Genomic DNA, 45613 nt, shown 5'->3' on the forward strand with positions numbered 1-45613 from the left:
CCTGGCCCCATCGTATAGCGGCCTAGTACGCCGCCCTCTCACGGCGGTAACGCGGGTTCGAATCCCGCTGGGGTCACAACAGAAAAATAGCCCCCGATCCCTTGGAAACACTGGGATCGGGGGCTTTTTCGTTTCTACGCGACATCCCTCCAGAGCGGGTCGTCGTCCGGATTTGGACACGTTTTGGACACACGCCGCGAGAAGTCTGTGTCCTCGGACATGGCTCGCACACGGTTATCGAGGCGAATCGCCACGTCGTCGAGGTCATCTTCGAAGAGGTCTGCGTACACGTCTAGGGTCACTGACGCCTTCTCGTGCCCAAGCGCGCGCTGGAGAGCCTTCACATTCGCGCCCTCCGAGATCGCGAGGCTCGCATAGCTATGACGCAGTTCGTGCGGTCGCACGTCACCGAGGGGCTTCGGGGGAATCTCATCCCGCTCGGCAGCAGTCTTCGCTGCTAGGGCATCAAGCTCTGCCACAGCGGGTGTGAGCCAGCCTCGGCGGAAGCTTGCGTTGCGGAGCCACGTTCGCGTGCGCACGCCGACGAAGAGCGGTTCCTGTTCCAGCACCCGGATGGCGTCGCGAAGAATCTCTGCCTGGCGAGGGGCTTTCGCAAGCTGCTTCTCTAAGCTCGCGATACGTGCAGGGATGCGCTCGACGTTCAACTCCAGACCCTCGATGCGAGGAAGGTTGCTCAACGTCTTCGTAGCGACTGCGATGCGTGCCTCGACAGGCTCGGTAGGCATTCCGGCTGCCCTACGCGCTTCGCGGTCGGCTTCAAGTCCGGCGATGCGGTCGGTGAGCGTTGTAACCTTCCCTCGCACCTCCGCGAGCCGTGCAGACAACAACACACCCCGCTCACGGACACGCTCAAGCTCGGTGCTCTTCGCGTCGAGCAGCGCAAGCTGATTCTTGAGGCGTGCACCATCGACGGCAAGCTCTTCCCGGCGGCGCACGACGTGGACTCGGAGAAGGTCGACCAAGAACCCTGGAATAGGGACGTTTCGCACGGCGTACGACTTCGGGACGCCCTCGGTGGGAACACCGTCGACCAGAACGACAGTGTGCTCGATCGTGAGGCGTCGCCCCTTGAGGTCGATGTCGCGGATGCGTAACCCCGCAAGCTCACTCCACCGCAGACCGGTGTACGCGAGGAACGGGACTATGAGGTCATAACCGTGCTCGGCACCGTCATTCGTGCGCCCAACGATGTCATAGAGCGCGGCGACCTGATCGTCGGTGAGATAGCGCTTGGGACGTTTGACGATGCGTGGCTGTTTGACCTTGGCAGCAGGGTTTGTGTGGATGCGGTTGTGCTCGATGGCGTATTCGAAGATTCCGCGTAACACGGATACGTGCTTACGCACCGTCTCCGCTTCGCCACCAAGCGAGCGAATCCACTCATGTACGTCACCGCGCGTGACAGCGCCGATGCGGTGGTCACCAAGGTCGGGAATGATGCGCTTGCGAACGACGCCCCGCACGCGAGAGAACGTCGAGCGCTTGGTGGCGGGGTCAGTCTCTCGTGAGATCAGCCACTCCTCGGCGACGGATGCGAGGGTGACCCGACCCTGAGCGGGGTCAACGAACGTGCCCTGAGCGCGCTTCACCTCCATCTCAAGCTGAAACGCCTTCGCGGCGGAGCGTGTCAGGAAGCCACCCTTCGACCCCTGCGTGCCGCCAGGCTTCCAGTAGCGAACCTTGTAACGCACACCCTTCTTGGTGTCGTACGGCTGAATCCCGTTCTTCGATGCCATGTTCATCCCTTTCGATTGCGCTTACATCATGGTCGGGATGTCACCAATCGGAATTGAGGGGAATCTGGAGAGGCGGTTTCAAGCCGCCCGACCATGATGTCGGTGTCCGATCCACTGAGGCGGCGTTGCGATAGTTGAGTGCCGTGACGCCGCCTCTCCTTTTCACCGATGGAGTTTCATGAGCGACCGCCACCGAGCCACGCTCTACATTGAGCATTCGGTGCTCGCATTTCCCGGAACCGCTTCGCATGAGTGGCGCTCCGAGGTATCGAGCGTGCTCGACCGTGCGCGCATCTGGTTCCCGCTGTCTGTCGTGCTCGTGGGTCGTACTCGCCTCGACCCGACACTCCACCAGGCGCTCCACGAACTGCCCGCCGACCGCGCGGTCTTCGGCGGTGCGCGGGGTCTCGCCACCGCATACCTGAGCGCCGTCCAGCTTGACCGCGCAGATCACCCAGCAGACCAACTGTGGTTGCTCAGTACCTCTCTCCATCACGGGCGTCCAGCGAGTGCGAACGCCGCGCTCGACAAACTGTCGCTGCACGCGAAAGTGCGTGTGCTCGGGGTACGGAGCGATGTCGTGACGCCGCTCGTACCTGACGATCTCGAAGAAGTCTTTGCCGCCCACGCACGAACCCTGGAGGAACGATGAACCGCATCGCCGAGGTCGTGCTCATTGAGAGCAGCGCCTTCGATTCTCCATTCGCAGACCCTCATGAAGTGGTCGAAGGGGCGCGTGAGTTCGTCATCGAGCTACAGAAGTGGCTACCTGAAATCAACGTCGTGCTCGTCTTCCCACGCGCAGAAGTCATCTCGCCCTACCTGCGCGATCTGCGCACGCACCTTGATTTGGTCGGCGTCCGCGTCGCCACGCGAGTGTCGAAAGATGACCTCTCGCACCGAGAGCGGATGCGCACGCGCCAACTATGGGAGGTACGCGGAGTAGGTAGCCCTGGCGGGCGTCTCCCGTTCCACCCCCAGCCAGATCGTCGTCGAGTATTTGACGTTGCGCTCGGCAAGGTCGTCAATTGGCAGACCGTCGCTGACGCGGTGATCCAATATGCGGCGGTCATGGCGATCCCGGTTGGGACGCTGCCGCCATTAGAAGACGAGCGCGAGTTCTAGTGCTCACGCACGACATCCTTAGCGCCAAAGGCGGGGTGCTGTGGTTGGGTGCGTATGAGCGCGGAGAACCGGTGGCGAGCGTTTCGGAAAACGAAACTCTAATGCTCGACGTTCCGGGTGCCTTCTTCGCCGACCTGCTCACCACGACCCACCTCACCGCCGACTTCTTAACGCTTTCCCCGTACGAAATCACCAGCGGGCGATTGATGCCGCATGGGCGCGTCGCGGTCACGGTGCGGATCACGGGTGAGCCGATCGAGTTTGTGGAGTTCACGGACGCTCAGGTGATCTCACGCTCGGAGGATGCGCTTGAAATCCTTGCTCCAAACCTGCGCGGCAACGATCGGTTCCTTGCACTCCTCGGCGATCGCTTTGTCACACTGCAATGCAGCACCCGCGAGCCGGTCGATGCGCCGCCGTGGTCGTGGACGCCGGAGGGGTGTCAATGGTGGAGTGCGCGGTTCGCGGTGTGTTCGGCGCGTTGAGCTAGCTCAGTGGCGACACGGGGGTGGCGGCTCGGCTTCTTTGCGCCTACTCGATAGATTGATTCGGAGTGTTCCTAAACCGAATCGAGTGCATCCGTGACAAACGAAGAAGTCAATGTCAGCAGCATCCACGATGTGCTTGAGCAGTACCGCAGAGTCGCCTTCGATGAGTACGACAAGGGTGCGCACTTCGAGCGTTTGATGCAGGCGTTTTTCAAAACCGAACCGCAGTACGAAGCGCTCTACGACGAAGTGTGGCGTTGGACGGAGTACCCGGAGCGTGGGAACCGTCCCGACACTGGGATCGACCTGGTTGCGCGCAGCCGTGACACTGGTGAACTGACGGCTATCCAATGCAAGTTCTTCTCTCCGAAGACTTCGATCACGAAGCCGATGCTCGACTCTTTCCTTTCGGCGTCGGGCAAGAACACGGCGGATGGTGCGCCTGAGTTCACATCGCGACTTATCGTTTCGACATCCGACACCTGGAATAAGAACGCAGAAGATGCGATCACAGATCAGTCGATCCCGGTGGAGCGTCTTCGCGTCCAAGACCTCGATGAGTCGTCGATCGACTGGTCGCAGTTCGTTTGGGGTGAGCCAGGAAGCCTCTCGAAGAAGAAGCACAAGACGCCGTTCGATTACCAAGAGACGGCGATCTCGAACGTGCTCTCCGGGTTCGAGGAGCACGACCGGGGCAAGCTCATCATGGCGTGCGGAACGGGGAAGACATTCACCTCGCTGCGCCTCGCTGAGAAAACCGTCCCGCTCGGCGGTACGGTGCTGTTCCTTGTGCCGTCGATTGCTCTTCTTTCGCAGACCCTCAAAGAGTGGACGATTCAAGCTGAGGTGCCGCTGCGTTCGTTCGCGGTCTGCTCGGATGTGTCGGTCGGCAAGCGACGCACGGAGGAGGACATCCCCGTGCGCGATCTTGCATTCCCTGCAACGACCAACGCGACGGCACTCATCCATCAGTTCGACCAGGGTGACGCTTCGAGCAAGCTGACGGTGGTTTTTTCGACTTACCAGTCACTTTCGGTCATCTCGAAAGCTCAGGGGCTCGGGCTGCCGGAGTTTGACTTGATTATCTGCGACGAAGCCCACCGAACCACTGGTGCGGCGATGGCGGAAGAAGACGAGTCCGCGTTCATGAAGGTGCACGACCAGTCTTTCGTGCAAGGCGCAAAGCGTCTCTACATGACCGCAACCCCGCGCATCTTCTCGGACGGCACACGTAAGAAGGCGGGCGAAATCGGAGCGAAGCTTGCAGACATGGACGACGCGAGCGTCTACGGTCCCGAGTTCCACCGCCTCGGATTCGGTGAAGCAGTAAGTATGGGACGACTCACCGACTACAAGGTGCTCGTGCTCGCCGTAGACGAAGACTTCGTGGCTCGGGAGTTCCAGACACTCATGTCGCAGGACGGCTATGAGCTTGCGATGGAAGACACTGCCAAGATCGTCGGAACATGGAACGGCTTGTCGAAGCGCTCTGTGCGCAAGGACGAGTACGCGGATGACCCGGCTCCCATGCAGCGCGCGGTCATGTTCGCCAAGGACATCGCAACCTCACGGCGGCTTTCCGACGCATTTCAGCACGTCATCGAGGGAGAAATCCAGCGGATTGAAGCGTCCGGCGAAGACACCTCCAAGCTCCTGCATACTGAATCGCGGCACGTAGATGGCACGCAGTCGATGCTCGTGCGCAACGAGAAAATCGACTGGCTCAAGCAAGCGTCGCCGGAGAACACCGTTCGCATTCTCTCGAACGCGAAGTGCCTCTCCGAGGGTGTAGACGTTCCCGCGCTCGACGCCGTCATGTTCATGAACCCCCGCAAGTCTGTGGTCGATGTCGTGCAGTCGGTCGGACGCGTCATGCGGAAGATGAAGGGCAAGAAGTTCGGGTACGTCATCCTCCCGATCGCAGTCCCGAGTGACGTGGAGCCGGATCAGGCTCTCAACAACAACGACAAATACCGGGTGGTCTGGCAGGTGCTCCAGGCGCTCCGGGCGCACGATGAGCGCTTCGACGCCGAGGTCAACAAGATCGACCTGACCAAGAAGACGAACCGGCTCATGGTCGATGTCATCGGCGCAGGCGGCGGCAAGAACGAAGACGAGGAAGACACCGCCACCAAGGGCGCGGACAAGATCAACACTGCACTCCAGCTCGACTTCTCAAAGATTGAAGCGTGGCGGGACGCGATCCTTTCCAAGATCGTGCAGAAGGTAGGGGAGCGGCGGTACTGGGAAAACTGGGCGAAGGATGTCGCCTCGATCGCCGAGGCGCACACCACTCGCATCAACGCGCTCGTCAACGGTGACAGCAAGCTCATCCGTGAGGAGTTTGAGGCGTTCACCGAGGGGCTGCGCCTCAACCTGAACCCTGACATCTCGCATGATGATGCCGTGCAGATGCTCTCGCAACACCTCATCACCCAGCCGGTTTTTGATGCGCTGTTTGAAGGATACGAGTTCTCCGAGAACAACCCTGTCTCGCAGGTGATGAACAAGATGGTCGAGGCGCTGGACGAAGCGAATCTTGACACCGAGACCGTGAAGCTAGAGAAGTTTTATGAGAGCGTGCGCACTCGTGCGGCGGGCATCGACGACCCTGGTGCGAAGCAGACGATCGTCAAGGAGTTGTATGAGAAGTTCTTCTCCACTGCGTTCTCGAAGACGAGTGAGAAGCTGGGCATCGTCTACACGCCGAACGAGATCGTGGACTTCATCATCCACAGTGTCAACGACATCCTGAAAGACGAGTTCGACAGTTCCCTTTCAGGCGAAGGCGTGCACATTCTCGACCCTGCGTTTATGCGCAAGTCGGGTGCCTCACGAGACATCATCGAGTCCAAGCTAACGATTGCAGCCTGAGCTCCGAAGCTCCTGCAATCAAGCCCGATGAGTGACATCGTTCTCGGCGTGGCAGCGTGGCAGCGTGGCTACAACCGGTCGATCCAGGTGTCTTCCTCGCGGTCAGCCCAAGAATCCCCTGTGCTCTCCTTCCTGGTCCGGTGGATTCTTCCGGGGAGCATCGAGATAAGTGTGTTGGCCACTCTGGAGTCGATTTCTGCAACGGCCGAAACTCGGACACCCGTCAACTCGTGCACAACCTCGAGCTGTCTTTTCGCATCGGAGATCGCGAGTTGAGCGAACAGACCGCGGATGATCTCACGTTGCGATGCAGTCATGGGTCCCGCCGTCCGGGCGCTAGGAACCATTGGGGAGTCGATATCGAATTCGAAGAGGCTGTCACTCACTTGACTATCCTGCCGTGCCGCACTCGAGTGAGTCATGACGACACGTGGGATGAAGGATCTGAGCCGCCCCCTTCATTCGGTCCGGATGCTCCGTGAGTCGTCGGTTTCCATTTGATGGGTGCACTGCTGAGCGTACTCGGCTGGGGGTAGGTAGCCGAGCGAGGAGTGCCGGCGGTGATGGTTGTACTCGTCCTTCCAGTCGCCGATCACGACCTGCGCGTGCAGCAGCGAGTAGAAGCTGTTGATGTTGAGGCACTCGTCACGGAGCCGGCTATTGAACGACTCGACGTACCCGTTGCGCCACGGCGAGCCCGGTGGGATGTAGGACAGGCCGGTGCGGGTGCCTGCCCAGTCGGCCATCGCTTCGCTGATGAACTCCGGCCCGTTGTCGGATCGGAGCACCGCCGGGGCGCCCCGGGCGGCGACGAGGTCCTCGAGGTGGGCGGTGAGCCGGTCGGCGGTAATCGACCGTTCCACCAGCCCACCGATGCACTCCCGGGTGTGCTCGTCGACGATCGAGCAGATCTTGATCGGTCGGCCGTGCTCGTCGGCGTCGAACTGGAAGTCCACCGCCCACACCACGTTCGGCGCGTCCGCCGTCGGCGCGTCGACGGTCGAGGACCCGACGCGCTTGCGTCGACGCCGCTGCGGGACCCGGAGCCCTTCGTCACGCCACAGGCGTTGGATCTTCTTGTGGTTCACCACCCACCCCTCGGCGCGCGCATCGTGATACGCGCGTCGGTACCCGTAGCGGGGGTGGCTCTTCGCCCAGGCGCGCAGCCAGTCCCGCAACGCCCGGTCCGGGTCCGTGACCGTGTCGGCGTTGAGTGGGCGGCGGTACGCGGAGCGGGACAGCCCGACCAGACGGCACGCCATCCGTTCACTCACCGGCAGTGTCCTGATCAGGTGAGCGACGGCGGCGCGGCGCCTGCCCGGGCCTAGAAGTTTCCCTCAGCCAACTCCTTGAGCGCGGCCTTCTCCAACTCCGCCTCCGCGAGCAGCCGCTTCAGGGTCGCGTTCTGCTTCTCCAGCTCCTTCAGGCGCTTCGCGTCGTCGGCCTTCAGACCGCCGAACTGGTTACGCCACCGGTAGTACGTCTGCTCGGACACCCCGAGCTCCCGGCACACCGCCGCGACGTCCTGCCCGTCGGCGAGCATCCTGTCGGCCTGCCCGAGCTTGCGGACGACCTGCTCCGGGGTGTGACGCTTCCTGCTGTTCGACATGATCTGACCAGTCTCCCTGCCCGAACCCTCGGGCGACAGGACGACTCTCACAACCACCGGACCTACGAAACGGGGTCAGCCCACCCTTCGTGGTGAGGAGTGCCGCCTTCATGCGTGCGCGGTACTCGGCAGTTGCGTGACCCTCTCGCTCCAATACGAACGGTACGAGCAAATGACCATCGTCTGTTGGCTGCGCAACGTCGATACCGAGCCGCACGGCGAGTCCCGTCGCTTCGCCATTCTCAATCTGGTCGAGGGCTCGGTCGTTCAATACGTCGAGGGGGAAAGTGTCCGCATCGCCCTCGTTGCGGATAGGGAACTTGTTCGCCCCTACCGCCCAGATGCCGAACTCCCATTTGACCAGCTTGGTTGCGAACGCGAGCAGTTCTGACTGCTGTTCTTCGTTTACGCCGCGCTTCTTCCGTGCCATTTCGATCCGATCCACTAGAGCTTCATCATGTCAAAGTCTAGACGAAACTAGACACTAGGTCAAGCTCGGGTGCGGAGTGGGCTGTGGGGTTGCGCTCGCTGTTTTTTGCGTTGGCGGGTAGGGCAGGTAGGGGATCGCCCCGCCTGGCTGTGGCGGAGTAGTCGTCTTGCGAGACACGTAAAACAGCGTGGAATACGGCTCTCTAACGACTACTTCTTCTCAGTCAGTTAGAACTTCATTTTCCTACCCGCCCTACCCGCCAACCCTTCCGATCCCTGTGTTTTCAAGGGTTTCCTGGCGGGTAGGGACTACCCGCCTCCTACCCGCCAGTACCCGCCAAAATGGGGTGCGGCGGGTAGAGCGGGTAGGGAAAGAGGTAGAAAGGTGTTTCTAGAGTTCTTCTATACATCGGGTTCCTACCCGCCAAAACGGGTTCCTACCCGCCAAAACGATGCGCCCTACCCGCCGAAGGCTGAGTGGATTCGGGGCAGAAATAAGCAGGGATTCTCGTGCGTCACTGGTCAGTGCAAGGAGAGAACGGTAGACTGTAGGTGATCTGAACCACAGGTTTCAAGAACCCCGGCAAGAGCTTCATCACTCCGCCGGGGTTCTTTCTGTCACTGGACGATCGGCTTCCCGTTGGCGTCCACGGCGATCACTTTTCGTCCGTCGAGCACGATCTGTTTGACCTTCCCCTGCTTGATCCATGTGTAGAGGGTGGCTCGACTGATGCCCAGAGCTTCCGCAGCGGCAGTCATGGGGAGACCGCCCTTGACGTTGACTCGGGGAATCCTCCCGTCAATCGGTGCGCTTGCGCGACGGCGAAGAACATCCTCGTCAAGCCCCGTAAGCTTCGCGACGCCAGACCAGTCGAAGCTCGCTTCCGATGTGGCACGCTCCAGCCAGCCATCGGTGGCGGCTGCTGCTTTGCGTTCCGTGCGTAGGGAACGGATTACCATGCGCTCAACGTCGGCGTCAGCCTCGGGGTCGGCGATGTTGGCGGCGGCGTGCTCTTGTACGTCCATGAACTCGTCGTAAGACGCGGGGATTTCTGCGAGGCGGTCTGCGAGCCAGGTCGTCGTTAGGTCTGGGTCACCAGAACTCATCGCTAAGACAAGTCCGCGCAATTTCTCATAGCGGACGCCGGAAGGGAGGTCAGAGGAAGAGGAAGTCACACGTCTATCATGGTCGGTTCTTAGACAAAAGGCGACACTAGTCTGGTGGATCGGAGGGTATTCTTCTGTGCACAATCATCGCGAGTGCATAATGGCTGGGTCGATCGCCTGCGGACATTCCGGAGTCCCCGGCACTCTGAAGTCAAGATCGGCAAGCGCCCGTCGCATCGCGTCTTTTCTACTCACCGTTGGTGCTAAACGCTGTCCCCAAACCGTCGTGGTCCTACTTCATAAGAAGAACGTCCACTTCTGGTGATTAGTCGAGCACCTTTTCGGGAGCCTGGTCAAGAACCGAGAAATCCAGTTCTACGACGGTGCGCCGGAGGGCAACCGAGTTGCCACGGAATGCTGCTTCCAGTTCGAGCAGCAAGTTGAGTTCGCTACTACCGTCCTTCGCGGTGCCTTTGATCTGCAATACCGAGTGTCCGTCGTTGTCGTCCCAGTCCAGAAAGTTGCGTTCTTGTAGAACCCCCAGAAGCTGTCGATACTCTTCCCGATCGATGTTCGTGACGATCTTCTCCACGGCGATCGCAGATGCCTCCAACACTTGACCCCAACCTCCGCCAGGTTTGCTTTGCCCGATTGCGACGACAAGTATCTGACGTGCCGAGGGAGGCAGTTTCGCGAGACGGTCTATGGCACTACGTACAGCGGCTAGTTCCTCGTCGTGAAAATCATCGTCGGGCTTGATTCCGAAAGCGTGAAGACTAGTTGGGTAGGTCGGCTCCGCGTCTGTAAGGTCGCCAATTTCCTCCGACATCTGAGAGATGGCGTCTCTGAACTTCGCCTCGTGTTTCTCTTTCATCGCGCGAAGAGCTTCAACTGTGAACTCCGCAAGGCGCTTCTTGTCGTCTACCTCTATGTGGTGGTTGGGGCACATCAGCATGAGGTTGGCGACTGCCCGCAGGTCTTCATCGCTGAGCTTCTGGTTGTGGCGCGCCGAAGATTTTCCCACGCCTTCGATGTGCGCAATCTGAGCGACGTAACTGCCCTTCTTGTTAAGCAGTGGCTTTGAGCATCCCGGAAAAGCGCACTGGTTGCCCGAGTATAGGAAGAGTTCGCGAGTGATCTCCGACTTGGGGCGCTTGCGTGTCGGGTTTGTGTTAACAGTCACGCGCCCAGTGTACTGAGCCCCCGCATCAGGCACAATCGCCCTTAGCGCCGTGACACCCGCCAGCCCGTCAAAGCCGAGATCAACGCTCCACGGAGCGCACAGCGGCTCGTATAGGGGTGAATGTCAGCCGCTTGGTATATGGGCGACCACGATCGCGCGGGTTGGTTGTTTCACATCCTTTCGGAGCCCGCGCGGTCACCAAAGATTTGAACCCCCGGACGCCTGGTGTGGCACTCTCCGGGGGTTCTTCTATACGTGGCTGTTCTCGTTAGATGCGGGGATAGTTACTCACCCACCACGCTCACAACACAGCTTCCGTCCTCGCTGACAATAACCGTTGCGGGGTACTGGGGGCGATTGGTCTCTGAAAGGAGAGTGGTGGTGAGCTTGACCTCCCACGTGCCGTCCTCGATTTTCATGGTCGAGTCGACCTCAACGTCCCAACGGTTCGCGTCGGGTTCTGGTTCTGAGAAGGAACCCTCCTCGCACAGGAAGTCAGCGACGCGAGCATCGCTTATCCCAGTTGAGGCGCGGGCAAAGTTGTAGGCGGTCTGCTCAGCGCGGTCTTCGGCGGAGCCCGAGCATCCTGTAAGTGCCGCGATCGCGGCAATGCCAATTACTGTCATCGACGCGGTTCTGGTTGTTGTCTTCATTGGTTTCCTCTCGATCAACGGTAGGGTTTAGCGATAGCCATCGCCGAGCGCGTCCAGCATGTTTTGTATAGTGACTGCGCCGCTGTCGATGGCAGCTTGAAGCTTGTCGGCGGCGGCGGTCATTCCGTCGGTGATTGAAGCGTTGCGCTGCTTCTTGATGCCCTTGGCAACTTCCTCCCGAATACGATCAACGACCGCAGGTGCGTCGGCTAGATAGGCATTTTCTGGATTCGCATCCGCCGCTTGCTTAATTAGGGACTTGGCATCACGTGTTTCGCCCTCCACGGCGCTCGTTGCCTCAGTGAACTGACGGATCTCGTCTTCGAGCTTCTGCGCGAACAAAATGTAGTCGTCCTCGGTGCCTTCGGTGAGTTCCGGTTTGCTTTCGGGGACTTGCGGTGACAGCGGGACGAAAGCATCGTCACCCTCAGTAATTCCGATCGAGGTGTGCTCCAGGCTGAGCGAATCAAGTTGCCTCCAAACTGCATCCATATCGGCACCGAGACCACCATGCACGGGGTCGTATTCTGCGGCATCGACCACGCTCTCTAGCTCCGTGACCACGGCTTCCACTTTTGCTCGCGCAGCAGGAGTCTTTGCGATGATCTCGTCGCGCTCCTCGACGGCAGTGTCAAAGGCAACCCTCGCGCTGTCCCAGTTTGCTGATGCCGCCTCATAGCTTTCCCGCGCCTGCGTGAGTTCCGCTGAGGGACCGCACGCAGTCAGCGTGGTTAGGGCGGCTATCGTCGCGGCGGTGAGAGCTAAGAACCGTTTCTTCTGGGTCATGCGATCTCCTGGTGAGAGGGGGGATAGTGGACACCCGACGCGGTACAGTGTGTTGTGCCTAAAGTATAAGGTGTTGTGCTGTACTCAAAGTGCCCGCACGCTCGACTAGAGGGATGCTCCATCAAGAACCCGATCTGACGCGCCTGGGCGCCATCTTTAACGACCACCGTGCAACGTCGGGTCTGACTTACGACGAGCTTGCGGAGAAGTCGGGGCTCTCGCGGCAGACGCTACTCAACCTGGCAGCCGGGAGGTTCAACGGTGACTTGCGCACATGGATGCTCTTGGCGAAGGCGTTCGACACGTCCCTCGACGCGATGCTCGATCCTGCGTGGAGCGATCACAAGTAGATGCTTCGGACAAGCTTCAAAGCCGTCTTCGGTTTGATCCACTTGGCGAACATCGGTCAGAGCCAGATACCTCTTTTTCGAAAGTACGCCCACGCATGACGCGGAGGATCAGTAAGAACCAGCGGAGGTTCAATGATCTCTTTGAGCTTCGGTGACTCCAGACCCCGCAGGTTCGGGTAGTCGCGAAGCGTCCGCGCATACTGGCGCTTCAAGATCAGAAGGTGCCGCATGAGGTACTGCACCTCGAAGGACAACCCGCTCAAGTCGATCGCCGCAATCTCTTCGCGGCGGTGCACGCGCTTCGGCTCGAACATTCGATCCATGTACCGATACGCACCGTAATACGCATCGGGCACCGGGTCGCTCTGATCTCGCGTGAGCGCGGAGTTCATCATCCGTCAATCATGGTCGGAGTCAGGGGCGTCCGTCCCCGAAGTCGCAGGTAGCAGGATCACCCGCTCAACACCCGGAAGGTGCAGCCCGATCAGCGCAACCGTCGCATCCACACCGCCGTCGTAGAGCGCTGTCGCCGTCACGGAGTAACGAAGACCCCAAGCAATCTCGCCGTCGATCCGCACATTCGAGACGAACTCTTCCGACAGTCCGTCTCGCGCGAACTGCGGCGAGTGGAGTACCTGGAGGGCGCTGGCTTCGATCTCGGCAGCGAGCCCCGCGTACATCTCGTCGGTTGGCTCAAGTGGTGCGAGCTTTTCGCGCAGGAGGTCGAGAACGCTAAGTCGGATTTCCTCGATCATTGTCATCTCTCAATCATGGTCGGACTAGGGGGTGTCCGTCCCCTCTGATCGCTCGTATTCAAAGGGCGGGCGCAATCGCCGGCCGCGCCACTCACTCGGTCAGATGCGCGCAGCCACCGCGCCGATCACGAACGCTGCTGCGTCGGCATCAGCGGGCTCCGGGTGCTCCTCGGCAAACCCGCGTTCGGCGCGCTCATACAGGTCGCTCTCCGTCGCGCCAGTCGCCGCCCACACCTCAGCAATCTGCTGGTCGGCGAGGGCTTCCTTCACCCAGGCACGCGAAGGGTCGTGCTCATCCGCGTCGTGGAGGCGCTGGAAGCGCAGCGCCGACACCGACGCATCAGCGCCGCTTGCGTCGAGCCCGAGGCTCCGCAGAAAAAGCTCGTGACGCCGCCGCGCATAACCGCGATCGGCGGCTGCGTCGAGGTCAGCTTGCGTTCGTCCGCTGTGCCAGTAAGTCTGAGCACCCCACGCAAGCATCTGCTGATAGGGCGTGAGCGGCTTACCGCCGGACGTATCGTCTTCGAGGCGGGCGCGAGCTTTCGACCGGCGACGACGCATGACGCGGGCGGTCAAGGAGTCGTGGGAGCAGCGGCGTCCGCCCTCAATTAGTGGTCTGCACATTAGTTGTCCTGTCCCTTCCTTTTCACGAGCAAATGCGGGAGAGCTGCGTCGATAACGCGCGTCTCCCATCCGGCTGCTTCGAGATCGAACCGGAGCGACGCTTCTGCGCGACGTGGAGCGCGGGCGGCGTCCTGGTTCACCCACGACCCCATCGCGCCCCTGTCCGTCCCCTGCGGGGCTGCGCCTCGCTCGGTGTAGAAGGCATCGAGTCGACCATCCGGGAAAGCGCGTACGGCGGTCGTCGGGGCGACCCCGCGCGACACCAGATAACGGCGCAGGAAGATCGCCTCGACGTTCTTGTCCCGGAGCGCGCTCCATACCTGTCGCTGCCACTCTGCGAGAGCGGGCATGTCGCGGGGTGCAACACCGTGGGCGTCGATGTACTTACCAACTCGCTTGCGCTGTGCGGCGCGAGCTTCAAGCTTCTCAACCCGTTCCTCGTCGAAGTGCTCGACGACCGTGAAATGCTCGCGCATCGCAGCGGGCATCTTGTCGTCAGCGGGAAGCGAGAGCGCAACCCACTCAACGAGCCCATCCGCGTCGTGTGGCGGAGCCCCGTGCGCAGCGATCCATCGCAGGATTCGGTGGTTGCGGAAGACGCCATCGCGCACGGTCTGGTTGCGCTCCTCTTCCCAGAGGCGCTTACGTAGTTCCGTGGTCAACGCCTCGGCGGCGAAGCGCTGCACGGCAGGGTCGAGGTCGGCGGCGCTCTCAGTAGCGGACTTGACGAACGCTTCGACTGCGGGCGGTAGCGCTCCCTTGCGAGGGATGTCGAGTGAGTCCACCCACGCGTAAGCAGCTTGCTTCCGCTCTCGGTTCTCTGCGCTGTTAGTCGCGCGAACTGCGGCGTGCTCCTGACGTTCCGCTTCCGCTTCGCCCCGCGCTTGCACGACCCCTACGGTCTCCAGGGTACGGAGCGCTTCGAGGAGGTCGTCTGTACCCGCAAGTTCGCGCATCCGAGAGCGTGCGCGCGAGGAGCGGGACGCGGGGATCGTTGCCTTGCGGATGCCGAGCGCGTCGCACAACGACACGTACCAGGCGTCGTAACCGAGGTCTGTGTAGGAGAGCGCGGGACTGCGTACCGCGTAAAACAAATCAGTCAGCACACTGTCCGTACCCGCACTCAGGTCAGCGATGAGCGATTCGGTCTGCTCGGTGACGAGCGCGGGGTCGACCTTGCGGAGCCGCACTCGCGTTGGCACTCCGGTCTGTTTCGCAGAGATGCGGAGGAGTCCGCGACTAGCGAGTGAGTCAGCTCGGTTGGTGACGCTCTTCTGGGTGCTCCCCATCATCACGCTCAGCGCGCGAGTCAGGAGTGCACCATCCTTCCCCGACTCCATCATGTCGAGTGCAAGGAGTGCGAAGAGCGCAGCTTCGGGGGCGGGCAAACCAGAAGACAACCCACGTACGACACGGAGGGCTGAGCGTTCGCGAACTTTCTCCGGGGTGTATGACGCAAGGTACGACTCAGAGCGCTCATAGAGACTCTGAAACGTCCCCTTCGAGGAAGCGGTCGCACGCACCTCCGCATTCCCACGACTTCGCAGCCACGCTCGCACCTCGTCCGCTGGGACGTTCTTCGCAGCCGCCAGCACCGAGAGGATTACACGGGCGGGATCGCCGACGCCCACGGCACGCTGCGCACCGGACAGCGCACTGCCGAGCGTCTTATCTAGCGTGGTGAGCGATGCGATGATCTTGCCTTTCATTGCGTGTATTACTACCTCTGTCTATGGAGAGCGCTTTGCGCTTTCTCCATAGTACATGATGGAAGGAATTGCAAGCAAGAGAAAGCAGAAAGATTCTCGCAATCGTCTCCCACGCGGAGATAGCGACGGCTCACGCAAGTGATGCGATGACCGGGGTCGCCAAGCGGGAGACGGAGGCGACCGGAGAAGCACGCACGAGGAATACGCACGGGGCGGGCGTGAAGCGGGGGCGTCCCATTCGACAGAGGGGTCGGGCAGGCTTCGTCGGTCGAGGTGTATCGAGAGTGCAGTTCGTCCCGTTCTCCGTGGCGGGGTGCGGTGCGGGGGCTCAGTGGAGTGCGGGTGAGGGGTGGCGGGGGCGGCTGTCCTTGCTTACCTACCTCCCTCTCACCTGCCCCATCCTCTTCACTGAGCGGCTGGCGAATGCAGACCGGCTCCACACTGAGCGGTCGGTGGCGGCGCGGATCGGGGTGCGATCAGATCAGGTCGGCTTCGTACTGACCGACGAGGTAGCGCTCCCTGAAAAAAGAGATCGGCTGCTTGTCTCCATTTGCCATTGTCGTTATATGGCTCAGAAGCTTCGCGTTCTCATCTGTACCGAGGCTCCAGTCAGCGATCCGCGCCATTTGAACAGCGCGTGTGATGTCTCGGGCGAAGATAGGGTTTGCGTGCGTGGGGTGCAGGGTCTCCATGCGCCGGAACTCTTCCCAGTGGAGACGGTCGATCCTCTCCCTGTCACCGTCGTACTTGTACTTGAGGTCTGCGTCGAAAGACGTCATGTGGTCCCTAGCCCACTCCGCCCGTGCAGCGCCGTATGCGTCAATGAACTTTGACACTGTAGCGTCGTCGATCTCGATGTCCTCGTAATAGTCGATGACTGCCTGTGCATCTTCGAGATACGGAGGGTAGAGGAACGATCGTCGCGCGGGGCGGTGACAAGTTGGGCAATGATCTCCGGTCATGCGACCAGCCTAGTCAGGCTCCAGCCCGCAAACGAATTGGCAACCGATCCGGCGCGAAATGCTTGGACTGCGCGCGCGTCAGCACTCTCGGCTCCACCCGGATACCGCGATACTCCGACCGCTCCCACATCATGTCCGCAACCTCGGTCGCCTGCCGTCGTGCACGCAACCAGTGAGGGTTACCACGGAGCGCCGCCATGTTGTCGGCTGCCGCGAGGAAGTACGCCGGGTCGCGCGGCTCGAAACCCAAGTCGTAGGGAGCGAGGAAAGCCGACCGCTCCCACGGCGATGAGGGGTCGCCAACAGCTACATCGACTTCCAAATCGAGGAAAGCATCGGTCATCATCCCACGCTCCGGGAACCACTCACGCCAGTCAGCGACGCCGATCCGTGCGGCGGTGCGATCACCGTTGATTCCGGGGAACTCGCGCACGGCTGCACGCACGGTGTGAAAAATCCCGTTGCGCGTGTTGTACCGCTTGCTCGCGCTCGTGTCCGGGTGGTCTGCTGCAACGAAAATCACCACCAACCCCGACCTATCCAGACGACGCTCGTGCAAGAGCTTCGCCCACCGCCGAACCTTCCCCGCAAATGCGGTGCCCCGGCTCGCGGTGATCTCGATCGCGATACGCAGTCCGTCCTCACGCACGACCACGAGGTCTGCGCCCGCGAGCATCGTTCGCTCTGGTGCGGGGTAGCCGAGCCCCGTGTACCCGAGCAGTTCGTGCGTCGCCAGCTTCTCACCGAGCACCGCCTCCACCTCCGTGTACTCCGCCAACCGCAACCCAAGCTCGGTCGCGAGAAGGTTGTGGCGGGTGTACTGCCGCGATGCGTCGAACTGCATCCCGCCGGTTACCGAGACCCACTCCGGGTAGGTGATGCGGGGCTTCACGTTCTTGTCGAACGCGTTCGTCGCGGAGGGTCTGAGCGTGCGTACATTGCCGACCATCCCCACGTCAATCAGCCTTGCTGCGAAAAGGTCGTCCAGTGCTTCACTGCGCCCTACAATCCCGCGCACGCCGGTGAGCGCCGCAACCTGTTCCGCCGTCCCGGTGCGCCACTGGTCGAGTGCGCCGAGGATGTTGAGCGTTGACTGTTGCGCACGCCGACCAGCAAACCTGCGCTCCAACGCTTCACCAGGATCAGCGAGCATGGCGGCGCTCGCGCGCGCTGCACCCACTGCGACACGGCGCTCCAACGCGTCCCGCTCTTCCCAGAGTGGCATCTGCCCGATGCGCCAGAGCGCATCCCAATAAGGATCGAGTCTTCGCGGGGTTTGTGTCGCGGTCACTGGGTTGCGTGACGCGATGGAGTCGAACGGGCGTGGCATCCCGACCTCGCGCTTACCTACCGGCATATCAGCCATGACGATCTACCTTCCCGAGAATGCGCACGATGCGGCGTCCCCGATACTCGACAACGACATGCTCGTACTGTGCGAGGTTCGCCGCGATGAACGCTGCGCTCTCTGGCACCGTGCGCGCATAGTCACGGATGCTGAGACCGGACAGAGTGGTCGGTGCAGGTGCGCCTTCGGAATAGCGGTAATGAGCGCCGGTCGCGGTGAGCCCGATCGCGTCGGCGATCTCTTCCCACGAGTGACCGGCGGCACGCGCTTCGTGTACTGCACGGCGCTCGTCAGCCTGCGCGGCAACGAGTGCGGCGTGTGCAGCGGCAAGGTCAGAGAGGGTGCTCATGTACCCATTTTACGCGAGTTGTTCAGGAAACTGTAGAAGATGCGAGGGGTGATGAGCGTCGGGGCAGATACTCACGCGACCCACGCAGGTAACTCGACCGGAAAACGCCGGTGGCGGGTGCTCCGCAGTGAGCCGCCCGCACAAATGTGTATTCAGAGGATGTTGGGTTTTCGAGGAATTGAGACTGAGCGTGGTGGTTTGAGATGGGGAGGGTGAGTGGAGAGGAGAGCGAGAAGAGACCAGACTGAGTTACAGAACGACTCTTTTTCATCACTTCTCCGCGACGTTCGCCCACTGCGTGCGCTCACGGCTCGCCCTACGGGCTCGCTCGCTCCGTCGCCTTTGGCTGCGCCGCTGTTTCTGAACCACGCAACGCACAACGAGACGAGAACGCACCGCCCCACGCGCGAGCACCGGAGGTGCGAGCATCTTGTATAGGCGCTGCCGCGTTCGAAAAGCACCGGACGTGCTGTCGCACTCGTGGATCGCTGTCGCGTTCGATCCCGACCATGATGTCGTCATGAACAGTGACCGGACACCCACCCTCGACGACCTCGTCGCACTGCGGGTGCCGGAGGTGCGCCGACGCACGCTGCTCGCCGCGTTCGACCGCGCGCGACCGGCATCCTTTTCTCCGTACGTCACTGGCTCCACGAGGCTCGATGCAGAGTCGGTGGCGAAGCTGCGCGAGACGTTCGAGACTTTCCCCGGAGCACTTCGCCTGCCGGAGGTGCGCCGCACTCTCGGCATCCGCAAGGGCACAACCGGCGACGCTTTCGAGAAGGCGCTGCACGAGCGGCTGCTGCGCATCGTTGATGACGCGGTCACGATCGCTACGACGATCCAACGCGAGGCTCGCGAGCACCCGCCGCTCGACCTCGCTGACCTGCCGGGGGCACCTGTTCACGACGATGGCTACCCGGTTGCTGCGGCACGTTACGTCGCGGCTCACGGTGAGGCATACGGCATCCTCAACGTCGCGAGCTATGCCCCTTCGACCGGAATGCTGATGACGCAGGAGGTCTGGAAGTATCCCGGAGGCGGACGCGGTGGAGAGTGGCGTTCGCAGCACATCGAAGACTTCGTCGGCGATGGTTGGGTGCGCGACCCCGACCCTGCGAGACTTTCGTAATCGACTGCGCGGCGGGTCGACCTCTCGCGGGACACAGCGTGTGCCAGCTTTGAGGCGTGACGGCAATACCTAACACGAGCCTCCCCGAGAGCGCGAAGGCGCACATCGCGGAATCGGTCGAGCGGCTGATCGAGAGCGAGGGTATCCGCTTGCAGTCGCAGAAGCTCTACCCGAAGACTGCTGCGGGTCTTCGTCTCGCACGCCTAGAGGTTGCTCTGACGATCGGCGCGATGGATGTCGTGGAGCACGCGGTCGCGATTGCTCGTGCGAACGGGGCAACGTGGGATGACATTGCGAAGATCGCGGGGCTCTCTTCGAGAGGGTCGGCAGCACGTCGATTCGGCAGTTTGCGTGGTTCGGAAAACGAAACACCGGCGCGTGCTGCGATTCGGAAACTGAACCGCGCTAAGCGCGCGAAAAACGATGACTTTCGCACCCGCCTCGTCGATGTCGAGAAGGAGCTTGCGCACTACCCAGATGCGTTCCGGGGAAAGTCCGTGCTTCTGCCGTGCGATGACGTGGACGGTGCCTTCTGGCACTTCTTCGACGCAAACTTCGATCGGCTCGGTCTGACATCTCTGACTGCCACGAGCTTCGTTGAACCGGGCGCGAAGGCTCCCTGGGCGGAGGTTGCCGTGCGCAACTCTGAGGGAACGTCCAGATCGTCACTAGATGGCAAAGGCGACTTTCAGTCCACGCAGGTGCAGACGCTTATCGCGGCTGCCGATGTGATTGTCACGAACCCGCCGTTCAGTGAGTTTCGCGAGTTTGTCGGCACGCTGGTCGAGCACGACAAGAAGTTCATCATCCTCGGCGGGATGAACTCGGCAACGAACTCCGGGGTATGGTCACTGATCCGCGATGGGGAGATGTGGCTGGGGGCAACCGCCAATGGCGGCGCGATGCCGTTCATTGTCCCGAGCGACTATCACGGATCAAACGTCCGCTTCGATGACGAAGGGCGACGATGGGTTGGCGTGGGGGTGCGGTGGTACACGAACCTCGATGTTGACCGGCGACACGCTCCACTGCCGTTGACCGCGCAGTACGAACCAGAGCACTATCCGAGCTACGACAACTACCCGCAGGCGATCGAGGTCGGCAAGGTCGCAGACATCCCCGCCGACTATTCCGGCGAGATGGGCGTCCCGATTACGTTCTTGGGGCGTCACGATCCCGATCAGTTTGAGATCGTCGGATTCTCGCGAGAGCTTGTTCGAGAGAACGGCTTTCGAGTAGCGGGGCGGGCGCTTTATGACCGCATCGTGATCCGACACGCAGTTTCGTAAAGCGAAACATCTACAACTAGTCCGAAGCGTCACCCTGGAAAATCTTTACCCCTGATGAGGGGTGTTTTTGGTGTGCGCAAAAGGTGCTTCCCGCTCAAGGAGTCGAACCAGTTTCGGTATGCGCGTTCGGCTTGGCGAACACTCTGCTGGAGCACAACGGACGAGACCTCGCTGAGCCAGGCGCGATCGGGTGTCGCCTTCGCGCCGGTAGTGACCACGCTGGCTGTCTTCGAGAAGGAAATGTCCTTGTGCTCGCCCGCTTCGCGCAGGCGTGCGCGCTCGGCGAGAAAATCGTTGTAGACCACGCGCGCGCAACCAAACGATCGAGATAGCGCACGGCGCTGATCTCCAGATGGATACGCACGGTATCCATATCGCTCGGTTGTCATTTCTCTAGCCTATCATTGGTCTATGACATCAAATGAGTCGATCAGACGAGGCAGACACGTAGTTTCTGAGCTATACGCACACTTGGTCTTTGTCACTAAATACCGCCACGCGGTGTTTTCTGGCGAACACCTTGAACGGATGGAGTCCATTATTCGCGAAGTGTGCGAAGACTTCGGCGTGACTCTCTCTGAGTTCAACGGGGAGAGCAACCACGTTCACCTCCTCGTCGAATATCCGCCAAAGGCGGAGCTATCGAGACTCATCAACTCCCTCAAGGGAGTGACCTCCCGGCTCCTCCGTAAGGAGTTCCCCGCACTCGCGACTCACTACTGGAGAGCGAAGGTTCTCTGGTCGCCTTCCTACTACGCGGGCTCGGCGGGTGGAGCATCACTGGAGTCCGTGCGTCGCTATATCGAGGGTCAGAGCCGTCCTGCTTAGTCACATCGCCTGATTCACCCCCGCCGTGAACGACGGGGCACTCTCAGGCGAACTCAGTAGCATCCGGGGCAGACCTTTCGCGCGAACGACAACAGCCGCCAGGATCGAAGCCCTGGCGGCTGTTGCGTGCGTGAGCGGTTAGCTCATGCTGGAGTTCAGGCGACGGCGCTGACGGACACGCACCGACATCAGTCCGGCTCCGAGGAGGATCGAGATGCCAGCGATGCCAGCGAGCCCGAGACCGTCCTCCGATCCGGTGGTGGCGAGCGTGGTAGCGCCTGCGGCACCCTCCGCGCTCATCGCCGCGAGCACCGCGTTGGCGGCGTTCTCACGGTCGATCTGCGCCTGCTTGAGCGCGGCGAGGGCATCCTCGGCGCTCTTGAGGTTAGCAACCGCCTCGTCGTAGTTTGCCTGCGCGACCGCGAGGTCAGCGTCGGCGACTGCGAGCGCCGCCTGGGCGGCTTCGAGGTTCGCGAGAGCCTGGTCAGCGAGAGCCTGGGCTGCGTCGAGTTCAGCCTGAGCGGCGTCCACACCGGGCTGAGCCGCCGCGCGAGCGGCGTCCAGTGCGGCGTTCGCCGCGTCCAGTTCGCCCTCGCGCTGGGTGACGAGATCGGTCGCGTCCGACTGAGCGGCAACGAGTGCGTCAAGCGCGGTCTGCGCCTGGTCACGCTCGTCGGTCGCGTCGGTGACCGACTGCTCCGCGTCTGCCAGCACCGACTCCGCGTTGATTGCGGCGGTGAGGTCAGCCTGAGCGGCGGCGTTTGCCGACTGTGCTGCGTCGTACGCCGACTGGCTCAGTGCGAGCGCGTCAGCCGCGTCCGATGCTGCCTGCTCGGCGGCATCGTAGTCAGCCTGAGCGGCGGCAAGCGCCGCGTCGGCATCAGCGAGAGCCTGCGAAGCGTTCGCGAGATCGCTCACGCGCTCGTCGGCGAGAGTGCTCGCGGTGTTGGCGTCGGCGAGTCGCTGCTGGGCTGCCGTCTGAGCCGCCTGAGCGGATTCGAGGCTTCCCGTGGCGACCGCGAGGTCAGCCTCGGCACCGTTCGCCGCCGACGACTTCGCGTTGAAGTCGGTCTGCGCAGTTGCCAGAGCCGAGTTCGCCGCCGACGAGTCAGCGAGAGCGTCCGCCAGGGCGGTGTCCTTGCCGTCGAGCGCCGCGATGGCGTCCACGAGAGCCTGGTCAGCGTCCGCCTGAGCGGTGATCGCATCTGCCGCCGCCTGAGCGGTGGTGTCGCGTTCCGTCTCCGCCGCGTTGAGCGCATCGAGAGCCGCCTGAGCACGCTGACGTGCCGCGTTGACCTCTGCGATCGCGTCGTCGTATGCCGAGGTGGCACCGTTGACCTGCGACTGGTAGGCGAGGAGGTCGGCGAGGTAGTCTGCCGCCGACATCTTGCGACCGTGGTCGAGCGACTTGACGCCATCTCCGTTGTTGGCGGTGGAGATGTTGCCCTGACCACTCATCACCTGACCCTGCGTGGTGCCCGCGTTGCCGAAGCCGGTCAGCGAGGTGCCAGGGGCGATGATGTTCAGGTAGTGACCGATCTGAGGGTACAGAGCCGGGTAGTTCATCTGGATGCTGATGGGAGTCATCGTCTCCAGTCCGGGGTAGTTCCCCGAAGCAACGGCGTTGTCGAACTTGACCTTCTCCTGGTCGTACCAGCCACGGAACGGGCTCGTGTTCGGCGACGTGCCGGTGTAACCCCACGCCAGGTTCTCGGTGGCGTTGAACTGGTTGGAGTGACCCATCACCTCGTTGGCGCGGTCGGTGTTCGCCATCGCGATAGCCATCAGCGTGTCCGATACCTGCCACGGGGTCAGACCCAGCGACTCGCGGATCGCGTTGCCTTCGCTGATGTACTCCAGCGCGCGGATCATGTTCTCGATGCTGGTGGCGCTCGTCGCCGCACCGAGGTCGATGCTCGACAGGTACTTCGTGAACGCCGGGTCGGTGAGCACGTTGTACGCGCTCGTCGAGCCCATCGTCTCGAAGTAGCCAGCGGCACCCATTGCGATCAGGCGCTCGGCGTTCTCCGCGAGCACCCGAAGGCTCTCGGCGGCGGCTTCCGCGTCAGCGAGTGCGGCGTTCGCGGCGTCGCGCTCGGCGAGAGCGAGGAGCAGTGCCTCAGCGGCGGCGTCCTTCTCTGCGCCCGTCGTGAGGACGAGGGCGTTCGCGGCGTCGACCACGCTCTGCGCGTTGTCGCGAGTCGCCTGTGCGGCGACCTGCTCGGCGGTGGCAGTTGCCAGCACGCCCGCTGCGGCGTTCGCGGCTGCCTGGGCGGCGTCGCGGGTAGCCTGCGAGGCGTTCTTGTCGGCGAGAGCGGCGGTCAGTGCCGCCTGAGCGTCGTCGTACGCGCTCTGTGCGCTCGTCTGCGCGGCGTTCTTGGCGTCGAGGTCGTCCTGGGCGTCCAGAACCTCCTGGCGCGCGTCAGCGGCGTCCTGCTGAGCCTGAGCGACCTTTGCCGGGTCGTTCGCGTCCTCTGCCGCCTGCTCGGCGCGCTCCTGGCGATCCTTGGCGTCGGTGAGGGCGGTGTCAGCGAGGTCTTTCTCCGCGTTCTTGGTGTTGGAGTTCGAGGTGCTGGTGTCCAGTGCGTCACGAGCGTCCTGCTCAGCCTGCTCAAGTGCGTTGTAGTCGTGCGTGTCCGCCTGATTGCGCTTGTCGGTCGCGTCCTGCGCGGCGGCGTCGCGCTCGGAGGTGCGGTCGTCGAGGTTCTGGTTCTTCTGGTCGAGAACGTTCTGCTGGTTCTCGGCGGCGTTCTTCGCGTCGAGGAGAGCCTGCTCGGCTTCGGTGAGCTTATCCACCGCCTCCTCGACCTTCTCCTTCTTGTCAACGACATCAGGAGTGTTCTTGGCGTCTTCGACAGCCTGGGTCTTTTCGTCAACGACTCCGTTGGCGTCGTCATATTCAGACTGCGCCTGGTCAACGTCGTCTGCGGCGTCATCGCGGTTGCCCTGTGCCTCATCGAGGAGATCGCGGGCTTCGTCAACGAGCACCTTCGCGTCGTCGATGTGCCCCTGCGCTTCGACCTGATCTGCGGGGATGCTTGCGTCTGCGGTCGTGGTGGTGTCCTCCACTGCTGGAGGTGCGGTGTCGTCGGCGACGGCAGCCATCGAGCCCAGCGGGACGCCAACGAGGGCGACTACTGTTGCGGCGGTGGCTTTCGCCCCAAGGTTCATTTTCTTCATGGTGTCAGCCCGTGGAGGCTACCTTTCTCTGTGGCGTCTCAGCGAGACTGGAGGAGTGTTCCCCTGCATCATGGTCGGGAGCTTCTTCGCCCCTCGCAAAAGACTATCGGGCGACGAGGAGTCCCCGCCGCCCGATAGCGCATTTCGCGATTTTCTACTGCTCCTCCGCCGGAGTCTCAGTAGTGTCCTCGGAGGATTCAACCACCGAGTTGAGGTCTGCGCGACGGCGGATCAGGAAGATCGCGATCCCGCCAAGAAGCGCGAGAAGCACTCCTCCACCGATCCACAGAGCCGGAGCCAGTGCTCCACCCGTGTACGCGATCTCGCCGGTCGGGACATCCGTGTTCGGCTTGTCTGTCTCCGGCGTCTCCGGGTTCACCGGTGGCGTGGTCGCCGTCGTGGCGGTGATCGCCTGAGTGACAGGCTCGCCGTTCAGGTAGTACGTCAGCGTGAACGCGGTGCCCTCTGGGACAGCCGATCCGTTCAGCGTGGCGCGCACGGACAGGATGCCGTTGCCCATCTCGTCGGCGGCAACGGTCTCGTCGGAGAGGACGGTTCACTCAACCGGATCGGACAACATCATGGGCAAGGCAAGCAACAACAAGAAGAACCGCAACCGCAACCAGGGACGCCCGCAGGGGTTCCTCCCGCCACACCTCGCCGAGACCGAGCGTCGCTGGGTTGGTGGACAATTCCGCGCAAACTCGATGCCGGAGGCTGTGCGGTTCATCGAGGTGATGAACGCGGGGAACCATCTCGAACGGAAGATCAACCTCGACGCATACGCGGTGTTCCGTTTCACCGAGGAGGCGTTCGATGCAGCACATGAACACCACGTTCGCGTCAAAGACACCTCGGAGTTCGGGCTGGATGTCTCTGCGCTTCCGGCGACAAAGGGTGTGCTGCTCTGGGATGACCCGCAGGTAGGTAACTTCTGCGGGCTTCGCTGGGATGTCAACAAGGAGGGCACTCTCGACATCGAGATGCTGAGCAGCATCCACTTGCGCAATCCGCACATGAAGGCGGTGTTCGCCGAGGTTGATTCGCAAAACCCGATTCGCTCAATCTCGACGACGCAACTGAAAATCCTGATGCCCACCGGTGCCGTTGACGCACACGCGATGGCGAAGGCTATGGCGATGACGACGCTCATGCGTCTCGCAGCCGGAGCGCCTTCGGTGTTCTCGCGCGCCGAGGGTACTCAAACCGTCATTCGCGACGACCACGAAGCGAGCGGGCGAGTAACGCGGGAGTACGAAGTCCGCACAGTTGCCGAAGACGGCGCGCACCGAGCTGGGGGTTCAGGCGGTCACGCCGGATGGCAGCTCACTCACAAGAGCCACACGCGCGGACACTTCCGCAAGAACGGCACATGGGTCGAAGGGTACGTGCGCGGCGCGAACCTCCCGGAGCGTCCCCGCGTCATCACCGGCACCACTATTCGTGCGGGGGTTGCAGCATGAGCGCGAACATCCTCGACACAGAGACGGAACAAGAGCGCATCGGCATCGCCTGGTGGACTCGCGCAGAAAAGATTGCCGGTCGGCACATTGGAGGCGGCGACCTCGTCTTCGCGCTCCATGACACGTTCTGCGACGACGCTTTCGAGAGCGACGATGAGTTCGCCTACGCCCTCGACCTTGCGTGGACGTGCGCGGAATATCCAGCACGGGCGTTCGACGCTTTTTACTGGGGGCAGATGTTCGACCACCTCGGCTTCGTCAGCGACGGGGTGCGCGCACCACTCCCGCAGCGAGTGCCGACGCTCTACCGTGCTGCGATCGACGGCGATGTCCACGGGCTCGCGTCATGGACTGATGACCTCGCGGTTGCAGTAACGTTTCTCGCTCGCCGACCGGGTGGCGAGATTTGGGTGGCAGAAGGCATCGACCCGAGCATGGTGCGCTTGCGTTCGAACGGGCGAAGCGAGCGCGAATGGGTCATTGACACCGAGTATGACCTGTCCCTCGACATCCGGCTGCACGCCCCCGCCTAACCCATGCCCACTCCGGGGCGGCGACCGCACGCACGTACCGTCGCCGCCCCGCCAAGCGGCGCATCTAACGATTCTGTTGGCTGAGTATTGCCTGAGAGTCGGTGGAACTACTGGAAGCACATCTAACGAATCAGTTAGACTTTGGATAACGAAAACACCAGAAGAAGGATGAAGAACATGGCTATCACCGACACCCTCTACGACCGCATCATCGCTGAAATCGCAGATGCGACCGAAGTCGAAATCATCACTGAGATCAACTACGAAATCCTCAACACCAACGGCGACGCGCGTCTGTGCAACCCGGAGGAGGAGGTTCTCGCGAACATGGTTCACAGCGGAATGCCCATCGAGCACGACATCCGCAACGAGACGCCCGCCACGCTCGCAGAAGAGTGGATCAACGGTGACTTCGAACCCGAGTTGAAGCGTGCGGAACTCGAAGCCGCTGCCGACGCGGCATTCGACCGCCTTGCGGAGCACGCCGTCGCTGAAATCCTCGCGGCTCGCGCCGAAGCTGCCAACTAACCCCGATGCGCGGGGTGCCGCCCACGAGCCGCCCCGCGCATCTCCCAAGCCATAAGGAGTAGTCATGACTGCCGAACTACGCACCCAGCCGACCAAGGGCTCGGCGTACAAAGCAGCGTTCAAGAAGCGCCGCGCCGGGTACAAGTGTCCGACCGAAAGCGGATGCGCGAGCAAGGCGGAGTGCGACCGTCTCACCCGCATCTTTGGTCACGAGCACTAAGACCCAGACCGAAAGGAGTAGCCATGACCACCATCACCCCACCCGAGCACGCGACCGTCGTGTGTCCCGTGTGTTGGAAGCCAATCTCCCGCAAGCGCTGGGATTCGCTCGGCTGCTGCCTCACGCCCCAAGAGCGAAAGGATCACCGATGACCACCGTCACGACCCGCACCGTCCCCGCCGCAGACCTGCTCTCACTCGCGTCTCTGCCGGTGGTGCCGACCATGATTTCGGTAGCGACACCCCTCGACAGCGAGGTTGTGCGCCACGTCATCACCGCTTCGATTCCAACCCGCCCGCGCCGCACGATGCGACCCGAGTCCCCGATCTTTGACCAAACCCCGCGCAGTGCGCGCACTCACCTCGCTCTGGAAGGAGCAACCTCATGAGCACATTCATCGCACCCGGACAGTATGCCGCCGACCACAAGGACAGCTTCCTTGTGGACGGAACAGCGACGCTTGGTGACCTCCCCGGAGCAGAGCCTTCGGTTGGCGACCGCATCCTCGTGCGTCGTCCCCGCATCGTGCGCGGTCGGGTCGCCAGTAGTGCGGCGCGCGCCTATGTCGTCGAGGGTGTAGAGACGCGCGAGACGCAGGTTCGCGAGAACGGTGTTCACCTCACGCGCGACATGACCAACGTGCGCATTCGACTTGTGCCAGGAGGCAACTGATGCCTCGCAAAGCCGGATTCCTCGGCGACTCCCGCGCTCTCAGTGTGACCGCGATTGTTCTCGCGGTCGTCGTCGCGGCGGCGCTCTTTGTCGTTTCGTACCAGGGGCTCGCTCACGCCGCAGAGGCGATCGGGCTGCACAGCACCCCGTGGGTCGTGCCGCTCGCTATCGACGGCGGCATCCTCGTTGCCGGTCTACTGGCGGCGGTCAAGCGCGGACAGCGCCGGAAGGCGACCCTCGAACTCACGATTCTTTGGTCGGCGACGTTGGCATCCTCGGGCGCGAACTACCTTGCGCACGCGGAGCGAGGAGATGGCGTTCTTGCGATTGTCGTAGCGACCGCCGCGCCCGTGTTCTTTCTCGCGATCACAGAGTCGATCATCCGCACGATCATTCAAGACGAAGCGCCCGAGCGTAAGCCCCGCCGCAAGCGCATCCAGACCGCCGTCACAGAGCCCGCAGTCGCGTCTGTACCGGCTGCCGCCACCCCCGCAACCAAGCTCGCCCCGAAGTGCGATTCGCGACCCGTGTCGGCTGCTGTATCGCTTGAATCTCTGACACCAGAGGTTGCCGCGATGGTCGAGGAGTTCCGCGCGGTTGCGCACGACCCTGCATCCTCTGAGGGTGGCGCGGTGAGCGATCGCATGAGTGCGCTGCTGCTTTCGCTGGTCGACGACCATGATGTACGTGCGGTTGACCTGTCTCGCATTGCAGGACACGCCGACGCCGCACGACTGCGAGCGCGTCTCAAGAAGGCGCGCGACCAGCAGAAAAATCTCGTATCCGTATAACGATTCTGTTAGAATAGCTTTCACTATGACCTCAACCCCCGACACTCGCGAAGCCACCGCTCGTTTTCGTGCTGCCGCCAAGAAGCGTGCCGCCGCCGTCGTGACGCTGGACGAAGCGAACACTGCTCTAGCTGTAGCGATGGATGCCGTGCATAAATCCGGGGAGATGGAGTGGTCGGACATTGCTGCGGTTGCCGGTGTTGCGCCTGTGGATGCTGACCCCGCCGCGACCGCGATGTGGCGCACACGGAACATGCCCGGAGCCGCGAAGAAGGTCGTCCACCCTGACACGAGCGTCGAGGGGTGGCTAACGCTCTCGGAGGCTGCGACGGTGCTAGGTCTGACTGCCGCGCAGTTTCGCGCCCGACTCAAGAATCCCTTGAACCCTGTCCATCAGCGCGTGACCGCCCATAAGGGTTGGCGTCGCAACCGTGAGGTCACGTTCTACGGGGTCACCGACTAGTCCCTGGCTTCTCGTTGGCGCTCACCTTTCTGGAAGGAAATCATGCGCCGCATCTTCGCCGCCGACCGCCTCATCAAAGCGTGGATGACCCTGATGGCGAGCGCCGCTCTTGCAATGGTCGTGCTGCTTGTGCTCGGCATCGGTCACCGCGTGGACTACACAGCCGCCTCAGACGCCTACGAGCGCCCTGTGACGGTCTCTGCGCAGACCGGGGCGCACGCACAGGTGCTCGCCGAGCAGCTCGTGGGGGAGCCGGTCACGATCCGCTTCGATGCGGATTCGGTGTGCCGGGGTGCGTATGCGTGCGTCTTCGCGAACGATCACCGCGTCATCCATCTACCACCAGCAGAGCCGATCCTCCCCGGAGCGTTCGCGGGGATGGTGATTCATGAAGCGGTGCACGTGTATGCGTACGAGCACGACCTTGACGTGAGCGAGTTCGACGTGATCGACTCAACCGTCGCTGCGAAAGAAGCGGTCGCGGATTGCGCGGCGCGCATCCTCTCGCGGACGATGACGAACTATCTGACTTGCCCCGCCGAGTGGCAGCTTCGCGCACTCGACGTGTTGGGGATCGAGAGAGTCGCCACGATCTACATTGACCGTGAGGCTCAGGTGGGAGTGTGGCGCTAAGCCGCTGCCGCGAGCACGTTGGTCGAGGTGGTCTTGCGCGACTCAAACCACGCGATCACATCAGCACGCGCATACCGAATATCGGTTCGCGACAACTTGATGAAGGGCGGGGTGTGATCGCCGCCCATCCAGCGCATCTTCGCGAGTCGCTGGCGGTTGAAGCCAAACTCGCGGCAAACTTCGTCGATCGTGAGCAAATCATCCATTTTTCCTTCTCCTCTTTCAGGTTCCTCTCATCATGGTCGGGATGGTCGGGGCTCGTACCGCACCCAGAATCAGCCTCCAGAAGCCTCCAGAATTGGACACATTTTGGACACGTCCCATCGGAATCGTGGGGAATCGAGAGATACGCGGTGAGCCAGAAAAGCCCGGAATCATGCGGAAACAGGGGAGAGGGAGGGTGCTTTTGAGCCTCCAGAGCACTCCAGAAACGCCCTCTCACGGCGGTAACGCGGGTTCGAATCCCGCTGGGGTCACGCAACAGAAAGCCCCCGGTTCCACCGGGGGTTTTCGCATTTTCGATAACACCCGATCCGTTACGGCGGAGGCGCGGCGATAGGGAGAGCGAAGCAAAAGGCCGACGAGGGATTTTCCCTCGTCGGCCTTTCCGCTGCACGGATTCTCCGGATGTGTCAGCTGCAGTACGGGCGGCATCCTCGCTGCGTGACGGCGTCGACGAGCACGGTCGTGATGTCTGCCGGCTGGAGCGCCTGGTAGGCGGCGCCCTCCGTCGCCGCGGCGATCTGCTCGAGCGCGTCCTGATCAGTGTCGGGGCCGTAACCGATCGCGATGACGGGGACCGGGGTGGCCGGGTCGTAGAGCTTCTCGAGTTCCTCGAGCAGGCCGCGCAGGTCGAGTCCGTCATCATCCTCGTTGTAGCCGTCGGTGTTCAGCAGCACGAGGTTGATCTCGCCGGGGACGTAGGTCTCCTTCATGTACTTCACCGCTGCGTACACGCTGTCGTAGAGGCCCGTGCCGCCGCCGACGTAGGTGCGGAGGCTGCTCGCCGTCTCGATGGCGCGCTTCTTGTGCTCGGGATCGCCGAGCGGGCCGAAGGGGAGGACCTCCTGCCAGTCCTGGGCGCCGATGCGGCGGCTGGAGAACGCCCAGACGGCCATGGACGAATCGTCAGACAGGGAGTGGATCGCGCGTACCGCTGCCTGCTCGAACAGGGAGATGCGGGTCTGGCTGCCGTCGACAAGCTGGTTCATCGAACCGGACACGTCGCTGAGCGCGAGCATGCGCGACGGAGCGGTGAGGACGCGCCATGTGCGCAGCACCTCGGCCTGGTTCACGCTGTCCATCGGGGTGATCGCGGCTGCGTCCTCGGAGGACGCGTCGACACCGACGGCGTCGCGCAGGTCGTAGTCCGCCAGGCGATCGCCGGCGGTCTGCATCGCTGCGGAGATCGCGTCGGCGGCGGCGAGGGGGCCCGCGGATGCGCCGGCCGCAGTGACCAGTGGGATGCCGAGCGAGGGCTGGACATCGGCGGGATAGATGGCGACGAGGCCGTCGGCCTCGACGTGCTGACGCAGGGCCTGCTCCGTCGTGACGGCGATGTTTCCGGTGGTCGCCGCGATCTCGAGGGCATCCGCCGTCGTGGGCGCGCCCAGGGCGCGGCTGAGGATGAGGCCGGTGAACGTACGGGCGTCGCCGGCGACCGCGGTCTGCAGCGAGAGCAGCGCGGCCGAGCTGCTGGAGATCCTGGTCGGGTCGGGCAGCGCGGCCTTGATGTCGAGCGCGTCCGGGCGGGTCAGACTGGAGAAGCCGACATCCCGGGACCCGAGGACCTCGGCAACGTCCTCATTCGCGGCGAAGACCACCGGTGTGCTCGCGACGATGTCGCCGACGGCGAGCTCGACCGGGGTTGCGCCGGTCGTCTTCGACTGGGCGGTGACGTAGGAGGGCCACATATCGGAATCCGGAACCCAGATGTCGAACTCGGGGGCGTTGCCCTCGGCCAGGGAATCAGCGGTGACGACGCTGTCCACCTCCGTCACCGACAGAGCGGCGCAGCCATCTGCGGTCTGCGCATCGTCGACGACGGCGCGGAGCGCATCGGCGACGGACGGGTCGGCGATGATGCGCATCCCCTCGGCGATGCATGCCGAGGTCGGAGCATCATCAGCACCGTCCGCGACAGCGGATCGCTTCGTGAAGATAACACTGACGACGACGAGAAGAGCGACTGCGAGGAGGATGCTGACGATGGCCAGGAGAACAGTGTTCCTGCGGCGCCTCGTTACCAGCACGTCATCGTCGTCATCGATCATGGTTGGGGTAATACGACCCATAGGAGTCTCCTAGGAAAGGCGGGTTGCACCGCGTGTGGGAGTGCGACATCGTCATCGGGAGGTACGACGTCGTACGTTTAATTCGGGTATCACAGAATTGTATGTCGGGCCCGATAAGTGGGGCAAAGTTCCGGCACGCCTGCTTAATCCGTATTTCGTCCCCGGGGCCATGACTCGGGTAACATCGAACCCGCGAGAGGGAGTATCCCAGATCTCTGCGTCCGTCATCACGAGCACCGACATCGTTGCTCCGGGCGCAGGCCGCGCGAAGCGCGGGGGAGAGACTTTCGGCCGTTTTCCGACTCCTCTCGAAAGGTGCCCCGCACCCGTGAACATTCCTGTGTGGTTCGAGATCACCGCGATGGTGGTCCTCGTCCTCGTCCTCATCGGCGATCTTCTTCTGGTCCGCCTCCGCCCGCACATCCCCTCCACCAAGGAGTCGACACTCTGGGTCGTCTTCTACGTGGGGCTCGCGCTCGTGTTCGCCGGCGTACTGTTCTTCGTGGCCGATGCGCACTTCGCGGCCGAGTTCTTGACCGGCTGGGCGCTCGAATACAGCCTCTCGATCGACAATCTCTTCGTTTTCGTGCTGATCATGGCTCAGTTCTCCGTGCCACGGCGCCTGCAGCAGCAGGTTCTGATGGTCGGCATCCTCATCGCGATCGTCCTGCGCGGCATCTTCATCCTCGCCGGCGTCGCGATCATCGAGAACTTCTCGCCCATCTTCTACCTGTTCGGCGCTTTCTTGATCTGGACGGCGATCAAGCAGGCCATGCCGGAGGGCGATGACGAGGAGCCCAAGCGGGAGAACTTCGTCGTCCGGATGCTTCGGCGCCGGATCGACATCAGCGATGAGTTCGACGGCTCGAAGCTGCGGACGGTCGTCGACGGCAAGAGGATCTGGACCCCGATGATCATGGTGTTCGTCGTGATCGGCGTCACCGACCTCATGTTCGCGATCGACTCGATCCCGGCCATCTTCAGCATCACCCAGAACAGCTTCCTCGTCTTCACCGCGAACATCTTCGCCCTGATGGGGTTGCGTCAGCTCTACTTCCTCCTCGGCGACCTTCTCGACCGCCTGCGCTACCTCCACTACGGCATCGCGGTCATCCTCGGCTTCATCGGCGTCAAGCTCGTGCTGCACGCCATGCACGTCAACGAGCTGCCGTTCATCAACGGCGGCCAGCCCATCGCCTGGGCTCCCGATGTGCCGATCTGGTTGTCCCTCACCGTGATCGTCGCGGCGATGGGCGTCGCGACCGTGGCCAGCCTGATCGCCTCTTCGCGCGACCGTCGTCGCGGACCGGATCAGCTGCACCCCAGCCCGCCCACGCACTGAGCGGTCAATCCGGTCGTCGCCGCGGTGTAAACTGACCGACATGCGGCGTGTGGTTCTTCTTCTTAGCGGCCGCGGCGAGACCTCGTACTAGGCCCTCTCGTCGCGGCGTTCAGCGTGGCCGAACCGCCGAATTCTGGAGATATCGACATGACCTCAGCTGATTCCACCGTATTCGCGAGCCGTCCTCGCACCCTCGCCGAGAAGGTCTGGGATGACCATCTCGTCGTCAAGGGCGAGAACGGTGAGCCCGACCTGATCTACATCGACCTGCACCTCGTGCACGAAGTGACCAGTCCGCAGGCCTTCGACGGTCTGCGCACCGAGGATCGGCCGCTGCGCCGCCTCGACCTCACGATCGCGACGGAAGACCACAACACTCCGACGCTCGAGATCGATAAGCCCATCGCCGATCTCACGAGTCGGACGCAGATCGAAACCCTGCGGCGCAACGCCGAGGAGTTCGGCGTGCGCATCCACTCGCTCGGCGATGCCGAGCAGGGCATCGTTCATGTGGTCGGTCCGCAGCTCGGCCTGACCATGCCCGGCATCACGGTCGTGTGCGGCGACTCGCACACCTCGACCCACGGCGCATTCGGCGCGATGGCCTTCGGCATCGGCACCAGCGAGGTCGAGCACGTCATGGCCACCCAGACGCTGCCGCTGAAGCCGTTCAAGACCATGGCGATCACGGTCGACGGCGAGCTCAAGCCCGGCGTGAGCGCCAAGGACATCATCCTGGCGGTCATCGCGAAGATCGGCACCGGCGGCGGACAGGGCTACGTGCTCGAGTTCCGCGGCAGTGCGATCCGGGCCCTCTCGATGGAGGGGCGCATGACGATCTGCAACATGTCGATCGAGGCCGGCGCCCGTGCCGGCATGGTCGCCCCCGATGAGACGACCTTCGCTTACGTCAAGGACAAGCCGCACGCCCCGCAGGGGCAAGACTGGGACGACGCGGTCGCCTACTGGCGGACGCTCCCCACCGATGAGGGCGCCGTCTTCGACGCCGAGGTCTTCATCGACGCCGATGAGCTCGAGCCGTTCGTGACCTGGGGCACCAACCCCGGGCAGGGCAGCTCGCTGTCGGCGGCCGTGCCGAACCCGGCCGACTTCGAGGACCCGAACGAGCGGATCGCCGCCGAGCGGGCGCTCGAGTACATGGATCTGGTTCCCGGAACGCCGCTGAAGGAAGTGCCCGTGGATGCCGTGTTCATGGGGTCCTGCACGAACAGTCGCATCGAGGACCTGCGTGCCTTTGCATCGATCATCAAGGGACGCAAGAAGGCAGAAGGCGTGCGCGTCATGGTCGTGCCCGGTTCCGCGCGGGTGCGCCTGGAGGCCGAGGCCGAGGGCATCGACAAGATCGTCACGGAGTTCGGAGCGGAGTGGCGCTTCGCCGGATGCTCGATGTGCTTGGGCATGAACCCCGATCAATTGGCGCCGGGGGAGCGCTGCGCATCGACCTCGAACCGCAACTTCGAGGGTCGACAGGGCAAGGGCGGTCGCACGCACCTCGTGTCGCCGCTCGTCGCCGCCGCCACCGCGGTGCGCGGAACCCTCTCGAGCCCGAACGACCTCGACGTGCCCGCAGAGTTGGTTGGAGCCTGACCATGGAGAAGTTCACCACCCACACCGGGATCGCCGCTCCGCTGAAGCGCTCGAACGTCGACACGGACCAGATCATCCCCGCGGTGTTCCTCAAGCGCGTCACCAAGACGGGCTTCGATGACGCACTGTTCTACGCCTGGCGACAGGATGAGGACTTCGTGCTCAATCAGCCGGTGTTCCAGGGCGCGTCGGTCCTGGTCGCCGGTCCCGACTTCGGCACCGGATCCAGCCGGGAGCACGCCGTCTGGGCGCTGCGAGACTTCGGCTTCTCTGTCGTGCTGAGCCCGCGCTTCGCGGACATCTTCCGAGGCAACGCCGGCAAGCAGGGCCTGCTCGCGGCAACGATCTCAGAGGAAGACCTCGAACGCATCTGGGCCGAGATCGACGCGAACCCCGGTGCGCAGATCACTGTGAACCTCGAAGAGCGCACGGCCACGATCGGTGAAGTCCATGTCGAGATCGGCGTCGACGATTACACTAGGTGGCGGCTCCTCGAAGGGCTCGATGACATCGGGCTCACGCTGCGCAACGAAGACAAGATCGCTCAGTTCGAGGCGCGCCGCGAGTCGTGGCGCCCACGCACGCTCCCTGTCCGCTGACATCGAGCACACCGTGAGTCGGGGCATCCGCCCCAGCGGCCTGGGGCCGCGACTGTGAATACCGAAGCGATGCCGTGTGACGTCCGTCGCGCGTGCAGAGCCTCAGGATGGAGTCCTGTTTTGACCGGAGATGTACTGGCGATCCGTGGCGGCCGACCGTTGCGCGGGCGCGTCGATGTGATCGGCGCGAAGAACCTCGTGACCAAGGCGATGGTGGCCGCACTCCTCGGTGAAGACGCCAGCATCCTGCGCGATGTGCCGAACCTCAGCGATGTCGCTGTCGTCCGCTCTCTGCTCGAGGTTCACGGGGTCCGCGTCTCCGAGGGAGATGAGCCGGGTTCCCTCGTGCTGGATCCGAGCGATGTCGAGTCCGCCCACATGGAGGAGATCGACGCGCATGCGGGTGCATCGCGCATTCCGATCCTGTTCTGCGGACCGCTTCTGCACCGTCTCGGCGAGGCGTTCATCCCCGACCTCGGGGGCTGCCGCATCGGCGACCGTCCGATCGACTTCCACCTGGATGCGCTGCGCAAGTTCGGCGCGGTCGTCGAGAAGCTGCCCAGCGGCATCCGACTGTCCACGCAGGGCGGACGACTCCACGGTGCGAACATCCATCTGCCTTATCCGAGTGTGGGGGCGACGGAACAGGTGCTGCTCACCGCCGTCCGCGCCGAGGGCATCACCGAGCTGCGCAACGCCGCCATCGAGCCCGAGATCATGGATCTGATCGCGCTTCTGCAGAAGATGGGCGCGATCATCTCCTACGAGCCGAACCGCGTCATCCTCATCGAGGGCGTCGAGCACCTGCGCGGCTACGACCACCGGTCGATCTTCGACCGCAACGAGGCCGCGTCCTGGGCATCGGCGGCTCTCGCGACCGACGGTGAGATCTTCGTCGGCGGTGCACGTCAGCAGGAGATGCTCACGTTCCTTAACGTGTTCCGCAAGGCTGGCGGATGGTTCGACATCCAGGAGGACGGCATCCTGTTCCGTCGCGATGGGGAGATTAAGCCCGTCGTGGTCGAGACCGATGTCCACCCCGGATTCATGACCGATTGGCAGCAGCCGCTCGTTGTCGCTCTGACTCAGGCCAACGGCCGTTCGGTGGTCCACGAGACCGTGTACGAGAACCGCATGGGATTCACGGACGCGCTCGTGAAGATGGGCGCCGACATCGTCGTGCACCCGCACGGACTCCAGGACGGGCCGCGCCGCGTGCCGCGTCGCGAGCTCGAACAGGCTGCCGTCATCACCGGACCCACGCCGCTGAGAGGTGCCGACATCGTCGTGCCCGATCTTCGCGGCGGCTACAGCCACGTGATCGCCGCGCTCACCGCGACCGGCGAGTCGAAGGTCTCCGGTGTCGACATCCTCAGCCGCGGCTACGAGAAGTTCCTCGAGAAGCTCGAGGCCGTCGGCGCCGACTTCGACGTCATCGGGTGATTCCGGTGGCTTCCCGGTCATCGGAGAGGGCACGCCCGAGTCTGTTCTGGCTTCTGGCGGTGCTCGTCGTGCCCTTCGTGTCCTTCGTCGCGAAGCTCCGCTTCCGCGGGCGCGAAAAGCTCCCGGCGACGGGCGCGTTCGTGCTCGCTCCGAACCACTACTCGGAGTTCGATCCGTTGATCGTCGCCGTCGCCGTCTGGCGGCTGGGACGTCTACCGCGGTTCATGGCGAAGGACAGCCTGTTCCGTGTTCCGGTTCTCGGGTGGGCGCTCACGCGCACCGGGATGGTTCCCGTCGCACGATCGTCGTCGCGCACGGCCGCAGCGCAGACGATCGCGCAGTCGCGCGCACTCGTCGAGAACGGCCGGGGCGTCATCGTCTACCCCGAGGGCACGTTGACTCGCGACCCCGATCTGTGGCCCATGCGCGGCAAGTCGGGCGCTGTTCGACTGGCGATGGCCGGCGACATTCCGCTGATCCCGATGGCTCAGTGGGGTACGCAGGAGATCATGGGCCGTTACTCGAAGGGCTTGAAGCTCTGGCCTCCGCGCAAGCGTGTTCAGATCAGCATCGGCGACCCCGTCGACATCAGCGACTTGGTCGGCAAGGAGCATGATCAGGCGGCGGTCACCGAGGCCACGGAACGGCTCATGGCCGCCATCACGGCACTGCTCGAGGATCTCCGCGAGGAGAAGGCCCCGTCGAAACGCTGGAATCCTGCCGATCACGGACAGAAGGAGACGGGTCGCCTTGACTCCTAAACCGATCGCATCCGATGGGCCCCGTGTCGCAGTCATCGGCTCCGGAAGCTGGGGGACGACCTTCGGCAAGATCCTGGCCGACGGGGGCGCGCACGTCACGATGTGGGCGCGGCGCCCCGAGCAGGCGCTCGAGATCGCCGAGGCCAAGCGCAATTCGAAGTACCTCCCCGGCATCAATCTGCCGCGCAGTATGGGCGCGACGCATGAACTATCACGTGCGCTCGACGGCGTGGACCAGGTCTACCTCTCGGTGCCCAGCCAGTCGCTGAGGGAGAACCTCAAAGCCGTGCGCCCGCTTCTCGCGGACCGGGAGATTCCCGTCATCAGCCTGATGAAGGGCGTCGAGCGCTCCTCGGGTCTGCGGATGAGTCAGGTCATCGAGCAGGAGCTGCGGTGCGATCCGAATCGGATCGCCGTGGCATCCGGACCGAACCTCGCTCTCGAGATCGCCCGGGAGCAGCCCACCGCCGCGGTCATCGCGTCGCTCAGTCAGGACACCGCCGATACCGTCGCGCGGGCTGCGCGTAATCGTTACTTCCGCACGTTCGTGAACACCGATGTCATCGGAACCGAGTTCGGCGGCGTGCTGAAGAACCTCATCGCGGTCGCGATCGGCATCGTCGACGGCGTCGGATACGGCGAGAACACCAAGGCGTCGATCATCACACGCGGACTCGTCGAGATGACGGACTTCGCAGTGGCGAACGGCGCGCAGCCGGAGACCCTGCAGGGTCTGGCCGGCCTCGGTGATCTCATCGCCACGTGCCAGTCGCCGCTGAGCCGCAACAACACGGCCGGGCGCCTGCTCGGGCAGGGATACAGCTATCAGGACGTCATCAAGCAGATGAACCAGACCGCGGAGGGGCTGGCATCCGTCGCCCCGATCCTGCAGCTGGCTCATGAAGCAGACGTGCACATGCCGATCGTGGAGCAGGTGAAGATGGTGCTCGACGGGAAGATGAACCCGCGCGACATCGCTCCGCATCTGACCACGGACGACGACACTCCCCAGGAGGAGAGAACCAATCATGGACAAGCAGACGGTGGCGGTGCTCTTCGGCGGGCGTTCCAGCGAGCACTCCATCAGTTCCGCAACGGCGGGCGGAGTGCTGCAGGCGATTGATCGCGATCGCTTCGATGTGATCCCGGTCGGAATCACCCGTGCGGGCGCGTTCGTCCTCGAGCAGGATGACGCGGCGAAGTTCGCGTTGAACGCCGAGAGCATGCCCGAGGTGCTCGACAACGGTTCGCGTGTGCTGTGGCCTCAGCCGGACGGCGACCGCACGCTGCGTGTGGTGCATGCCGATGGCTCGGTGACCGACCACGGCGAGATCGACGTCGTACTGCCGCTGCTGCACGGGCTACACGGCGAGGACGGAGCCATTCAGGGCTTCTTCGACGTGCTCGAGATCCCCTATGCGGGGTGCGGGATTCTGGATTCCGCGGTCAGCCTCGACAAGCACTTCACGAAGCTCGCCCTGTCGTCGGCCGGCATTCAGGTGGCGTCCGGAATCACGGTGCGTCATCGCGAGTGGACGCAGGATGCCGCGGCTGTGCGCGCCCGGATCACCGAGCTCGGCGACACGGTGTTCGTGAAGCCGGCCAGCGCCGGCTCGAGCGTCGGAGTCTCGAGGGTCGTCGATGGCGAGGGAATCGATGAGGCTCTGCGCATCGCCTTCGCGGAGGACCCGAAGGTGCTCGTGGAGACGAGCATCACGGGTCGGGAGATCGAGGTCGGTGTCCTCGCCGGACGCAACGGCTCTCCGGCGCGTGCATCGCTTCCCGGCGAGGTCGTGCTGACGACCCGCGATTTCTACGACTTCGAGGGCAAGTACCTCGGTGGTGATGGGGTCGAGATCGTCTGTCCGGCCGATGTCGACGCATCGTTGATCGAGCGTCTGCGTGAGACGGCGCTGCGCGCTTTCGAGGCCGTTGATGGTCAGGGGCTCGCACGTGTCGATTTCTTCGTCACCCCGCAGGGCGAGCTGATCGTCAACGAGCTCAACACGATGCCCGGCTTCACGCCGATCTCCATGTTCCCGAAGTGCTGGGTCGCCTCGGGGCTGAGCTACACCGACCTGATCACCGAACTCATCGAGGGCGGCCTCGGACGCTGATCAGTCGAGCAGCTGTTCGGCCGCTTCCTCGTCGATCTCGTCCGGTGTCGTGCACTCGTTCGTCGCGGGGATCGAGGTCACGGCGCCGACGATTCCGCGACTGCTGATGACATCGTTGGAGCTGACGACGCCGGTGTCGACGTACAGCTGCACGGCGGGTTCGCGGCCGTAGGTCGTCAGCCGCAGCTTCGGGGTGTCGGTGGCGTCGACGAGCCAGTCGACGCCCTCCATCGTCACGCACTGCAGTTCGCTGGTGGGCGCGGGCTTGTCGAGTCCGCAGGTCAGCAGGATCGACGAGGTCGGCGATCCCCAGGCGGCGGTGGCCTGGGCATCGGTCCAGCGGCGCTCTTGCTCGGCGACGGAGTTTACGGTCTTCAGGCTGACCATGACTTCGGCGCACAGGGGGTTGTTCGAATCGGCGGCCGGCTCGAGGTGCACGGTGCTCGAGCACCCGGCAAGCATGGCGGCCCCGAGCAGGACGACGGCGGGTGCGGCGAGACGGCGGAGCATGCTTCCAGGCTACCGTTGGGACTATGTCCATTCGCTCAACAGACTTCGACCCCTGCCTGGGCGATATCTCGGAGGGAACCGTGCTTCGCGCGATCCTCGAGCGCACGGGCGATGCCTCGTATGCGTTGCTCGGCCCGGGAGACGACGCTGCAGTCATTTCGGCTCCATCGGGCTCCGTCGTCGCGACGACGGATACGCTCGTGCACGGCCCGGACTTCCGGCTGGCCTGGTCGAACGGATTCGATCTCGGCTGGAAGTCGGCCGCGGTGAATCTCTCCGATGTGGCGGCGATGGGCGCGCGTCCGACGGCGCTGCTCGTGGCGTTGGCGGTTCCTCGGGAGACACGGCTGTCGTTCGTGGAGCGGATGGCGGAGGGCTTTCGCGCGGCGTGCGATGCGCTCGCGCCCGGTTGCGCTGTGGTCGGGGGAGACCTCACGGTCTCGGATACCCTGACGGTCGCGGTGACCGCGCTCGGTGATCTCGAGGGCCGTGCCGCGGTGACGCGCTCCGGTGCCCGTGCGGGTGATGTGGTGGCGATCGCAGGGAACATGGGTGTCTCGGCGCGGGGTCTGTCGCTGCTCTTCGAACGGTTCCGAACCGACGGTGAGCCGGTTCCGGTGGACGCAACGGTTCTGGATGCCGGCGAGCTCGGTGCCGTCGCCGCTCAGCTGCGTCCGGAGCCGCCGATCTCTCTGGGTCCGGTCGCGGCCCGTGCCGGTGCGACGGCCATGATGGACGTCTCGGACGGCCTGGTTCTGGATGCGGGGCGCATGGCGACAGCATCCGGCATCACGATCGACATAGATTCGGCGACGCTGGGGGAGAATCCGCAGCGGGCGCTCTCCGGCGGAGAGGACCATGCTCTGCTCGCGACGTTCCCGGCCGGTGCCGTTCCTGAAGGTTTCCGGGTGATCGGCGCGGTCCGCCCGCGGCGGGAGCACGGTGTGCTCTGCGACGGAGAAGCTGTGGACGCCGCCGGCTGGGATCCTTATCGGGACTGGGACTCGTCGACGGGCTGAGCCCACCACATCGCCGTGTCTCCGTAGGTCTTCTCGCGGAAGATCTCGAGACCGGCGGCGGAGACATCGGGCGGCGTCGCACGGCTGCCGCGTTCGATCACGACGACGGCATCGGGCGACAGCCGTGGTGCGAGAGCGATGAGGTCGCCCGTCATGGCGTCATCGCTGAGGTCGTAGGGCGGGTCGGTGAAGACGAGGTCCCACCTGCTCTCGGCACGCTTGAGGAACGTCTGGACGGCACTTTCGTGGACACGGGCGGATGCTTCACCCATCGCCTTCGCCACGGCATCCGCGTTCTTGCGGATGACGGATGCCGCGGGGCGCGATTTCTCGACGAGATCCAGTGACACGGCGCCGCGGCTGAGGGACTCGAGGCCCAGGGCGCCGGAGCCGGCGTACAGATCGAGCGCGCGCGCACCGGTGAGAGCATCCATCGACTCCAACGCGCCGAACAAAGACTCGCGCACACGGTCGCTCGTGGGTCGGGTGCCGCTGCCGGGCACGTCCAAGCGCACGCCGCGCGCTGCTCCTGCGATGATCCTCGTCACCTGTTCAGCCTATGGGTGTCTGTGACCTTCTCTAGACTTCAGACATGTCGTTCTCCCTCGATACCGCTCTGCCCGAGGCCATCGGCCAGGGGCCGGCGAAGAAGCTCGAGCGCGCCTTCGGCATGCAGACCCTGGGCGATCTGCTGGCGCACTACCCGCGTCGCTATGCCGACGCCGCCGAGCTCACGCCGATCCGCGAGCTGCCGATCGGCGAGACCGTGACGATCGTCGCCGAGGTGCTGTCGTCGTCGGCGCGCATGATGCGCAACCGCAACGGCGCGATGACGGACGTGATCATCGGCGATGGGCACGGGCGCGTGTCCCTGATGTTCTTCGCCAAGAACCTGGGCCAGGCCGAGTGGCGGCGCGATGAGCTGCGCCCCGGCCGTCGAGGCGTGTTCTCCGGCAAGGTGAGCGCCTTCAACGAGGTCACCCAGTTCTCTCATCCGCAGTACGAGCTCTTCGATGACGATGAGGATCGCAAGGCGCAGGTCGAGGAACGGGCCCACCGCCCCATCCCCATCTACCCGGCCACGGCGACGATTGCGAGCGCGCAGCTGCGGGAGATCATCGAATCGGTGCTGACGAAGCTCGGCGATGTGCCCGACCCGTTGCCGGCCGACGTGCGCGAGGCCAACGGCCTTCTCGATGCGCGCACCGCGTTGATCCAGGTGCACCGGCCCGAGACGAAGACCGACGTCGATCCCGCGGTGCGCACCCTGCGGATGCACGAGGCGCTCGTCCTGCAGACAGCGCTCCTGCAGCAGCGCGAGGCCGTCCGCTCTCTGAACGCGACGGCGCGCCCGGCCGGCGCCGGAGGGCTGCTCGAGAGATTCGACGCGGCCTTGCCGTACACGCTGACTCCCGACCAGCAGACGGTCGGTGACCAGATCTCCGACGACCTGGTCGGAACGTGGCCGATGAACCGGCTCGTGCAGGGAGAGGTCGGCTCCGGCAAGACGCTCGTCGCCCTTCGGGCCATGCTGCAGGTGGCCGAGAGCGGCGGGCAGTCGGCGCTGATCGCCCCGACCGAGGTGCTCGCGGGTCAGCACCTGCGATCGATCACGAAGATGCTGGGCCCTGACCTGTCGGCGCAGCTCATGCCGACTCTGCTCACCGGACAGATGCCGGCCGCGGAGCGGCGAAGAGCTGCGTTGCGCGTCGCGTCCGGGCAGGCGCTGATCGTCGTGGGCACGCACGCCCTGCTGGGGGAGAAGACGACATTCGCCGACCTGGGTTTCGTGGTCGTCGATGAACAGCACCGCTTCGGCGTCGAGCAGCGTGAGGCGCTCCGCGCCAAGGGATCCAGCCCTCATGCGCTCGTCCTCACCGCGACGCCGATCCCGCGCACGGTCGCCATGACGGTGTTCGGCGACCTCGATACGTCGGTGATTCGTACGATGCCCGCCGGCCGTGCCGGCATTCAATCCTTCGTCGCGCCTCTCGCGGAGCATCCCGCATGGTGGCACCGCGTGTGGGAACGGGCCTCGGAGGAGATCGCGCTCGGGCGCCAGGTCTTCGCCGTGTGCGCCGCGATCGACACGACGACGAAATCTGGCGGGCAGGAGGATGCTGCAGCGCTCCTGCCTTCCGAAGAAGGAGGAACCGGCCCGCGCTGGGGCGTCGTCCAGCTGGAGGCCGCCCTTGCGACGCATCCGACGATCGGCGGACTGCGACGCGCCGTTCTGCACGGCAAGATGCCCTCCGATGAGAAGGACGCCATCATGCAGTCCTTCGCCCGTGGCGAGATCGATGTGCTGATCGCGACGACCGTCATCGAGGTCGGCGTCGACGTGCCCAATGCCTCGACCATGATCGTTCTGGACGCCGATCGCTTCGGGGTGTCTCAGCTGCATCAGCTGCGCGGTCGCGTCGGGCGCGGCGGCGTGCCGGGGCTCTGTCTGCTCGTGACCGAGACGGAAGAGGACTCGCTCGCCCGTGAGCGTGTCGATGCCGTCGCAGCCACTCTCGACGGATTCGCGCTTGCAGAGGTCGACCTCGAGCTTCGGGGAGAGGGCGATGTTCTCGGAGCCAACCAGTCGGGCGTTCGGTCATCGTTGCGGTTGCTGCGAGTCGTCAAGGACTCGAAGCTCATCGCCCGTGCGCGCGAGCTGGCGGAGGAGATTCTTCATCACGACCCGCAGCTGGCGGAGCATCCGGATCTTCGCGATGCCATCGCCAGACGGGTGAGCGACGAGGATCGCGCCGCTCTCGCGAAGAACTGACGAGGGGTGCAATAGGCTGATTTCCATGAGCAGCCGGATCGCCGTCGTCCCGGGGTCTTTCGACCCGCCCACCCTCGGTCACCTCGACGTCATCCGTCGGGCGGCGAAGCTGTACGACGAGCTCCACGTCCTGGTCGTGCACAACCCCGGAAAAGAGGCAATGCTGCCGATCGCGCAGCGTTTGTCTCTGCTGGAGCAGTCCATCGAGGAAGACGGCATGGGCGGCAACATCGTGGTCGGATCCTGGAGCATGGGGCTTCTCGTCGACTATGCGCGCGATGTGAACGCGGGAGTGCTCGTGAAGGGCATCCGTTCGCAGATCGATGTCGCCTACGAATCGCCCATGGCGATCGTGAACCGCCATCTCGCCGACATCGAGACGGTGTTCCTGCTGCCTGACCCTGCCCACGCCATGGTGTCGAGCTCTCTCGTGCGTCAGGTCGCCGGTCTTGGCGGCGATGTCGCTCCTTTCGTGCCGCGTGCTGTGGCGGCTTTCCTCGACACGGGCGCGCGCGGGCTCTGAGATACCGGCCCCGCACTCAGGTGCGGCCGGTAGCATGAAGGTGTGAAGACCCGATTCAACGGCCCCTTCGTGGTGCCGGTCCGAGACATCGTTCGACACCCCGGTGAGATGCGTGAGTATCAGATCACGGTTCCTCTGGCTGAACGCTGGGGTGAGGGGATCGTCACTTTCGACGCCGGTACCGAGGTCGATCTCGATGTCCGTCTCGAGTCTGTCCACGAGGGCATTCTCGTCTCCGGAACGGCGGATGCCGAGTACTCCGGAGTCTGCGGACGATGCCTCACGGAGATCGTCCGGCCTGTCGAAGTCGAGTTCCAGGAGCTTTTCGCGTATCCTGGTGAGGAAGAGACTGACTTCGAAGTTCAAGACAACCACGTGGATCTTGAAATTCTTGTCAGGGAAGCCGCCGTCATGGCGCTTCCTTTTCAGCCGGTGTGTCAGCCGGATTGCCTCGGACTCGATCCGGTTACAGGCGAGCGACTGACCGAAAGCGCCGGAGTGGAGGCAGACGCTCCCATCGATCCTCGATGGAGTGCGCTCCAGCAGATCACAGACCAGGGGAGTACGGCAGACCGTCGTGCTCCTGAGAACACAGAAGAGAGTTAGCCATGGCCGGTAACCCCCCGAAGCGCAAGGTTTCCCGTTCCAACACCCGCTCGCGTCGCGCGCAGTGGAAGGCGGCCCCGATCGCCCTCGTGAAGACGGAGGAGAACGGCAAGACCGTTTACAGCCGTCCGCACCAGGCGAAGGTCGTCACCGACTCGCAGGGCACCGAGCTGTTCCT

At 63.5% G+C, this 45613-nt stretch carries 50 protein-coding genes and 1 tRNA gene; 31 read left to right on the forward strand and 20 right to left on the reverse strand.

Annotated elements, in window-relative coordinates; all coding sequences use genetic code 11:
- The first annotated feature begins 3 nt into the window (after positions 1-3).
- Positions 4-76, forward strand: a tRNA-Glu gene (locus Q0Z66_RS05965).
- Positions 77-134: 58 nt separating this feature from the next.
- On the opposite strand, the gene Q0Z66_RS05970 is transcribed toward Q0Z66_RS05965, so the two are convergent.
- Positions 135-1757 (reverse strand): tyrosine-type recombinase/integrase, encoded by a 1623-nt coding sequence (locus Q0Z66_RS05970; protein ID WP_298038918.1) that lies wholly within the window; start codon positions 1755-1757, stop codon positions 135-137.
- A gap of 178 nt (positions 1758-1935) precedes the next feature.
- Here Q0Z66_RS05970 and Q0Z66_RS05975 point away from each other — a divergent pair, with 178 nt between their 5' ends.
- The 4 genes from Q0Z66_RS05975 (at position 1936) to Q0Z66_RS05990 (ending at position 6244) form a co-directional block, all read left to right on the forward strand.
- The gene (locus tag Q0Z66_RS05975) at positions 1936-2409 is read left to right on the forward strand and encodes a hypothetical protein (RefSeq protein WP_298038921.1); all 474 of its coding nucleotides are present in this window, start codon (positions 1936-1938) and stop codon (positions 2407-2409) included.
- Positions 2406-2882, forward strand: coding sequence for a hypothetical protein (locus tag Q0Z66_RS05980; RefSeq protein WP_298038924.1), 477 nt, complete (start codon positions 2406-2408; stop codon positions 2880-2882). Before Q0Z66_RS05975 ends, Q0Z66_RS05980 begins: the two co-directional genes overlap by 4 nt.
- A complete protein-coding gene (locus tag Q0Z66_RS05985) occupies positions 2882-3367 on the forward strand; it encodes a hypothetical protein (protein ID WP_298038926.1) in 486 nt (161 codons plus the stop codon). Before Q0Z66_RS05980 ends, Q0Z66_RS05985 begins: the two co-directional genes overlap by 1 nt.
- A gap of 96 nt (positions 3368-3463) precedes the next feature.
- Positions 3464-6244, forward strand: a complete 2781-nt coding sequence (locus Q0Z66_RS05990; RefSeq protein WP_298038929.1) for a DEAD/DEAH box helicase family protein — start codon at positions 3464-3466, stop codon at positions 6242-6244.
- Between the two features lie 458 nt (positions 6245-6702).
- Here the strand turns inward: Q0Z66_RS05990 and Q0Z66_RS05995 are convergent.
- A protein-coding gene (locus Q0Z66_RS05995; RefSeq protein WP_298038931.1) for an IS3 family transposase occupies positions 6703-7853 on the reverse strand; the annotation gives its coding sequence in 2 pieces (ribosomal slippage) (positions 6703-7583 and positions 7583-7853; 1152 coding nt in all).
- A 136-nt stretch (positions 7854-7989) separates the two neighbouring features.
- Between Q0Z66_RS05995 and Q0Z66_RS06000 the strand changes: the two genes are divergently transcribed.
- A complete protein-coding gene (locus tag Q0Z66_RS06000; RefSeq protein ID WP_298038934.1) occupies positions 7990-8244 on the forward strand; it encodes a hypothetical protein in 255 nt (84 codons plus the stop codon).
- A gap of 656 nt (positions 8245-8900) precedes the next feature.
- On the opposite strand, the gene Q0Z66_RS06005 is transcribed toward Q0Z66_RS06000, so the two are convergent.
- From Q0Z66_RS06005 to Q0Z66_RS06020, 4 genes are all read right to left on the reverse strand, one after another.
- Entirely contained in the window at positions 8901-9458 is a 558-nt protein-coding gene (locus tag Q0Z66_RS06005; protein ID WP_298038937.1) for a hypothetical protein, read from the reverse strand.
- A gap of 256 nt (positions 9459-9714) precedes the next feature.
- Complete coding sequence (locus tag Q0Z66_RS06010) at positions 9715-10572, reverse strand: hypothetical protein (protein ID WP_298038939.1); 858 nt, start codon at positions 10570-10572, stop codon at positions 9715-9717.
- 284 nt (positions 10573-10856) lie between these two features.
- Positions 10857-11225 (reverse strand): hypothetical protein, encoded by a 369-nt coding sequence (locus Q0Z66_RS06015; RefSeq protein ID WP_298038941.1) that lies wholly within the window; start codon positions 11223-11225, stop codon positions 10857-10859.
- Between the two features lie 27 nt (positions 11226-11252).
- Positions 11253-12011: a hypothetical protein gene (locus tag Q0Z66_RS06020; RefSeq protein WP_298038943.1), complete on the reverse strand. Its 759-nt coding sequence runs from the start codon at positions 12009-12011 to the stop codon at positions 11253-11255.
- Between the two features lie 113 nt (positions 12012-12124).
- On the opposite strand from Q0Z66_RS06020, the gene Q0Z66_RS06025 reads away from it, so the two are divergent.
- Positions 12125-12361 (forward strand): helix-turn-helix transcriptional regulator, encoded by a 237-nt coding sequence (locus tag Q0Z66_RS06025; RefSeq protein ID WP_298038945.1) that lies wholly within the window; start codon positions 12125-12127, stop codon positions 12359-12361.
- Positions 12362-12417: 56 nt separating this feature from the next.
- Here Q0Z66_RS06025 and Q0Z66_RS06030 read toward each other — a convergent pair whose 3' ends face one another.
- From Q0Z66_RS06030 to Q0Z66_RS06060, 7 genes are all read right to left on the reverse strand, one after another.
- Positions 12418-12756: a hypothetical protein gene (locus Q0Z66_RS06030; protein ID WP_298038948.1), complete on the reverse strand. Its 339-nt coding sequence runs from the start codon at positions 12754-12756 to the stop codon at positions 12418-12420.
- Between the two features lie 3 nt (positions 12757-12759).
- Positions 12760-13122 (reverse strand): hypothetical protein, encoded by a 363-nt coding sequence (locus Q0Z66_RS06035; protein ID WP_298038949.1) that lies wholly within the window; start codon positions 13120-13122, stop codon positions 12760-12762.
- A gap of 93 nt (positions 13123-13215) precedes the next feature.
- Positions 13216-13692 carry a hypothetical protein gene (locus Q0Z66_RS06040; protein WP_298038952.1) on the reverse strand — a complete coding sequence of 159 codons (477 nt, stop codon included), beginning with the start codon at positions 13690-13692 and terminating at the stop codon, positions 13216-13218.
- Positions 13693-13739: 47 nt separating this feature from the next.
- Positions 13740-14942: a hypothetical protein gene (locus Q0Z66_RS06045; RefSeq protein WP_298038954.1), complete on the reverse strand. Its 1203-nt coding sequence runs from the start codon at positions 14940-14942 to the stop codon at positions 13740-13742.
- A gap of 983 nt (positions 14943-15925) precedes the next feature.
- A complete protein-coding gene (locus Q0Z66_RS06050) occupies positions 15926-16411 on the reverse strand; it encodes a hypothetical protein (RefSeq protein WP_298038957.1) in 486 nt (161 codons plus the stop codon).
- A gap of 13 nt (positions 16412-16424) precedes the next feature.
- Positions 16425-17777: a hypothetical protein gene (locus Q0Z66_RS06055; protein WP_298038959.1), complete on the reverse strand. Its 1353-nt coding sequence runs from the start codon at positions 17775-17777 to the stop codon at positions 16425-16427.
- The gene (locus tag Q0Z66_RS06060) at positions 17770-18108 is read right to left on the reverse strand and encodes a hypothetical protein (RefSeq protein ID WP_298038960.1); all 339 of its coding nucleotides are present in this window, start codon (positions 18106-18108) and stop codon (positions 17770-17772) included. Before Q0Z66_RS06060 ends, Q0Z66_RS06055 begins: the two co-directional genes overlap by 8 nt.
- Before the next feature lie 520 nt (positions 18109-18628).
- On the opposite strand from Q0Z66_RS06060, the gene Q0Z66_RS06065 reads away from it, so the two are divergent.
- Complete coding sequence (locus tag Q0Z66_RS06065; RefSeq protein ID WP_298038963.1) at positions 18629-19240, forward strand: hypothetical protein; 612 nt, start codon at positions 18629-18631, stop codon at positions 19238-19240.
- 56 nt (positions 19241-19296) lie between these two features.
- Positions 19297-20529 (forward strand): adenine-specific methyltransferase EcoRI family protein, encoded by a 1233-nt coding sequence (locus Q0Z66_RS06070; protein ID WP_298038964.1) that lies wholly within the window; start codon positions 19297-19299, stop codon positions 20527-20529.
- Between the two features lie 29 nt (positions 20530-20558).
- On the opposite strand, the gene Q0Z66_RS06075 is transcribed toward Q0Z66_RS06070, so the two are convergent.
- Positions 20559-20918, reverse strand: coding sequence for a transposase (locus Q0Z66_RS06075; protein WP_298038966.1), 360 nt, complete (start codon positions 20916-20918; stop codon positions 20559-20561).
- 22 nt (positions 20919-20940) lie between these two features.
- On the opposite strand from Q0Z66_RS06075, the gene tnpA reads away from it, so the two are divergent.
- Complete coding sequence (gene tnpA, locus Q0Z66_RS06080) at positions 20941-21357, forward strand: IS200/IS605 family transposase (RefSeq protein WP_298038968.1); 417 nt, start codon at positions 20941-20943, stop codon at positions 21355-21357.
- Between the two features lie 138 nt (positions 21358-21495).
- On the opposite strand, the gene Q0Z66_RS06085 is transcribed toward tnpA, so the two are convergent.
- Positions 21496-24537, reverse strand: a complete 3042-nt coding sequence (locus Q0Z66_RS06085) for a CAP domain-containing protein (RefSeq protein ID WP_298038970.1) — start codon at positions 24535-24537, stop codon at positions 21496-21498.
- Between the two features lie 154 nt (positions 24538-24691).
- Entirely contained in the window at positions 24692-25057 is a 366-nt protein-coding gene (locus tag Q0Z66_RS06090) for a hypothetical protein (RefSeq protein ID WP_298038972.1), read from the reverse strand.
- A 61-nt stretch (positions 25058-25118) separates the two neighbouring features.
- Here Q0Z66_RS06090 and Q0Z66_RS06095 point away from each other — a divergent pair, with 61 nt between their 5' ends.
- The 9 genes from Q0Z66_RS06095 to Q0Z66_RS06135 all read left to right on the forward strand — a co-directional run bounded on the left by Q0Z66_RS06095 (position 25119) and on the right by Q0Z66_RS06135 (position 29840).
- Positions 25119-26000: a hypothetical protein gene (locus Q0Z66_RS06095; RefSeq protein WP_298038973.1), complete on the forward strand. Its 882-nt coding sequence runs from the start codon at positions 25119-25121 to the stop codon at positions 25998-26000.
- Positions 25997-26533: a hypothetical protein gene (locus Q0Z66_RS06100; RefSeq protein ID WP_298038975.1), complete on the forward strand. Its 537-nt coding sequence runs from the start codon at positions 25997-25999 to the stop codon at positions 26531-26533. The genes Q0Z66_RS06095 and Q0Z66_RS06100 overlap by 4 nt, the downstream gene beginning before the upstream one ends.
- A gap of 177 nt (positions 26534-26710) precedes the next feature.
- Positions 26711-27061: a hypothetical protein gene (locus Q0Z66_RS06105; RefSeq protein WP_298038977.1), complete on the forward strand. Its 351-nt coding sequence runs from the start codon at positions 26711-26713 to the stop codon at positions 27059-27061.
- Between the two features lie 64 nt (positions 27062-27125).
- Positions 27126-27281: a hypothetical protein gene (locus Q0Z66_RS06110; RefSeq protein ID WP_298038978.1), complete on the forward strand. Its 156-nt coding sequence runs from the start codon at positions 27126-27128 to the stop codon at positions 27279-27281.
- 148 nt (positions 27282-27429) lie between these two features.
- Positions 27430-27669, forward strand: coding sequence for a hypothetical protein (locus Q0Z66_RS06115; protein ID WP_298038979.1), 240 nt, complete (start codon positions 27430-27432; stop codon positions 27667-27669).
- Positions 27666-27953: a hypothetical protein gene (locus Q0Z66_RS06120; RefSeq protein WP_298038980.1), complete on the forward strand. Its 288-nt coding sequence runs from the start codon at positions 27666-27668 to the stop codon at positions 27951-27953. Before Q0Z66_RS06115 ends, Q0Z66_RS06120 begins: the two co-directional genes overlap by 4 nt.
- Complete coding sequence (locus Q0Z66_RS06125; RefSeq protein ID WP_298038982.1) at positions 27953-28744, forward strand: DUF2637 domain-containing protein; 792 nt, start codon at positions 27953-27955, stop codon at positions 28742-28744. Before Q0Z66_RS06120 ends, Q0Z66_RS06125 begins: the two co-directional genes overlap by 1 nt.
- 25 nt (positions 28745-28769) lie before the next feature.
- A complete protein-coding gene (locus tag Q0Z66_RS06130; protein WP_298038984.1) occupies positions 28770-29207 on the forward strand; it encodes a hypothetical protein in 438 nt (145 codons plus the stop codon).
- A 42-nt stretch (positions 29208-29249) separates the two neighbouring features.
- Entirely contained in the window at positions 29250-29840 is a 591-nt protein-coding gene (locus Q0Z66_RS06135) for a hypothetical protein (protein WP_298038985.1), read from the forward strand.
- Here Q0Z66_RS06135 and Q0Z66_RS06140 read toward each other — a convergent pair.
- Positions 29837-30046: a hypothetical protein gene (locus tag Q0Z66_RS06140; RefSeq protein WP_298038987.1), complete on the reverse strand. Its 210-nt coding sequence runs from the start codon at positions 30044-30046 to the stop codon at positions 29837-29839. The two genes, Q0Z66_RS06135 and Q0Z66_RS06140, sit on opposite strands and share 4 nt — an antisense overlap.
- A 426-nt stretch (positions 30047-30472) precedes the next feature.
- On the reverse strand, positions 30473-32134 hold the full coding sequence (locus Q0Z66_RS06145) for a substrate-binding domain-containing protein (protein ID WP_298038989.1): 1662 nt from the start codon (positions 32132-32134) through the stop codon (positions 30473-30475).
- Positions 32135-32462: 328 nt separating this feature from the next.
- Between Q0Z66_RS06145 and Q0Z66_RS06150 the strand changes: the two genes are divergently transcribed.
- The 7 genes from Q0Z66_RS06150 (at position 32463) to Q0Z66_RS06180 (ending at position 40004) form a co-directional block, all read left to right on the forward strand.
- Complete coding sequence (locus Q0Z66_RS06150) at positions 32463-33476, forward strand: TerC family protein (protein WP_298038990.1); 1014 nt, start codon at positions 32463-32465, stop codon at positions 33474-33476.
- Positions 33477-33623: 147 nt separating this feature from the next.
- A complete protein-coding gene (gene leuC / locus Q0Z66_RS06155) occupies positions 33624-35084 on the forward strand; it encodes a 3-isopropylmalate dehydratase large subunit (RefSeq protein WP_298038992.1) in 1461 nt (486 codons plus the stop codon).
- A gap of 2 nt (positions 35085-35086) precedes the next feature.
- Entirely contained in the window at positions 35087-35683 is a 597-nt protein-coding gene (gene leuD, locus Q0Z66_RS06160; protein WP_298038994.1) for a 3-isopropylmalate dehydratase small subunit, read from the forward strand.
- Between the two features lie 69 nt (positions 35684-35752).
- Entirely contained in the window at positions 35753-37126 is a 1374-nt protein-coding gene (gene murA, locus Q0Z66_RS06165; protein ID WP_298038996.1) for a UDP-N-acetylglucosamine 1-carboxyvinyltransferase, read from the forward strand.
- On the forward strand, positions 37123-37887 hold the full coding sequence (locus tag Q0Z66_RS06170; protein ID WP_298038999.1) for a 1-acyl-sn-glycerol-3-phosphate acyltransferase: 765 nt from the start codon (positions 37123-37125) through the stop codon (positions 37885-37887). Before murA ends, Q0Z66_RS06170 begins: the two co-directional genes overlap by 4 nt.
- Positions 37877-39010 carry an NAD(P)H-dependent glycerol-3-phosphate dehydrogenase gene (locus Q0Z66_RS06175; RefSeq protein ID WP_298039000.1) on the forward strand — a complete coding sequence of 378 codons (1134 nt, stop codon included), beginning with the start codon at positions 37877-37879 and terminating at the stop codon, positions 39008-39010. Before Q0Z66_RS06170 ends, Q0Z66_RS06175 begins: the two co-directional genes overlap by 11 nt.
- A complete protein-coding gene (locus tag Q0Z66_RS06180) occupies positions 38916-40004 on the forward strand; it encodes a D-alanine--D-alanine ligase family protein (protein WP_298039004.1) in 1089 nt (362 codons plus the stop codon). Before Q0Z66_RS06175 ends, Q0Z66_RS06180 begins: the two co-directional genes overlap by 95 nt.
- On the opposite strand, the gene Q0Z66_RS06185 is transcribed toward Q0Z66_RS06180, so the two are convergent.
- On the reverse strand, positions 40005-40514 hold the full coding sequence (locus Q0Z66_RS06185) for a DUF3515 family protein (protein WP_298039005.1): 510 nt from the start codon (positions 40512-40514) through the stop codon (positions 40005-40007).
- 23 nt (positions 40515-40537) lie between these two features.
- Between Q0Z66_RS06185 and thiL the strand changes: the two genes are divergently transcribed.
- Complete coding sequence (gene thiL, locus Q0Z66_RS06190) at positions 40538-41533, forward strand: thiamine-phosphate kinase (protein ID WP_298039008.1); 996 nt, start codon at positions 40538-40540, stop codon at positions 41531-41533.
- On the opposite strand, the gene rsmD is transcribed toward thiL, so the two are convergent.
- Positions 41503-42081, reverse strand: coding sequence for a 16S rRNA (guanine(966)-N(2))-methyltransferase RsmD (rsmD, locus tag Q0Z66_RS06195; protein WP_298039010.1), 579 nt, complete (start codon positions 42079-42081; stop codon positions 41503-41505). The two genes, thiL and rsmD, sit on opposite strands and share 31 nt — an antisense overlap.
- Positions 42082-42125: 44 nt before the next feature.
- Between rsmD and Q0Z66_RS06200 the strand changes: the two genes are divergently transcribed.
- From Q0Z66_RS06200 to rpmF, 4 genes are all read left to right on the forward strand, one after another.
- A complete protein-coding gene (locus Q0Z66_RS06200; RefSeq protein ID WP_298039013.1) occupies positions 42126-44306 on the forward strand; it encodes an ATP-dependent DNA helicase RecG in 2181 nt (726 codons plus the stop codon).
- 25 nt (positions 44307-44331) lie between these two features.
- Positions 44332-44829 carry a pantetheine-phosphate adenylyltransferase gene (gene coaD / locus Q0Z66_RS06205; RefSeq protein ID WP_298039016.1) on the forward strand — a complete coding sequence of 166 codons (498 nt, stop codon included), beginning with the start codon at positions 44332-44334 and terminating at the stop codon, positions 44827-44829.
- A 108-nt stretch (positions 44830-44937) separates the two neighbouring features.
- Positions 44938-45435 carry a DUF177 domain-containing protein gene (locus Q0Z66_RS06210; RefSeq protein ID WP_298039018.1) on the forward strand — a complete coding sequence of 166 codons (498 nt, stop codon included), beginning with the start codon at positions 44938-44940 and terminating at the stop codon, positions 45433-45435.
- A gap of 2 nt (positions 45436-45437) precedes the next feature.
- Positions 45438-45613, forward strand: a 176-nt coding sequence (gene rpmF, locus Q0Z66_RS06215) for a 50S ribosomal protein L32 (protein WP_298039021.1), incomplete at its 3' end; no start/stop codon positions are given.

Source organism: uncultured Microbacterium sp. (genome assembly GCF_947632095.1).
Taxonomy (GTDB): domain Bacteria; phylum Actinomycetota; class Actinomycetes; order Actinomycetales; family Microbacteriaceae; genus Microbacterium.

Excerpts from the sequence above, each read along its gene's own strand:
- Q0Z66_RS05970 (WP_298038918.1), bottom strand. The coding sequence starts at position 1,757 with ATGGCATCGAAGAACGGGATTCAGCCGTACGACACCAAGAAGGGTGTG.
- Q0Z66_RS05975 (WP_298038921.1), top strand. The coding sequence starts at position 1,936 with ATGAGCGACCGCCACCGAGCCACGCTCTACATTGAGCATTCGGTGCTC.
- Q0Z66_RS05980 (WP_298038924.1), top strand. The coding sequence starts at position 2,406 with ATGAACCGCATCGCCGAGGTCGTGCTCATTGAGAGCAGCGCCTTCGAT.
- Q0Z66_RS06015 (WP_298038941.1), bottom strand. The coding sequence starts at position 11,225 with ATGAAGACAACAACCAGAACCGCGTCGATGACAGTAATTGGCATTGCC.
- Q0Z66_RS06020 (WP_298038943.1), bottom strand. The coding sequence starts at position 12,011 with ATGACCCAGAAGAAACGGTTCTTAGCTCTCACCGCCGCGACGATAGCC.
- Q0Z66_RS06025 (WP_298038945.1), top strand. The coding sequence starts at position 12,125 with ATGCTCCATCAAGAACCCGATCTGACGCGCCTGGGCGCCATCTTTAAC.
- Q0Z66_RS06030 (WP_298038948.1), bottom strand. The coding sequence starts at position 12,756 with ATGATGAACTCCGCGCTCACGCGAGATCAGAGCGACCCGGTGCCCGAT.
- Q0Z66_RS06035 (WP_298038949.1), bottom strand. The coding sequence starts at position 13,122 with ATGACAATGATCGAGGAAATCCGACTTAGCGTTCTCGACCTCCTGCGC.
- Q0Z66_RS06050 (WP_298038957.1), bottom strand. The coding sequence starts at position 16,411 with ATGACCGGAGATCATTGCCCAACTTGTCACCGCCCCGCGCGACGATCG.
- Q0Z66_RS06055 (WP_298038959.1), bottom strand. The coding sequence starts at position 17,777 with ATGGCTGATATGCCGGTAGGTAAGCGCGAGGTCGGGATGCCACGCCCG.
- Q0Z66_RS06060 (WP_298038960.1), bottom strand. The coding sequence starts at position 18,108 with ATGAGCACCCTCTCTGACCTTGCCGCTGCACACGCCGCACTCGTTGCC.
- Q0Z66_RS06065 (WP_298038963.1), top strand. The coding sequence starts at position 18,629 with ATGAACAGTGACCGGACACCCACCCTCGACGACCTCGTCGCACTGCGG.
- Q0Z66_RS06075 (WP_298038966.1), bottom strand. The coding sequence starts at position 20,918 with ATGACAACCGAGCGATATGGATACCGTGCGTATCCATCTGGAGATCAG.
- tnpA (WP_298038968.1), top strand. The coding sequence starts at position 20,941 with ATGACATCAAATGAGTCGATCAGACGAGGCAGACACGTAGTTTCTGAG.
- Q0Z66_RS06085 (WP_298038970.1), bottom strand. The coding sequence starts at position 24,537 with ATGAAGAAAATGAACCTTGGGGCGAAAGCCACCGCCGCAACAGTAGTC.
- Q0Z66_RS06090 (WP_298038972.1), bottom strand. The coding sequence starts at position 25,057 with ATGGGCAACGGCATCCTGTCCGTGCGCGCCACGCTGAACGGATCGGCT.
- Q0Z66_RS06095 (WP_298038973.1), top strand. The coding sequence starts at position 25,119 with ATGGGCAAGGCAAGCAACAACAAGAAGAACCGCAACCGCAACCAGGGA.
- Q0Z66_RS06100 (WP_298038975.1), top strand. The coding sequence starts at position 25,997 with ATGAGCGCGAACATCCTCGACACAGAGACGGAACAAGAGCGCATCGGC.
- Q0Z66_RS06105 (WP_298038977.1), top strand. The coding sequence starts at position 26,711 with ATGGCTATCACCGACACCCTCTACGACCGCATCATCGCTGAAATCGCA.
- Q0Z66_RS06110 (WP_298038978.1), top strand. The coding sequence starts at position 27,126 with ATGACTGCCGAACTACGCACCCAGCCGACCAAGGGCTCGGCGTACAAA.
- Q0Z66_RS06115 (WP_298038979.1), top strand. The coding sequence starts at position 27,430 with ATGACCACCGTCACGACCCGCACCGTCCCCGCCGCAGACCTGCTCTCA.
- Q0Z66_RS06120 (WP_298038980.1), top strand. The coding sequence starts at position 27,666 with ATGAGCACATTCATCGCACCCGGACAGTATGCCGCCGACCACAAGGAC.
- Q0Z66_RS06125 (WP_298038982.1), top strand. The coding sequence starts at position 27,953 with ATGCCTCGCAAAGCCGGATTCCTCGGCGACTCCCGCGCTCTCAGTGTG.
- Q0Z66_RS06130 (WP_298038984.1), top strand. The coding sequence starts at position 28,770 with ATGACCTCAACCCCCGACACTCGCGAAGCCACCGCTCGTTTTCGTGCT.
- Q0Z66_RS06135 (WP_298038985.1), top strand. The coding sequence starts at position 29,250 with ATGCGCCGCATCTTCGCCGCCGACCGCCTCATCAAAGCGTGGATGACC.
- Q0Z66_RS06140 (WP_298038987.1), bottom strand. The coding sequence starts at position 30,046 with ATGGATGATTTGCTCACGATCGACGAAGTTTGCCGCGAGTTTGGCTTC.
- Q0Z66_RS06145 (WP_298038989.1), bottom strand. The coding sequence starts at position 32,134 with ATGGGTCGTATTACCCCAACCATGATCGATGACGACGATGACGTGCTG.
- leuC (WP_298038992.1), top strand. The coding sequence starts at position 33,624 with ATGACCTCAGCTGATTCCACCGTATTCGCGAGCCGTCCTCGCACCCTC.
- leuD (WP_298038994.1), top strand. The coding sequence starts at position 35,087 with ATGGAGAAGTTCACCACCCACACCGGGATCGCCGCTCCGCTGAAGCGC.
- murA (WP_298038996.1), top strand. The coding sequence starts at position 35,753 with ATGCCGTGTGACGTCCGTCGCGCGTGCAGAGCCTCAGGATGGAGTCCT.
- Q0Z66_RS06180 (WP_298039004.1), top strand. The coding sequence starts at position 38,916 with ATGGACAAGCAGACGGTGGCGGTGCTCTTCGGCGGGCGTTCCAGCGAG.
- Q0Z66_RS06185 (WP_298039005.1), bottom strand. The coding sequence starts at position 40,514 with ATGCTCCGCCGTCTCGCCGCACCCGCCGTCGTCCTGCTCGGGGCCGCC.
- thiL (WP_298039008.1), top strand. The coding sequence starts at position 40,538 with ATGTCCATTCGCTCAACAGACTTCGACCCCTGCCTGGGCGATATCTCG.
- Q0Z66_RS06200 (WP_298039013.1), top strand. The coding sequence starts at position 42,126 with ATGTCGTTCTCCCTCGATACCGCTCTGCCCGAGGCCATCGGCCAGGGG.
- coaD (WP_298039016.1), top strand. The coding sequence starts at position 44,332 with ATGAGCAGCCGGATCGCCGTCGTCCCGGGGTCTTTCGACCCGCCCACC.
- Q0Z66_RS06210 (WP_298039018.1), top strand. The coding sequence starts at position 44,938 with ATGCGTGAGTATCAGATCACGGTTCCTCTGGCTGAACGCTGGGGTGAG.